This window comes from Curtobacterium flaccumfaciens (genome assembly GCF_018598405.1).
GTDB lineage: Bacteria > Actinomycetota > Actinomycetes > Actinomycetales > Microbacteriaceae > Curtobacterium > Curtobacterium aurantiacum.
In genome coordinates this window covers 57047-114717 of record NZ_JAHEWS010000001.1, presented here as the reverse complement: position 1 = coordinate 114717, position 57671 = coordinate 57047, and the positions used below count along the sequence as shown (strand labels likewise).

52 protein-coding genes (2 of these 52 running past the window's edge) are annotated in these 57671 nt (G+C 70.6%); 41 read left to right on the top strand and 11 right to left on the bottom strand.

The annotated features are described in order from the left end of the window. The 9 genes from KK097_RS00520 to glmM all read left to right on the top strand — a co-directional run. A protein-coding gene (locus KK097_RS00520; protein ID WP_214529429.1) for a DNA-directed RNA polymerase subunit alpha crosses the window boundary here: on the top strand, nucleotides 1-937 show its 3' portion. 59 nt of this gene lie to the left of the window's left edge; 937 of the gene's 996 nt are visible here — the last part of the coding sequence; the start codon falls outside the window, past its left edge; the stop codon is at nucleotides 935-937. A gap of 63 nt (nucleotides 938-1000) precedes the next feature. Further along, the gene (gene rplQ / locus KK097_RS00515) at nucleotides 1001-1579 is read left to right on the top strand and encodes a 50S ribosomal protein L17 (RefSeq protein ID WP_214529427.1); all 579 of its coding nucleotides are present in this window, start codon (nucleotides 1001-1003) and stop codon (nucleotides 1577-1579) included. A 141-nt stretch (nucleotides 1580-1720) separates the two neighbouring features. Next, nucleotides 1721-2839, top strand: a complete 1119-nt coding sequence (locus KK097_RS00510) for an FUSC family protein (RefSeq protein ID WP_214529426.1) — start codon at nucleotides 1721-1723, stop codon at nucleotides 2837-2839. Between the two features lie 76 nt (nucleotides 2840-2915). Then, entirely contained in the window at nucleotides 2916-3824 is a 909-nt protein-coding gene (gene truA / locus KK097_RS00505) for a tRNA pseudouridine(38-40) synthase TruA (RefSeq protein ID WP_214543351.1), read from the top strand. Then, nucleotides 3821-4564: an MBL fold metallo-hydrolase gene (locus KK097_RS00500; protein ID WP_214543350.1), complete on the top strand. Its 744-nt coding sequence runs from the start codon at nucleotides 3821-3823 to the stop codon at nucleotides 4562-4564. Before truA ends, KK097_RS00500 begins: the two co-directional genes overlap by 4 nt. A 67-nt stretch (nucleotides 4565-4631) precedes the next feature. Beyond that, nucleotides 4632-7709, top strand: coding sequence for an ExeM/NucH family extracellular endonuclease (locus tag KK097_RS00495; protein WP_214543349.1), 3078 nt, complete (start codon nucleotides 4632-4634; stop codon nucleotides 7707-7709). 329 nt (nucleotides 7710-8038) lie between these two features. Beyond that, nucleotides 8039-8485: a 50S ribosomal protein L13 gene (gene rplM, locus KK097_RS00490; RefSeq protein ID WP_194629034.1), complete on the top strand. Its 447-nt coding sequence runs from the start codon at nucleotides 8039-8041 to the stop codon at nucleotides 8483-8485. Between the two features lie 36 nt (nucleotides 8486-8521). Then, nucleotides 8522-9007, top strand: a complete 486-nt coding sequence (gene rpsI, locus KK097_RS00485; RefSeq protein ID WP_027466716.1) for a 30S ribosomal protein S9 — start codon at nucleotides 8522-8524, stop codon at nucleotides 9005-9007. 22 nt (nucleotides 9008-9029) lie between these two features. After that, nucleotides 9030-10403 (top strand): phosphoglucosamine mutase, encoded by a 1374-nt coding sequence (gene glmM / locus KK097_RS00480; protein WP_214543348.1) that lies wholly within the window; start codon nucleotides 9030-9032, stop codon nucleotides 10401-10403. Nucleotides 10404-10497: 94 nt separating this feature from the next. Here glmM and coaA read toward each other — a convergent pair whose 3' ends face one another. From coaA to KK097_RS00465, 3 genes are all read right to left on the bottom strand, one after another. After that, entirely contained in the window at nucleotides 10498-11442 is a 945-nt protein-coding gene (gene coaA, locus KK097_RS00475; RefSeq protein WP_214529416.1) for a type I pantothenate kinase, read from the bottom strand. Nucleotides 11443-11547: 105 nt separating this feature from the next. Then, a complete protein-coding gene (locus tag KK097_RS00470) occupies nucleotides 11548-12033 on the bottom strand; it encodes a glutathione peroxidase (RefSeq protein ID WP_071245463.1) in 486 nt (161 codons plus the stop codon). A 10-nt stretch (nucleotides 12034-12043) separates the two neighbouring features. Further along, a complete protein-coding gene (locus KK097_RS00465; protein ID WP_214529413.1) occupies nucleotides 12044-13231 on the bottom strand; it encodes an ATP-binding protein in 1188 nt (395 codons plus the stop codon). 116 nt (nucleotides 13232-13347) lie between these two features. On the opposite strand from KK097_RS00465, the gene glmS reads away from it, so the two are divergent. From glmS to KK097_RS18520, 11 genes are all read left to right on the top strand, one after another. Then, nucleotides 13348-15195 carry a glutamine--fructose-6-phosphate transaminase (isomerizing) gene (gene glmS / locus KK097_RS00460; protein ID WP_214543347.1) on the top strand — a complete coding sequence of 616 codons (1848 nt, stop codon included), beginning with the start codon at nucleotides 13348-13350 and terminating at the stop codon, nucleotides 15193-15195. Between the two features lie 7 nt (nucleotides 15196-15202). Then, complete coding sequence (locus KK097_RS00455) at nucleotides 15203-15598, top strand: holo-ACP synthase (protein WP_214543346.1); 396 nt, start codon at nucleotides 15203-15205, stop codon at nucleotides 15596-15598. Then, the gene (alr, locus tag KK097_RS00450) at nucleotides 15595-16698 is read left to right on the top strand and encodes an alanine racemase (RefSeq protein WP_214543345.1); all 1104 of its coding nucleotides are present in this window, start codon (nucleotides 15595-15597) and stop codon (nucleotides 16696-16698) included. The genes KK097_RS00455 and alr (KK097_RS00450) overlap by 4 nt, the downstream gene beginning before the upstream one ends. Further along, a complete protein-coding gene (alr, locus tag KK097_RS00445; protein ID WP_214543344.1) occupies nucleotides 16695-17861 on the top strand; it encodes an alanine racemase in 1167 nt (388 codons plus the stop codon). The genes alr (KK097_RS00450) and alr (KK097_RS00445) overlap by 4 nt, the downstream gene beginning before the upstream one ends. Beyond that, the gene (gene tsaE / locus KK097_RS00440) at nucleotides 17858-18373 is read left to right on the top strand and encodes a tRNA (adenosine(37)-N6)-threonylcarbamoyltransferase complex ATPase subunit type 1 TsaE (protein WP_307858317.1); all 516 of its coding nucleotides are present in this window, start codon (nucleotides 17858-17860) and stop codon (nucleotides 18371-18373) included. Before alr (KK097_RS00445) ends, tsaE begins: the two co-directional genes overlap by 4 nt. 92 nt (nucleotides 18374-18465) lie before the next feature. Beyond that, nucleotides 18466-18828 (top strand): GNAT family N-acetyltransferase, encoded by a 363-nt coding sequence (locus KK097_RS00435; protein WP_307858316.1) that lies wholly within the window; start codon nucleotides 18466-18468, stop codon nucleotides 18826-18828. A gap of 40 nt (nucleotides 18829-18868) precedes the next feature. Further along, nucleotides 18869-19468, top strand: a complete 600-nt coding sequence (locus tag KK097_RS00430; RefSeq protein WP_214543343.1) for an NAD(P)H-dependent oxidoreductase — start codon at nucleotides 18869-18871, stop codon at nucleotides 19466-19468. A gap of 40 nt (nucleotides 19469-19508) precedes the next feature. Then, complete coding sequence (tsaB, locus tag KK097_RS00425; protein ID WP_214543342.1) at nucleotides 19509-20144, top strand: tRNA (adenosine(37)-N6)-threonylcarbamoyltransferase complex dimerization subunit type 1 TsaB; 636 nt, start codon at nucleotides 19509-19511, stop codon at nucleotides 20142-20144. Next, entirely contained in the window at nucleotides 20141-20686 is a 546-nt protein-coding gene (rimI, locus tag KK097_RS00420; RefSeq protein ID WP_214543341.1) for a ribosomal protein S18-alanine N-acetyltransferase, read from the top strand. Before tsaB ends, rimI begins: the two co-directional genes overlap by 4 nt. Next, nucleotides 20673-21728: a tRNA (adenosine(37)-N6)-threonylcarbamoyltransferase complex transferase subunit TsaD gene (gene tsaD / locus KK097_RS00415; protein ID WP_214543340.1), complete on the top strand. Its 1056-nt coding sequence runs from the start codon at nucleotides 20673-20675 to the stop codon at nucleotides 21726-21728. The genes rimI and tsaD overlap by 14 nt, the downstream gene beginning before the upstream one ends. A gap of 76 nt (nucleotides 21729-21804) precedes the next feature. Further along, the gene (locus KK097_RS18520) at nucleotides 21805-22617 is read left to right on the top strand and encodes a DUF4190 domain-containing protein (RefSeq protein WP_214543339.1); all 813 of its coding nucleotides are present in this window, start codon (nucleotides 21805-21807) and stop codon (nucleotides 22615-22617) included. 45 nt (nucleotides 22618-22662) lie between these two features. Here KK097_RS18520 and KK097_RS00405 read toward each other — a convergent pair whose 3' ends face one another. After that, complete coding sequence (locus KK097_RS00405; protein WP_214543338.1) at nucleotides 22663-23865, bottom strand: class I SAM-dependent methyltransferase; 1203 nt, start codon at nucleotides 23863-23865, stop codon at nucleotides 22663-22665. 160 nt (nucleotides 23866-24025) lie between these two features. Between KK097_RS00405 and groES the strand changes: the two genes are divergently transcribed. Then, entirely contained in the window at nucleotides 24026-24322 is a 297-nt protein-coding gene (gene groES / locus KK097_RS00400) for a co-chaperone GroES (protein WP_017885484.1), read from the top strand. A gap of 165 nt (nucleotides 24323-24487) precedes the next feature. Continuing rightward, complete coding sequence (gene rarD, locus KK097_RS00395; protein ID WP_214529391.1) at nucleotides 24488-25450, top strand: EamA family transporter RarD; 963 nt, start codon at nucleotides 24488-24490, stop codon at nucleotides 25448-25450. Between the two features lie 111 nt (nucleotides 25451-25561). Here the strand turns inward: rarD and KK097_RS00390 are convergent, their stop codons facing one another. After that, complete coding sequence (locus KK097_RS00390) at nucleotides 25562-26890, bottom strand: ABC transporter substrate-binding protein (RefSeq protein WP_214529390.1); 1329 nt, start codon at nucleotides 26888-26890, stop codon at nucleotides 25562-25564. A gap of 261 nt (nucleotides 26891-27151) precedes the next feature. Here KK097_RS00390 and KK097_RS00385 point away from each other — a divergent pair, with 261 nt between their 5' ends. Then, the gene (locus KK097_RS00385) at nucleotides 27152-27952 is read left to right on the top strand and encodes an SDR family oxidoreductase (RefSeq protein WP_214543337.1); all 801 of its coding nucleotides are present in this window, start codon (nucleotides 27152-27154) and stop codon (nucleotides 27950-27952) included. Between the two features lie 157 nt (nucleotides 27953-28109). Here KK097_RS00385 and KK097_RS00380 read toward each other — a convergent pair whose 3' ends face one another. Together KK097_RS00380 and guaB are read right to left on the bottom strand one after the other, a co-directional pair. Further along, nucleotides 28110-29006, bottom strand: coding sequence for a type IV toxin-antitoxin system AbiEi family antitoxin (locus KK097_RS00380; RefSeq protein ID WP_214543336.1), 897 nt, complete (start codon nucleotides 29004-29006; stop codon nucleotides 28110-28112). Between the two features lie 194 nt (nucleotides 29007-29200). Beyond that, the gene (guaB, locus tag KK097_RS00375; protein WP_214529385.1) at nucleotides 29201-30703 is read right to left on the bottom strand and encodes an IMP dehydrogenase; all 1503 of its coding nucleotides are present in this window, start codon (nucleotides 30701-30703) and stop codon (nucleotides 29201-29203) included. Between the two features lie 325 nt (nucleotides 30704-31028). Between guaB and KK097_RS00370 the strand changes: the two genes are divergently transcribed. The 7 genes from KK097_RS00370 to KK097_RS00340 all read left to right on the top strand — a co-directional run bounded on the left by KK097_RS00370 (nucleotide 31029) and on the right by KK097_RS00340 (nucleotide 38516). After that, nucleotides 31029-32339 (top strand): branched-chain amino acid ABC transporter permease, encoded by a 1311-nt coding sequence (locus tag KK097_RS00370; RefSeq protein ID WP_214529494.1) that lies wholly within the window; start codon nucleotides 31029-31031, stop codon nucleotides 32337-32339. A 12-nt stretch (nucleotides 32340-32351) separates the two neighbouring features. Beyond that, the gene (locus KK097_RS00365; RefSeq protein WP_214543335.1) at nucleotides 32352-33338 is read left to right on the top strand and encodes a branched-chain amino acid ABC transporter permease; all 987 of its coding nucleotides are present in this window, start codon (nucleotides 32352-32354) and stop codon (nucleotides 33336-33338) included. Further along, nucleotides 33331-34221, top strand: a complete 891-nt coding sequence (locus tag KK097_RS00360; protein WP_214529381.1) for an ABC transporter ATP-binding protein — start codon at nucleotides 33331-33333, stop codon at nucleotides 34219-34221. The genes KK097_RS00365 and KK097_RS00360 overlap by 8 nt, the downstream gene beginning before the upstream one ends. Next, a complete protein-coding gene (locus KK097_RS00355) occupies nucleotides 34218-35036 on the top strand; it encodes an ABC transporter ATP-binding protein (protein ID WP_214529379.1) in 819 nt (272 codons plus the stop codon). Before KK097_RS00360 ends, KK097_RS00355 begins: the two co-directional genes overlap by 4 nt. 145 nt (nucleotides 35037-35181) lie before the next feature. Next, a complete protein-coding gene (locus tag KK097_RS00350; protein ID WP_214529377.1) occupies nucleotides 35182-35373 on the top strand; it encodes a hypothetical protein in 192 nt (63 codons plus the stop codon). Nucleotides 35374-35449: 76 nt separating this feature from the next. Beyond that, nucleotides 35450-36568: a GuaB3 family IMP dehydrogenase-related protein gene (locus KK097_RS00345; protein ID WP_027466694.1), complete on the top strand. Its 1119-nt coding sequence runs from the start codon at nucleotides 35450-35452 to the stop codon at nucleotides 36566-36568. A gap of 61 nt (nucleotides 36569-36629) precedes the next feature. Beyond that, nucleotides 36630-38516 carry a glycerol-3-phosphate dehydrogenase/oxidase gene (locus tag KK097_RS00340; RefSeq protein ID WP_214529375.1) on the top strand — a complete coding sequence of 629 codons (1887 nt, stop codon included), beginning with the start codon at nucleotides 36630-36632 and terminating at the stop codon, nucleotides 38514-38516. A gap of 238 nt (nucleotides 38517-38754) precedes the next feature. On the opposite strand, the gene KK097_RS00335 is transcribed toward KK097_RS00340, so the two are convergent. Continuing rightward, nucleotides 38755-39255: a hypothetical protein gene (locus KK097_RS00335; RefSeq protein WP_214543334.1), complete on the bottom strand. Its 501-nt coding sequence runs from the start codon at nucleotides 39253-39255 to the stop codon at nucleotides 38755-38757. Between the two features lie 75 nt (nucleotides 39256-39330). Here KK097_RS00335 and KK097_RS00330 point away from each other — a divergent pair, with 75 nt between their 5' ends. The 5 genes from KK097_RS00330 to guaA are packed head-to-tail and all read left to right on the top strand — an operon-like array spanning nucleotide 39331 to nucleotide 44132. Next, on the top strand, nucleotides 39331-39861 hold the full coding sequence (locus tag KK097_RS00330) for a cation:proton antiporter regulatory subunit (protein ID WP_017885470.1): 531 nt from the start codon (nucleotides 39331-39333) through the stop codon (nucleotides 39859-39861). Between the two features lie 3 nt (nucleotides 39862-39864). After that, nucleotides 39865-41316 (top strand): cation:proton antiporter, encoded by a 1452-nt coding sequence (locus tag KK097_RS00325; RefSeq protein ID WP_214529371.1) that lies wholly within the window; start codon nucleotides 39865-39867, stop codon nucleotides 41314-41316. A gap of 5 nt (nucleotides 41317-41321) precedes the next feature. Next, on the top strand, nucleotides 41322-42098 hold the full coding sequence (locus KK097_RS00320) for an SURF1 family cytochrome oxidase biogenesis protein (protein ID WP_214529370.1): 777 nt from the start codon (nucleotides 41322-41324) through the stop codon (nucleotides 42096-42098). A 10-nt stretch (nucleotides 42099-42108) separates the two neighbouring features. After that, a complete protein-coding gene (locus KK097_RS00315) occupies nucleotides 42109-42555 on the top strand; it encodes a DUF3817 domain-containing protein (RefSeq protein ID WP_214529368.1) in 447 nt (148 codons plus the stop codon). After that, on the top strand, nucleotides 42552-44132 hold the full coding sequence (gene guaA, locus KK097_RS00310) for a glutamine-hydrolyzing GMP synthase (protein ID WP_214543333.1): 1581 nt from the start codon (nucleotides 42552-42554) through the stop codon (nucleotides 44130-44132). The genes KK097_RS00315 and guaA overlap by 4 nt, the downstream gene beginning before the upstream one ends. 430 nt (nucleotides 44133-44562) lie before the next feature. On the opposite strand, the gene KK097_RS00305 is transcribed toward guaA, so the two are convergent. Next, the gene (locus KK097_RS00305) at nucleotides 44563-45435 is read right to left on the bottom strand and encodes a Bax inhibitor-1/YccA family protein (protein WP_214529365.1); all 873 of its coding nucleotides are present in this window, start codon (nucleotides 45433-45435) and stop codon (nucleotides 44563-44565) included. 31 nt (nucleotides 45436-45466) lie between these two features. Beyond that, a complete protein-coding gene (locus tag KK097_RS00300) occupies nucleotides 45467-46462 on the bottom strand; it encodes a DUF817 domain-containing protein (RefSeq protein WP_214543332.1) in 996 nt (331 codons plus the stop codon). A 106-nt stretch (nucleotides 46463-46568) separates the two neighbouring features. On the opposite strand from KK097_RS00300, the gene KK097_RS00295 reads away from it, so the two are divergent. From KK097_RS00295 to KK097_RS00270, 6 genes are all read left to right on the top strand, one after another. Beyond that, nucleotides 46569-47579 carry a glycerophosphodiester phosphodiesterase family protein gene (locus tag KK097_RS00295; RefSeq protein ID WP_214543331.1) on the top strand — a complete coding sequence of 337 codons (1011 nt, stop codon included), beginning with the start codon at nucleotides 46569-46571 and terminating at the stop codon, nucleotides 47577-47579. Between the two features lie 12 nt (nucleotides 47580-47591). Next, nucleotides 47592-50042, top strand: coding sequence for an ATP-dependent helicase (locus KK097_RS00290; protein WP_214543330.1), 2451 nt, complete (start codon nucleotides 47592-47594; stop codon nucleotides 50040-50042). 99 nt (nucleotides 50043-50141) lie between these two features. Then, nucleotides 50142-52088 carry a LamG-like jellyroll fold domain-containing protein gene (locus KK097_RS00285; RefSeq protein ID WP_214543329.1) on the top strand — a complete coding sequence of 649 codons (1947 nt, stop codon included), beginning with the start codon at nucleotides 50142-50144 and terminating at the stop codon, nucleotides 52086-52088. Nucleotides 52089-52204: 116 nt separating this feature from the next. Beyond that, nucleotides 52205-53629, top strand: coding sequence for a pyridoxal phosphate-dependent decarboxylase family protein (locus KK097_RS00280; protein ID WP_214543328.1), 1425 nt, complete (start codon nucleotides 52205-52207; stop codon nucleotides 53627-53629). Beyond that, entirely contained in the window at nucleotides 53626-55059 is a 1434-nt protein-coding gene (locus KK097_RS00275) for a lysine N(6)-hydroxylase/L-ornithine N(5)-oxygenase family protein (RefSeq protein ID WP_214543327.1), read from the top strand. The genes KK097_RS00280 and KK097_RS00275 overlap by 4 nt, the downstream gene beginning before the upstream one ends. After that, complete coding sequence (locus tag KK097_RS00270) at nucleotides 55056-57461, top strand: GNAT family N-acetyltransferase (RefSeq protein ID WP_214543326.1); 2406 nt, start codon at nucleotides 55056-55058, stop codon at nucleotides 57459-57461. Before KK097_RS00275 ends, KK097_RS00270 begins: the two co-directional genes overlap by 4 nt. Nucleotides 57462-57490: 29 nt before the next feature. Here the strand turns inward: KK097_RS00270 and KK097_RS00265 are convergent, their stop codons facing one another. Continuing rightward, nucleotides 57491-57671: the final stretch of a pyridoxine/pyridoxamine 5'-phosphate oxidase gene (locus KK097_RS00265; RefSeq protein WP_214529350.1), read on the bottom strand. 458 nt of this gene lie beyond the right edge of the window; only the last 181 of its 639 coding nucleotides appear in the window; the start codon falls outside the window, past its right edge; its stop codon occupies nucleotides 57491-57493.

The following is a 57671-nucleotide window of genomic DNA, read 5'->3' as shown; positions in this document are numbered from 1 at the left end:
CTTCGTCATCGAGCCGCTCGAGCCGGGCTTCGGTTACACCCTCGGCAACTCGCTGCGCCGCACGCTCCTCTCCTCGATCCCCGGCGCGGCTGTCACCAGCATCCGCATCGACGGCGTCCTTCACGAGTTCAGCACCGTTCCCGGTGTCAAGGAAGACGTCACCGAGATCATCCTCAACATCAAGAGCCTGGTCGTCTCCAGCGAGCACGACGAGCCCATCACGGCGTACCTGCGCAAGCAGGGTGCCGGTCAGGTCACCGCAGCGGACATCTCCGCTCCGGCCGGTGTCGAGATCCACAACCCGGAACTCGTCATCGCGACCCTGAACGACACCGCGCGCTTCGAGCTCGAGCTCACGATCGAGCGTGGCCGTGGCTACGTCTCGGCCACGCAGAACCGTTCCGAGTTCAGCGAGGCCGGTCAGATCCCGATCGACTCGATCTACTCGCCGGTCCTCAAGGTCACCTACCGCGTCGAGGCGACGCGTGCCGGTGAGCGCACGGACTTCGACCGCCTGGTCGTCGACGTCGAGTCGAAGCCGGCGATCACGCCGCGCGACGCCATCGCGTCGGCCGGTCGCACGCTCGTCGAGCTGTTCGGGCTCGCCCGCGAGCTCAACACCGCGGCCGAGGGCATCGAGATCGGCCCCGCGCCGGTCGACGCCGTGCTCTCGAACGAACTGCAGACCCCGATCGAGGACCTCGACCTGTCGGTCCGCAGCTACAACTGCCTGAAGCGGGAGGGCATCAACACGGTGTCCGAGCTCGTCGCCCTGTCGGAGACGCAGCTCATGAACATCCGCAACTTCGGTCAGAAGTCGGTGGACGAGGTCAAGGACAAGCTCACCGAGCTCGGCCTGTCCCTCAAGGACACCGTCCCCGGATTCGACGGCGCCCACTTCTACAGCGGGTACGACGAGGACGAGTCCAACAACTGACCTCGCGCTCACGCGCAAGCGCGCTGACACCGCGCGCACCACTTTCACCACTGGAGAACTGACATGCCGAAGCCCACCAAGGGCCCCCGCCTCGGTGGCGGTCCCGCCCACGAGCGCCTGCTCCTGAGCAACCTCGCCAACGCCCTCTTCACCCACGGTCGCATCACGACCACCGAGACGAAGGCCAAGCGCCTCCGTCCGGTCGCCGAGCGTCTCATCACGTTCGCGAAGCGTGGCGACCTGCACGCGCGTCGTCGCGTGATCGGCATCCTGCGCGACAAGTCCGTCGTGCACACGCTGTTCACCGAGATCGCTCCGCAGGTCGAGGACCGCCAGGGTGGTTACACCCGCATCACGAAGCTCGGCTTCCGCAAGGGCGACAACGCCCCGCTGGCGTCGATCGAGCTCGTCCTCGAGCCCGTCTCGAGCACGCCCGCCCCGGTGAAGCGCGACGCTGCTCCGGCCGCTGCCGCTGCTCCGGTCGCCGAGCCCGCCGCCGACGAGACCACCGAGGAGGCCCCGGTCGAAGAGACCGAGACCACCGAGGAGTCCGCCCCGGTCGAGACCGAGACCGAGACCGACGCTGCCGCTGAGGTCGAGGCCGACGCCGCCGAGAAGTCGGACGACGCCGACACCAAGTAGTCCGGTGCCCTCCGGGGCGCTGAACCACCACGAGGAAGCCCCCGCGACCCAGGTCGCGGGGGCTTCCTCGTGTCCGCAGGGCCGACGGCAGCTGCGCCGCGCCGCGTACGGTGGCCGATCAGCAGGACAGGGAAGGAAGTCATGGCGTTCCAGCACGTGACGGGTCTGGGCACCCGGGTCTGGCGGTGGAGCCGGACCTCCGGCACGCAGCCCCGCCTGCTGCACGCCGGCAAGGCAGCCGCCGCCGCGGTGATCGCATGGTTCATCGCGCAGCACATCCCCGGCGTCGCGGCCGAGTACCCGTACTACGCGCCGCTCGGTGCCGTCGTCGCGATGCAGACCACGGTCTTCGCGGGCATCCGGAGCGGCGTGCAGACCCTGGTCGGCATCGCGCTCGGCATCGTCATCGCCGGTTTCACTATGTGGGTCGGCGACCCCGGCTTCCTGGCGATCGCGCTCGCGGTCGGCGTCGGGGTGCTGGTGGGCGGGTTCCGCGTACTGGGGGAGGGCAGCTCGTGGGTGTCCACCGCGGCACTCTTCGTCCTGCTCGTGGGCGGTGCGCACGCCGAGGGCTACTCGCTCGGGTACCTGGTGCAGATGGCCGTGGGCGTCGTGGTCGGCCTGCTCGTGAACTTCCTGGTGTTCCCGCCGCTGCACTTCTGGGACGCCGAGCACCGCATCGACGCGGTCAACGGCGTGCTGGCGGACCACCTCGACGGCCTGGCTGCCGTGCTCGAGGAGGGCAAGCGCGACGAGAAGGCGTGGGACCACCAGCAGGACCGCCTGGACCGTGCGATCGCCGACGTGCGGTCACGGGTGGCGATCGCCCACGAGAGCCGCCGGCTCAACCCCCGCGGCGCCCTTCGCGGGTCCCGCGCCCGGCTGCAGAAGGACGGCGCCCGCTTCCGGGCCCTCGAGCGGGTCGCCTGGTACACGACCGACCTCACCGAGCTCGTGGCACGCTCCGGCCCGGTGTCCGAGGGGGTCGGGCGTCCCGACCCGGCGTTCGCTGCCCCCATCGCCGAGGCACTGCGGAAGATCGCGAGCACGATCCGCGGTGACTCCCCGGAGGACCAGGCCGAAGAGGCCATCGCACGCCTCGAGACCGCGCTCGACGCATCGCGTGAGAACCCCTCCCACGTCGCGGTCACCTCGGCCGCGCTCGTCGCCCTGCGTGGGATCGTCGAGTCCGAGCGGCGTGCGACCGACGACCTCGACACCCGGACCGGTCCGTCGGCGTTCGGTCGTCCGCGCGGCTGAGCGGCTGCGGGCGGTCGCCGTCCGGCAGACCGAGCGCGGGCCGGGAGGCACGGATCACCCCCGCTACGGTGGTCACGTGGACGAGACGGTCGGCTTCCGGGACCCCGACAGCGCGGACGACGTGCGGCTGCGGCTGGACATCGCCTACGACGGTGCGTCGTTCTCCGGGTGGGCCCGACAGCCCGGGCTCCGGACCGTGCAGGGCGCGCTCGAGACCGCACTCGCCACCGTCTTCACCCGCTGGGGCGAACCGCCGTTGCTGACCGTCGCCGGACGCACCGACGCCGGGGTGCACGCCACCGGGCAGGTCGCGCACCTCGACCTGTCGGCAGAGCAGTGGGCAGCGCTCGCCGCCAAGCGCGGTTCGGGACGCTCACCCCTGGACGGACTGGTCAAGCGGATCAACGGCATCGCGGGCCCCGAGGGGGACGTCGTCGTCACCGGTGCCTCGGTGGCGCCCGCCGGGTTCGACGCCCGGTTCTCCCCGCTCTGGCGCCGGTACGAGTACCGGATCGCGGACGCCGACGCCCCGCGCGATCCACGTCGACGCGGGCACACGGTCTGGCACGGGGCGCGGCTCGATCCGGCAGCGATGGAGCACGGTGCGCTGACGCTGCTCGGGTTGCACGACTTCGCGACGTTCTGCAAGCCGCGCGAGGGGGCGACGACCATCCGGACGTTGCAGCAGTTCCGCTGGGACCGTGAGCCGGACGGCGTGCTGGTGGCGCGCCTCCAGGCCGATGCCTTCTGCCACTCCATGGTGCGGGCGATGGTGGGGGCGACCATCGCCGTCGGCGAGGGCCGCTTCGGGCCGGACCACCTCGAGGAGCTGCGTGTCGCCCAGGAGCGCACGAGCGCGTTCAAGACGGCGCCGGCGAAGGGACTGACCCTGACCGAGGTGGGGTACCCGGCGGACGCGGAGCTCGCGGAGCGGGCGGAGCAGACCAGGGCCCGACGATCGGCGGAGGGTACCGTCGAGGGATGAGCCCGCGCGAACCCCGTTCCGTCGTGTCCGTCGCCCCAGGAGTCGTCTTCGTCGAGGGGCCGGTGTCCAACTGGGTGGTCCTGGCCGAAGAAGACGGCGTCGCACTGATCGACGCCGGGTACCCGGCCGACACCGAGCTCGTGCTCGACACCGTGCGGGCAGCCGGCCACGACCCTGCCGACCTCCGGCGCGTCTACGTCACGCACGGACACGTCGACCACGTCGGAGGCATCCCCGGGATCCTCCATCGCCACCCCGACGTCGAGGTGCTCGCCCACGCCGACGAGCTCGGCAACGTGCGCGGGCCTGAGCGGCAGCAGGTCACCCCGGGGGAGATCGGCGGCCGGCTGGCCAACCCCCGCGTGCTCGCCTGGCTGGCCCGTGCGCTCCGCTCCGACGCCCTGCGGCCGACGACCGTGCCGTCGGCCCGAACCTTCACGGGTGCGGACTTCGCCGGACGGGCGATCACGCCGTTCCCGGCGGTCGGGCACACGGACGGCTCGACCGCCTACCTGCTCCCCGCCGCGGACGCGATCGTCACGGGTGACGCGGTCGTGAGCCGGCACGACACCCAGCCCGGGTCGTGGGCCCCGCGGCCCCGGATGATCACGCCGTTCTTCACCGCCGACCAGGACCGCGCGCTCGAGTCCGCGCGGGCGCTGCCGTTCCCGGCGCTCGTGCTCCCCGGGCACGGACCGGCCGTCCGTCGCGTCGGTGGGACATGGTTGCCCATCGCCTGATGTTGCCGAGCGCAATCATTCACCTCGGCGCAACCTGAACGTCCCCGCAGATCGGTAGCCTGCGGGCATGGCCAACACCCTCGGACGCACTCTGCTGTGCGCCACGGCGGCCGCGACGCTCCTCGCGGCCCCGCTCGTCACCGTCACCGCAGCGACCGCGAACCCCGGGGGGACCGACCTCGTCATCGAGGAGGCCTACCTGAAGGCGGGCAGCAAGGGCGCGTTCTACAACCAGAAGTTCGTCGAGATCGGCAACCCGACCGACGCCCCGGTGTCGCTCGAAGGATGGTCGCTGCAGTACCGCTCCGCGACGGGCACCGGCACGTTCTCGGCCAGTGCGCTCGAGGGCGCCGTGCCGGCGAAGGGCACCTTCCTGGTGTCGATGGCGGGCAACGGCGGGGCCACCGCGGCCGGTGAAGACCTGCCCGCAGCCGACGACACCGCGTCGCTCAACCCGTCCGGCACCACGGGCACGCTCGTGCTCTCCGACGCGACCGCACCCCTGGCGCTCGCCGCCGGCCCCGTCGCCACCGGCACCGACGGCGTGGTCGACCTGCTCGGCTACGGCGCATCGAACACGTACGAGTCGACCGTGCGCACCGTGACCGGGGACAACTCCGTGCCGAACGGCCTGGTCCGCCAGGGCACCACGGACACCGACGTCAACGGTGCGGACTTCTCGGTGACGACGACGCTCACGCCGCGGAACGCCGCGGGCGAGACGACGGCACCGACCGAGCCCACGGAGCCGACCGACCCGGGTGACGGCGGGACCCCCGCGCCCGGCACCCCGGCCGAGACGGTGACCATCGCCCAGCTGCAGGGCACCACGGACACCTCGCCGTACGCCGGCAAGAACGTCACGACCGACGGTGTCGTCACCGCGGTCTACGGCACCGGTGGCTTCAACGGCTACACGATCCAGACGCCTGGCACCGGCGGCGCGATCGACCTCGGTGCCCACACCGCGTCCGACGCCGTGTTCGTCTTCTCGTCCGCCACCGCCGGCCTCGTGCAGCAGGGCGACCACGTCCGGGTCACCGGTGCCGTGTCCGAGTACTTCGGCCTGACCGAGCTCACGGTGTCCGGGGCCTCGTCGCTGCAGCAGCTGACCGACCCCGTCGCGGCGCCGCAGCCCGCCGCGGTCGCGTTCCCGTCGTCCGACGCGCAGCGCGAGTCGCTCGAGAGCATGCTCGTCGCACCGCAGGGCGCGTACACCGTCGCCGACAACTACACCACGAACCAGTACGGCGAGGTCGTGCTGGCCAGTGGCGAGGGGCGGCTCGTGCAGCCGACCGAGGTCGGACGTCCGGGATCTGCCGAAGCGAAGGCCGCCGAGACGTCCAACGCCGCACGCAAGGTCACGCTCGACGACGGCGCGAGCACGAACTTCCTGACGCAGGCCAACAAGGGCATCCCGGTGTCGTGGCTCACCCAGGGCCCGGTCACCGTCGGAGCCACCGCCAGCTTCACGGATCCGGTCGTCCTCGACTACCGCAACAGCGGATGGAAGTTCCAGCCGACCGCGCCGATCACGGGCGCGACCCCGGCGGCCGACTTGCCGGTGTCCTTCTCGGACGTGCGACAGCCGAAGCCGCAGGACGTCGGTGGCGACCTGAAGCTCGCCGGCTTCAACGTGCTGAACTACTTCCCGACCACGGGTGACGAGCTCACCGGCTGCACGTACTACACGGACCGCGCCGGCGACCCCGTGACCGTGAACTCCGGCTGCGACGCCCGCGGTGCCGCCGAGCAGGAGGACTTCCTGCGCCAGCAGGTCAAGATCGTCAAGGCGATCAACGGCCTGGACGCCGACGTCGTCTCGCTCGAGGAGATCGAGAACTCCGTCCGCTTCGGCCAGGACCGCGACGCCGCCGTGGCCACCCTGGTCGACGCGCTCAACGCCGCCACCGGCCAGGACACCTGGGCCTACGCGAAGTCCCCGGCCGTCGTGCCCGCGAGCGAGGACGTCATCCGCCTCGCCCTCATCTACAAGCAGGACCGCGTCGAGCCCGTCGGTGCGTCCACGATCCTGCTCGACGACGCGTTCACGAACGCCCGCCAGCCCGTCGCGGACGCGTTCCGCCCGGTCGGCGGCACCGCGGAGGACGACTTCCTGGTGATCGCGAACCACTTCAAGTCGAAGGGCTCCGGCACCGGCGAGAACGCCGACCAGGGCGACGGACAGGGTGCGTCGAACGCCGACCGCGTCGAGCAGGCGAAGGCCCTCGTGACGTTCTCCACCGACATGCAGGAGCAGTACGGCACCGACAAGGTGTTCATGCTCGGCGACTTCAACGCGTACAGCAAGGAGGACCCGGTGGTGGTCCTCGACGAGGCCGGTTACACCGACCTCGGCCCGGCGCTCGACCGCACCGAGTACTCGTACGTGTTCTCCGGCCTGAGCGGCTCGCTCGACCACGTGTTCGCGTCGGAGGCCGCGCTCGAGACGGTCACGGGCGTGGACATCTGGAACATCAACTCGGTCGAGTCGGTGGGCCTGGAGTACAGCCGCCACAACTACAACGCGACGAACCTGTACACCGACGACGTGTACCGGGCGAGCGACCACGACCCGATCCTCGTCGGCTTCGACCTCGACGCTGAGGGGACGGACCCGGGCACGGACCCGACGCCTGTGCCGACCCCGACGCCGACGCCGGTGCCGAACCCGACCCCGACCCCGGTGCCGCCGTTCGACGGGATCACCCCGCCGGCCGGCCCGGTGGTGCCGTCGGAGTCGCTGTTGACCGAGGCGAACCGTGGTGGGGTCTCCGCTCCGGCGTCGGCTCGTGCGGGGGAGACGATCACGGTGACGGTGGGTACGGCGTCTGCCGGTGACGTCATGAACGTGTGGCTGTTCTCGGAGCCGACGTTGATCGGCACCGCGGTGGTGGCTGCTGATGGGACGGTTCGGGTGACGATCCCCGCGGACACTGCAGCTGGGGTGCACCGGTTGGCGGTGACGGCTGCGGACGGGTCGCTGATCGGGTGGACCCCGATCACGATCACGGTTGATGGGCAGCTCGCGTTCACGGGTGCCGAGGGGCTCGGTGCCGGTGCGTTGGTGGCGTTCCTGTTGCTCGCGGCGGGTGCGGGTGTGCTGATCGTGCGTCGCCGTCGTGCGGCTGTGGCTGCGGAGTAGTCCCCACGCCCCACGGGGGCGATGCGTGTGCAGAAGACGTCGGGTTCGCGGTGCGGACCCGACGTCTTCTGCTCACTCGGTGCAGTGTGCTGGGCCCAGGGCGGCCTGGAGGCGCGGTGCGGGGCGGCCCCGCGCCTCCAGACCGGCAAGCGGCCGCGTTTGACCGCGGTGACCCGCATCGGCTAGGCTCTCACCTTGGTCTGCGCGCTCCGCGCGCGGACAGTCAGATGAGCCCTCCACCCGAGGTGTTCCGCGTGCTTCTGCACGGGGAACCCCCGACCGGAGCGGGATTCACGGACTCCTCACCTCGACACGAAAGCAGCACTCCTGTGACTCGCACGTTCTCACCGAAGCCGGCAGACGTCCAGCACGACTGGATCGTCATCGACGCCACCGACGTCGTCCTCGGCCGCCTCGCCACCCACGCCGCGGCGCTCCTGCGCGGCAAGCACAAGGCCACCTTCGCCCAGCACATGGACATGGGTGACTTCGTCATCATCGTGAACGCCGACAAGGTCGCCCTGACCGGTTCGAAGCTCGCGAAGAAGGTCTACTACCGTCACTCGGGCTACCCGGGCGGCCTGACGGCGACCTCCTACCCGGAGATGCTCGAGAAGCACCCCACCCGCGCCGTCGAGAAGGCGATCCGCGGCATGCTGCCGAAGAACACCCTCGGCCGCGAGCAGCTCAAGAAGCTGAAGGTCTACGCCGGCGCGGAGCACCCGCACGCCGCGCAGCAGCCCAAGGCGTACATCTTCGACCAGGTCGCACAGTAGTTCCGGCCACGACGACTTCAAGGACACAGAAAACTCATGGCTCAGATCGCTGATTCCCTCGACCAGACCCCGGAGAGCTTCACCACGGAGAGCGCACCCGCCGCTGCCGAGGCCGCTCCCCGTCAGATCCTCAACGTCTCCGGCGGTGCCGTCGGGCGCCGCAAGGAGGCCATCGCGCGCGTTCGCCTCGTCCCGGGCTCCGGCACGTTCGTCGTGAACGGCCGCACGCTCGAGGACTACTTCCCGAACAAGCTGCACCAGCAGCTCATCAACGACCCCTTCAAGGTGCTCGAGCTCCTCGGCTCGTACGACGTCGTCGCCCGCATCACCGGTGGTGGCCCCTCGGGTCAGGCCGGCGCGCTCCGCCTCGCCATCGCCCGCACCCTGAACGAGATCGACCGCGAGAACAACCGCGCGACCCTCAAGAAGGCCGGCTTCCTCACCCGTGACGCTCGCGTCATCGAGCGCAAGAAGGCCGGTCTCAAGAAGGCCCGCAAGGCTTCGCAGTTCTCGAAGCGCTAGTCGTCACCGGCTGAAGATCGCCATGCCGCGTCTGTTCGGTACCGACGGGGTTCGTGGTCTCGCCAACGGCGAGCTGACGGCCGCGCTCGCACTGGGTCTTGCCCAGGCGAGCGCGGCCGTCCTCACACACGGACACCACGCCGACGCCCGCCGGGCGTCCGGTCGCCCGCGCCCGCGCGCGGTCCTGGCGCGCGACCCGCGCGTCTCCGGTGAGTTCCTCGGTGCCGCCGTCGCGGCCGGGCTCGCCTCCGCCGGCGTCGACGTGCTCGACGCCGGGGTCATCCCCACCCCCGCTGCGGCGTACCTGGTCGCGGACATCGACGCCGACTTCGGCGTCATGATCTCCGCATCGCACAACCCCGCTCCCGACAACGGGATCAAGTTCTTCGCCACGGGTGGCCGCAAGCTGCCGGACGAGGTCGAGGACCGCATCGAAGCGGCCATGCACGACCACTCCGCGCCCACCCCCACCGGCATCGACGTCGGGCGCATCTCGCGGTTCGCCGACGCCGAGGACCGTTACGTGGTGCACCTGCTCGGCACGCTGCCGCACCGGCTCGACGGCATCCACGTCGTCCTCGACTGCGCCAACGGTGCCGCCGCCGGCGTCTCGCCCGAGGTCTTCGTCAACGCGGGGGCCCGCGTGACGCTCATCGGCGCCGACCCCGACGGCTGGAACATCAACGACGGTGTCGGCTCGACCCACATCGACAACCTCGCCCGCGCGGTGCTCGAGCACGGTGCCGACGTCGGCATCGCGCACGACGGCGACGCGGACCGTTGCCTGGCGGTCGACGCCGCGGGCAACGCGATCGACGGTGACCAGATCATGGCGATCCTCGCGCTGTCCCTGCAGGAGCGCGGACGCCTGAAGGACGACACCCTCGTCGCCACGGTCATGTCGAACCTCGGGCTGAAGCGCGCCATGGCCGACGCGGGCATCACCGTGATCGAGGCCGGCGTGGGCGACCGCTACGTGCTCGAGAAGATGACCGAGGGGGACTACTCCATCGGTGGCGAGCAGTCCGGTCACATCATCTTCAACGAGTTCGCCACCACGGGCGACGGCATCCTGACCGGGCTGCACCTGGTCGCCGAGATGGCACGGACGGGCAAGACCCTGCAGGAGCTCGCCTCGTGCATGACGGTGTTCCCGCAGGTGCTGCTCAACGTCCGGGGCGTCGATCGCCACGGGCTCGCCGACCAGGGGGTGCAGGACGCCATCGCCGCCGCCAGCGAAGCGCTCGGGGACAGCGGCCGCGTGCTGCTCCGTCCGTCGGGCACCGAGCCGGTCGTGCGCGTCATGGTCGAGGCCGCCTCGCAGGACGACGCCCAGCGCATCGCCGAGGAGCTCGCCGCCGTCGTGCAGGACCGCCTGGCGCTCGACGCCGCGTAGGGGTTCTCCTCCGCAAAACACCGGTGTTCGCCGGTTGAACACGCGCAGACCGCGGTTCAGCTCGCGAACACCGGTGTTTTGCTGTCCCCCCAGCTCAGATCTTGCGGAGCAGGACCGAGTTCACCTTGTGGTTCGCGCCCTTCTTCAGCACCAGGGTGGCGCGGGAGCGCGTGGGCAGCACGTTCTCGAGCAGGTTCGGCTCGTTGATCGCCCGCCAGACCTCGGTCGCGGTCCGCACCGCGTCCTCCCGCGAGAGCGAGGCGAACCGGTGGAAGAACGAGTCGGGGCTCGAGAACGCCTCCTCCTGCAGGGCGAGGAACCGGTCGACGTACCAGGACTCGATGTCCTTCGTCTTCGCGTCGACGTAGATGGTGAAGTCGAACAGGTCGGACAGCGCGAGCCGCCCGTGCACCGGCGGGGCCAGCACGTTCAGCCCCTCGACGATGAGCACGTCGGGCTGCCGGACGACGATCTCGGCATCCGGCACGATGTCGTAGACCAGGTGCGAGTAGTACGGCGCGCGGACCTCGGTCGCCCCGCTCTTCACCTGGCTCACGAAGCGCAGCAGGGACCGGCGGTCGTACGACTCCGGGAAGCCCTTGCGGTCCATGATTCCCCGACGCTCGAGCTCGGCGTTCGGGTACAGGAAGCCGTCGGTCGTCACGAGCTCGACCCGAGGCGTGTCCGGCCAGCGCTTCGTCAGCTCGCGCAGCAGACGCGCGACGGTGGACTTGCCGACGGCCACCGAGCCGGCGACGCCGATGACGAAGGGTGTCCGGCTGGCCCGCTCACCGAGGAACCGGCTCGTCTCGGCGTGCAGGTTCCGCGCGCCGGCGGCGTAGAGCGTGAGCAGGCGGGACAGGGGCAGGTAGACCTCCTGCACCTCCTGCATGTCGAGCCGGTCGCCGAGGCCGCGCAGCTGCACGATCTCGGTCTCGGTGAGCGACAGGTGCTCCTTCGGGGCGAGCTGCGACCACTCGTCCCGCGGGATCTCCACGAACGGGGTGGGGTGCGCGACGGCTGTCTCCGAGAACGGCATGGGATCGAGCGTACAGACGGGAGGCCCGGGGCACGTGAGCCGGTCGGCTCACGTGCCCCGGGCCTCCCGTCCAGTGACCGGTGCGCGTCCCGAGGACGCGACGCGTCAGGCGGGGAGGGCCGCCTCGATGGCGGCGACGACCTCGGGGGCGTCCGGCTTCGTGGTGGGACGGAAGCGTGTGACGGTGCCGTCGGGGGCGACGAGGAACTTCTCGAAGTTCCACGCGACCCGGCCGGCCTTGCCGTCGGCGTCCGGGGTCTCCTTGAGGGCCTGGTAGAGCGGGTGAGCGCTCTTGCCGTTGACCTTGACCTTCTCGGACATCGGGAACGTCACACCCCACGTGGTGGAGCAGTACTCGTCGATCGCCTCGGACGAGCCGAGCTCCTGCAGGAACTGGTTGCTCGGGAAGCCCAGCACCGTGAACCCGCGGGGGCCGTACTGCTTCTGCAGGGCTTCGAGCTGCTCGTACTGCGGGGCGAGGCCGCACCGGGACGCGACGTTCACGACCAGGACGGCCTTGTCGGCGTAGGCGCCGAACGTGGTGTCCTCGCCGTGCAGCGTGGTGATGGCGATGTCGTCGAAGCGTCCCATGGCCCGGACGCTAGTCCACGATGTCGAGATCGGCCTGACGGCGGACGAACTCGCCCATGTTCGGCACCGTGAACGCCACCTTGCCACGCTCGGGAGCGTAGATGATGCCCTTCTCGATCAGTCCCTGTCGTGCCGGGCTGGTCCCCTTCGGTTCCGCACCGAGGCGCGATGCCACGACGGCAGTCCCGGAGACGCCGGCCGAGTCGTCGGACATCGCCACGAGGTACTGCCGCTCCGCGGGTGTGGCACGGTCCCAGCGGGCCGGGAAGAAACCGCTGTCGAGTTCTGCGTTACCGCGGTCGACGGCGGCTGCTGCGTCATCGTGGGTGATCCGTCGGTCGGCCGCGAGGTCCCACGCCGCCGCCCCGTAGGTCTGGAGGTAGTACGGGTACCCGCCCGAGGCATCGATGAGGAGATCGAGCGCGGCGGCGTCGAAAGCCACCCCGGAGCGGGCGGCCGGAACCGTGAGTGCGTCAGCGGCTGCTCCCGACGGGAGCGACCCGATCTCCCGGTAGTCGAAGAGGCGCTCGGCGTAGGACCGGGCCGCCGTCAGCTTGGCCGGTACGTTCGGCAGACCGGCCCCGACCATCACGAACGGCCAGCCACGTTGTCCGGCCCGGTGCTGGACGGACAACAGCGCGGAGAGCAACTCGATGTCGAGGTCCTGGACCTCGTCGATGAAGAGTGCGAGCGCCCGGTTCTGCTCCCGCAGCGCAGGGGCGAGGTCCTCGACGAGTTCCTCGAGGTCGATCTCGATGACGCCGGAGTCCGCGCGACCCTCGACGGCGGAGAACCCCAGGTCGAAGCCGATGTTCCCGAAGTGCACACCGAACGACGTGACCGTGCCGAGCGCGCGCTGCACGGCTGCGCTGACCGAGCGGCCGCGGGCGAGGCGACGTGCTGCGAGCGCGATCTCTCGCGCGAGCCTCCGTCGAGCACCCTCGCGGCCGGACACGCTCGTCTGCCCTTCGACGTCGACGACCAACCACTCCGCGGCGTCAGCCTGCATGCGGAACTGGTTCAGGAGGACGGTCTTCCCGACCCCACGCAGCCCGTGGAGGATCATGCTGCGCGTTCCGAGCGCGCGCCGCGACCGTGCCACGACGAGGTCGAACGCCTCGATCTCGGCGTCGCGCCCGACCAGCTCCGGGGGGCGCAGGCCGGCGCCTGGCGAGTACGGGTTCAGTGCGGCGTGCATCGAGAAGACTCTACGCTTGTCTAACGTATCCCGCAGAATGCTCCCGATTGTGCTCGATTCGTTCCCCTCGGTCGCTTCGCAGGGTCGGCGTCCAGGCAGACCGTAGGATCGGTTCCATGTGTGGAATCGTCGGCTACGTCGGCAGCAACAGCAGCCAGGACGTCCTCCTCGGTGGTCTCCGTCGTCTCGAGTACCGCGGGTACGACTCGGCGGGCATCGCCGTCGTCGACCCCGCCGGAGACCTCGTCTCGGCCAAGAAGGCGGGCAAGCTCCAGGCCCTCGTCGACGAGCTCGAGTCGTCGCCGATCCCGGACGGCACGACCGGCATCGGGCACACCCGCTGGGCGACCCACGGCGGGCCGACCGACGGCAACGCCCACCCGCACCTGGCCGACGGCGACAAGCTCGCCCTCATCCACAACGGCATCATCGAGAACTTCTCCGAGCTCCGCGCCGAGCTGCAGGCCGAGGGCACGGAGTTCCGCAGCGAGACGGACTCCGAGGTCGCCGCGCACCTGGTCGGACGGGCCTTCCGCGAGACCGGTGACCTGACCGCCGCCATGCAGCAGGCCGTGCAGCGGCTCGAAGGGGCGTTCACGCTCCTCGTCGTGCACGCCGACCAGCCCGGCGTCGTCGTCGGCGCCCGTCGCAACTCGCCCCTCGTGGTCGGACTGGGCGACGGCGAGAACTTCATGGGCTCGGACGTCGCCGCGTTCGTCGCCTACACGCAGCGCGCGCTGTCGATCGGGCAGGACGAGATCGCCACGATCCGTCCCGACGGCGTCGACGTCATCCACTTCGACGGCACCCCTGCCACGCCGAGCGAGTTCGAGGTGAACTGGGACGCCTCTGCCGCCGACAAGGGCGGCTGGAGCTCGTTCATGGCGAAGGAGATCAGCGAGGAGCCCGAGGCCGTCGCGAAGACGATCCTCGGCCGCGTCCACGACGGCGCCGTCACCCTGACCGACCTCGACCCGATCGCCGAGCGCCTGGCGACCGTCGACCGGGTCATCGTGATCGCCTGCGGCACCGCGGCCTACGCCGGCATCCTCGGCAAGTACGCCATCGAGCAGTGGGCACGCGTCCCGGTCGAGGTCGAGCTCGCCCACGAGTTCCGCTACCGCGACCCGGTGCTGAACGAGCGCACCCTGGTCGTCTCGATCAGCCAGTCCGGCGAGACCATGGACACGCTCATGGCCGTCAAGTACGCCCGCGAGCAGGGCGCGCAGGTCCTGTCGATCTGCAACACCCAGGGCGCCACCATCCCGCGCGAGTCCGACGCGGTCATCTACACGCACGCCGGTCCCGAGGTCGCCGTCGCGTCGACCAAGGCGTTCATCGCCCAGGGCGTCGCGCTGTACCTGCTCGGACTGCACCTGGCGACGCTGCGCGGCACGCTCACCACAGAGCAGATCGCGGAGCAGGTCGCCGAGCTCGAGGGGCTCGCGCCGAAGCTGCAGCAGACCATCGACGACGCTGCGGGCATCAAGGACCTCGCCCGCTGGATGGCGGACACCCGGAGCGTGCTGTTCCTCGGCCGCCACGTCGGGTACCCCATCGCGCTCGAGGGTGCGCTGAAGCTCAAGGAGCTCGCGTACATCCACGCAGAAGGCTTCGCCGCCGGTGAGCTCAAGCACGGTCCGATCGCGCTGATCGAGCCGGGCCAGATCGTCTTCGTGATCGTGCCGTCGCCGCGTGACCCGCGGTCGCTGCACCCGAAGGTCGTCTCGAACATCCAGGAGATCCGCGCCCGCGGAGCCCGGGTGATCGCGATCGCGGAAGAGGGCGACGCCGCGGTGCTGCCCTTCGCCGACGAGGTCCTGCGGATCCCGCTCGCGACGCCGCTGTTCGAGCCGCTGCTGGCCGTGGCACCGCTGCACATGTTCGGCATGGAACTCGCCGCGGCCAAGGGCCTCGACGTCGACCAGCCACGCAACCTCGCGAAGTCGGTCACCGTCGAGTAGTCGAACGGTGATCATCGGCATCGGGGTCGACGTGGTCGACCTGGAGCGGTTCGAACGGGTGCTGTCGCGCACGCCGGCGATGCGGGCGCGGCTGTTCACGCCGTCCGAGCAGGTCCGCGAGGGCGAACCCCGGCCGATCGCGTCCCTCGCGGCTCGGTTCGCGGCCAAGGAAGCCCTGATCAAGGCCTTCGGGTCGAGTGCCGGGCTCAGCTGGCAGGACCTCGAGGTCGTGTCGGACGACCAGCGCAACCCGTCGCTGACGTTGCACCAGGGCGCACGGCAAGTGGCGGATGCGCGTGGCGTCACGGCGGTGCACCTGTCGCTCTCGCATGATGGAGGGATCGCGACCGCGTTCGTGGTCCTGGAAGGAACAGACGTGGTCCTGGAAGGAACGGTCCAGTGAGTGCGTTCACCGGCATCACGGTCGATCGCGGAGCCCTGATCGAGAACTACGCGACGATCGCCGACCGGGTCGCACCGGCCGGTGTCATCGCGGTGGTCAAGGCGAACGCCTACGGCCACGGAGCACTCGACGCCGCACAGGCGTTCGTCGACGCCGGGGCCGAGTGGCTCGGGGTCGCCGACATCGACGAGGCCGTCGCGCTCCGTCAGGGCGGCATCGACGAGGGCGTCCGGATCCTCGCCTGGCTCCACGCCCCCGACGAGGACTTCCGCCGCGCAGCGCAGTTCGACATCACCCCTGCGGTGTCGAGCGTCGAGCAGCTCTCCGCGGCCGCCGACTCCGACGTCCGCGCCGTGCACCTGTGCGTCGACACGGGCCTGAGCCGCAACGGCGCGGTCGAGTCCGAGTGGGCCGAGCTCTTCGCGACGGCCGGCGCCCTGGCCCGTGGTGGCAACCGCACCCGGGTCGAGGGGCTCATGTCCCACCTGTCGAACGCGTCGCGCACCGACGACCTCGACCAGGACGCCGCACTGCAGCGGGCGCTGGACGGCCTCGCCGCGAACGGCATCGTGCCGGACGTGGTGCACCTCGCCGCGAGTGCCGCGAGCATCGCCGTGCCGGAGACCCGCCATGACCTTTCCCGTGTCGGGCTCGCACTGTACGGGTTGAGCCCCTTCGACGGTCGTACCTCGACCGACCTCGGGCTGCGCCCGGCGATGCGGGTCACCGCCGCCGTCCTGCGCACCGTGCCGGTCGGCGCGGGCGAGGGCGTCTCCTACGGCTACACCTGGCGTGCCGAGACGGAGACCCGTCTCGCCGTGATCGGCCTCGGCTACGCGGACGGCTTCGACCGTGACTTCGGCAACCGGGTCTCGGTCCGCATCGGCGACCGGCTGTTCCCGGTGGTCGGCCGGGTCGCCATGAACGCCATGCACGTCGACATCGGTGACGCCGACGTGCAGGTCGGCGACGAGGCGGTGCTGTGGGGCGACCCCGCGAGCGGCGACCCCGCCGTCGAGGACTGGGCCGACGCCGTCGGCACGATCAACTACGAGGTGGTCGCCCGCATCGGCCGCAGCGTGGAACGGAGGACGACGTGAGCTCGGCTCCGCTGCGTCAGGCGCGCATCGACCTCGACGCCTACCGCGCCAACCTCGACCTGGTCCGCGAGTGGATGGACCCGGTCGCCGTCATGGCGATCATGAAGGCCGACGCCTACGGGCACGGCCTCGAACCGATCGCGCTCGCCGCGGTGGACGCCGGCATCCGCTGGATCGGTGTGCTGACGGTCCCCGCCGCCCTGCGCCTGCGCGCGATCGGCGTCGGCGAGGACGTCCACCTGTTCACCTGGCAGCACGACCCCGACCTCGACTTCCGCGATGCCATCGACTCGGCCGTCGACCTCGGCGTCTCGAACGTCGCCGAGCTGCAGCGCATCGTCGAGGCCGTCGACCAACGTCCGGCCCGTGTGCACCTGGGCGTCGACTCCGGCCTGCACCGCGACGGCGCCACCCCGGCGGACTGGCCGGCGCTCGTCGAGCTCGCCCGGGACGCCCAGCGGAACGGCCGCATCGAGGTCGTCGCCGCGTACACCCACCTGGCGGAGTCCTCCGACGACGAGGACAGCGCCGCGGTCGCCGTGTTCGACGCCGCGGTCGAGATCGCCGAGGACCTCGGGCTCGACGTCCCGATGGAGCACGTCGCCGCGTCGCTCGCCGGGCTCGAGCGCAAGGAGTTCCGCAAGGACATGGTCAGGATGGGAGCGAACCTGTTCGGTATCCCCGGGGCCGACGGCGTCTCGGCGGCCGACCTCGGGCTCGAGCCGGTGATGACGCTGACCGCCTCGGTCGCGAAGACGAAACGCGTCCCCGTCGACACCGGTGTCTCGTACGACTACACGTACCGGACCGCGACCGAGACGACCCTCGCACTCGTGCCCGTCGGGTACGCCGACGGGGTCCCGCGTCTGGCACAGGGCCGCATCGAGGTCGCGATCCGCGGCAAGCGCTACCCGATCGCCGGCCGTGTGGCGATGGACCAGTTCCTGGTGGACGTCGGTGACGACGACGTGCAGACCGGCGACACCGTCGTGCTCTTCGGGACCGGCGAGCACGACGAGATGACCGTGCTCGACTGGGGCCGGTCCCTCGACACCATCGGCGAGGAGATCGTCTGCCGGATCGGGGCCCGCGTGCCCCGGGTCTACGAGGGGCACGAGGTCGAGGGTCGGGTCGGCGCCTACCTGCGGGGCGAACGGCCGTGACCGGGTCGGCTCACGTCCTGCTCGACACGACCGTCGACAGCACCGAGGCCATGGGGGAGCTGGGCGCCCGGCTGGCCGCCGTGCTGCGTGCCGGCGACCTCGTCGTGCTGACGGGGCCGCTCGGTGCCGGCAAGACCACCATGACCCGGGGCCTCGGCGCCGCACTCGGCGCTCGGGGGCAGGTGTCCAGTCCGACCTTCGTGCTCGCCCGGACGCACCCCACCACGGCCGGCCCGGACCTGGTGCACGTCGACGCCTACCGTCTGTCCGACCCGGTCGAGCTCGACGACCTCGACCTCGACTGGGACGCCGCGATCGTCGTCGTCGAGTGGGGCCGCGGCATGGTCGACGGCATCAGCGACAGCGTGCTCGACGTCGAGATCACCCGCGCCACCGGTGCCGACGAGGCCGACCCGGACGCCGACGACACCGACCCGGACGACGTCCCCGACGAACCCCGCCGTGTCGTCGTCACCGCGACCGGTCCGCGCTGGGCGGGCGTGGCCCTCTGACCCTGCAGCCCGTCGACGCGGACGACGTCGAGGCGCTCCGGGCGTTCCTCGTCGAGGCGGACCTGACCCTGGCTGGTCTCGACGCACCGACCGTGCGGCTGTGGGTCGACCGCGACGACGACGGCAGCGTGGTCGGCAGCACCGGGTACGAGACGAGTGCCGACGGTGTGCACGTCCTCGTCCGCAGCGTGGCCGTTGCGCCGCAGCACCGCGGGGCCGGGGGCGGCACCCGCCTCGCGCGGTTCGCGATCGAGCGGGCGACCGAGGCCGGTGCCGAGCGCGCGTGGCTGTTCTCGCGTCGGTCCGGTCCGTTCTGGCAGTCGCTCGGCTTCACGCCAGCCGACCGTGACGCCCTGGCCGCCGCGCTGCCGGACACCCACCAGGTCCGACTGTTCCGCCGCACCGGGCAGCTGGAACACGAGGTCGCGTGGTCCCGGGAGCTGACTTCCGGCTGACCATCCCGCCGCCGCCCAGGGACCCTCGCGAAGATGAAGTGTGCCGACCCTCATCGTGACCGCTCACCCCGACCCCGATTCGCTGACGCACCACGTCGCGCACCGGCTGCGCGACGACCTGCCGTCGGGTTCCACGGAACTGGCCGACCTCGCCGCCCAGGGCTTCGACCCACGGTTCACCCTCGCCGACCGGCAGACGTACCGCACCGGGGCGGACACCCCGCCCGACGTGGTGGCCGAGCAGCAGCGGATCGACCGTGCCACCGACCTCGTGCTCGTGTTCCCCGTCTGGTGGTGGTCGATGCCCGCACTGCTCAAGGGGTGGATCGACCGGGTGTTCGTGAACGGGTGGGCGTTCGACGTCGGGCCCGACGGCGGCATGCGTCGAAACCTCGACCGCCTGACCGTGCACCTGGTCCCGATCGCCGGTGACGACGCCGGTGTCTACGAGCGCCACGGGTACGGCGAGGCCCTCCAGACGCAGGTCGTGCACGGGATCGTCGACTTCTGCGGGGCTCGGCGAGGCATCACCGCGTTCGTGCACGAGTCCGAGTCCGACGACAGCGCGATCCGGGAGCGTGGGGTCGCGTCGGCCGTCGACGTGGTCCGGCACCGCATCGTGGGCGACCACGAGCACTGAGCGGCCCGGAAGCACCGGACGATCCGCCTACGATGGACGGGTGCTGCTCGCGATCGACACCTCCGCCGGGACCTCCGTCGCCGTCGTCGACCCGGCCACAGGCCGGGCCCTCGCGACCCGGGACACCGAGGACAGCCGTCGGCACGCCGAGGTCATCGGCCCGTTCCTCGCCGAGGTCCTCACCGAGGCCGGCATCACCGCCGCGGACGTCACCGGCGTCGTCGCGGGCACGGGCCCCGGCCCCTTCACCGGCCTGCGCGTCGGCATCGCCGCCGCCCGCACCTTCGCCGCAGCCCGCGGCGTCCCCGTCCTGCCCCTCGTCAGCCACGACGCCGTGGCCGCCGACCAGCGGGCCGACGGCCTCGCCGGCCCGTTCGTCGTCCTCACGGACGCCCGCCGCCGCGAGGTCTACTGGAGCGCCTACGACGCCGACGGCGTCCGCGTGGCCGGCCCCGGACTCGCCAAGCCCGCCGATCTCGACGAGGCGATCCGCGCCTCCCGGCCCGGAGCGGTCGGCTGGGACCGCGTGACGGCCCTGTCCATCCCGGCCTGGAGGCTCGGTGCGCTCGCCGCGGACCGGCTCGCGTCCGGCACGGCGTTCGATGCGGACACCCCCCTGTACCTGCGCGACCCCGACGTCACCGTGCCGGGTGCGCCGAAGCGGGTGAAGCAGTGACCCTGCCGGACGGGCTCCGCCTGCGGCGGGCCCGCCCGCAAGACCTCGACGACATCATGTGGCTCGAGCACGTCTCGTTCCCGACCGACGCCTGGTCGGCGTCGCAGATGTCGGGCGAGCTGTACTCGCCGCACGGGCACTACATCGTGATCGAGACGGTCGACGACACGTCCGCGCCGCTCGTCGTCGGCTACGCCGGGCTCTCGTCGCTCGCAGGCAACCCGGTGGCCGACGTGCAGACCATCGCGGTCGCGGCGGACCAGCGCGGCAAGGGGCTCGGGCGGGTCCTGTTCACGGAGCTGCTCGACGAGGCACGACGCCGCGGTGTGCGCGAGGTGTTCCTCGAGGTGCGCGCGGACAACCCCGTGGCGCAGGCGATGTACACCGCGTTCGGGTTCGAGCACATCGCGACGCGTCCCCGCTACTACCAGCCGGACGGCGTCGACGCGTGGGTGATGCGGGCGGAGCTGCCCGGCCCGGACGTCGAGCGGTCGTCGGGCATCGGACCCATCGGACAGGAGGCCCTCGGTGAGCGCGACTGAACCACTGGTGCTCGGCATCGAGACGAGCTGCGACGAGACGGGCGTCGGCATCGTGCGCGGGAGCACCCTGCTGGCGAACGTGATCGCTTCGAGCATGGAGGAGCACGCGCGCTACGGCGGTGTCGTCCCCGAGGTCGCTGCACGCGCACACCTCGAGGCGATGACCCCGACGCTGCACGAGGCGCTCGACCGCGCCGGCGTGACCCTCGACGAACTCGACGCCGTCGCGGTCACCGCAGGCCCGGGCCTGGCAGGGGCGCTCATGGTCGGGGTGGGTGCCGCGAAGGCGCTCGCCGTGGCCACCGGCAAGCCCCTGTACGGCGTGAACCACCTGGTCGGGCACGTCGGCGCCGACGTGCTGCGCGAGGACGGCAGCGAGATCGAGCTGCCGACGATCGCGCTGCTGGTCTCCGGCGGCCACACGTCACTGCTGCTGGTGCGCGACCTGGTCGGCGACGTCGAACTGCTCGGCGAGACGATCGACGACGCGGCGGGCGAGGCCTTCGACAAGGTCGCCCGGTTGCTCGGGCTGCCGTACCCCGGCGGGCCGCAGATCGACCGTGCCGCGGCCGAGGGCGACCCGACGGCGATCCGGTTCCCCCGGGGACTGACGCTGCCGAAGGACATGGCGGCGCACCGGTACGACTTCTCGTTCTCAGGACTCAAGACCGCCGTCGCGCGGTGGGTCGAACGCTGCCGCGACGAGGGGCGCGAGGTGCCCGTGGCCGACGTCGCCGCGAGCTTCCGCGAGGCCGTCGTCGACGTCCTGCTGACCAAGGCGCTGAACGCCTGCCGCGACACCGGCGTCGATCGGCTGCTGCTCGGCGGTGGTGTCGTCGCGAACGCCCGGCTGCGCCAGGTCGCCGAGGAACGCTGCGCCGCCGCCGGGGTCCGGCTGCGGATCCCGCCGTTCGACCTGTGCACCGACAACGGCGCGATGATCGCCGCCGTCGGGGCGCGCCTGGTCGCCGAGGGGCACGCCCCGAGCGACCTCGGCATCGCCGCGGACTCCACCCTGCCGGTGACGACCGTCCAGGTCTGACCCGGTCGGTCGTCGGGAGCCTGTGGGAGGATTCACACGGGCGTCGGAGAGACCGGACGCCCGAGAGGGGTGGACGGTGTCCGATCAGAACGAGTGGCCGAAGCCGGGCGAGACGCCGAACGGCGGCGCCGACGGACAGCCCGACGGCACGCCCGCCCCGGACGCCCCGCAGGCTCCTGACGCACCGCAGGCCCCGTCGGCACCGGAAGCGCCTCAGCACCCGTACGGCCAGCAGCAGCCGTCGAACCCGTACGGCCAGCAGCAGAACCCGTACGGTGCTCCGCAGCAGCAGCAGAACGCGTACGGCGCGCTGCCGTCGAACCCGTACGGCGCTCCGCAGCAGCAGAACCCCTACGGTGCGCAGCAGCAGCAGCAGCAGCAGCAGCAGCAGCAGCAGAACGCGTACGGCCAGCCGCAGCAGCAGAACGCGTACGGCCAGCCGCAGCAGCAGAACCCGTACGCCGCTCCGCAGCAGAACGCCTACGGCGCCCCGCAGAACCCGTACGGCCAGCAGCAGAACCCGTACGCGCAGCCGCAGCAGCAGCCCTACGCGTCGAACCCGTACACGTACCAGCCCTACGCCCAGCGGCCGAAGACGAACGTGCTGTCGATCCTGTCGATCGTCTTCGCGTTCGGCGGCATCATCATCTGGCCGATCATCATCCTGACGAGCCCGGCCGGCGCCATCATGGGCCACGTCGCCCTCGGCAAGATCAAGCGGACCGGTGAGGGCGGCCGTGGGCTCGCCCTGGCCGGCATCATCGGTGGCTGGATCATGACGGGGCTGTTCATCCTGATCGTCGCCCTGGTGTGGATCTCGATCGCGAACTCGTCGGGGTACTCGGACTACTCCGACTACAGCTCGAACTCCGGCGCCTTCGTCGGCTGACGCTGACGCTGACGCTCACGCGGGACCGCTCGCGGCCCCCGGCCGTCAGCCGACCGTGTCGGTGAGCCGCTCGCACAGGATCGCCGTGTGGCGTCCCTCCAGGCGGGTGAGCACGAGTGTGACGCGACCCGACCCGCGCAACCGCAGCCGCTTGCGGAACTGCGCCGGGTCGACGTCGACACCGCGCTTCTTGATCTCGACCGTCCCGATGCCGTCGGCGGCGAGCCGAGCGGCCAGGCGCTTGACGTCGAGCGGCATCGTGTCGAGCACCCGGAAGCCCTGCGCGAAGGGGGTCGTGACGGCGCGGTCGGACGTGACGTAGGCGATGCCGTCGGAGAGCATGTGCCCGTCGAGGCCCCGTGCCAGGTCGCCGATCAGGCGTGCGCGGATGACGGCGCCGTCGGGCTCGTACAGGTAGTCGCCGAGGGGCCCGACCTCGGCGTCCTCGGCGTCCTCCGCACCGGTCATCTCGGCGATGCCGTGGGCACCGATGACGGTGGCCGCGCGCCGGATGCCCGGACGGGCGAGGGGACCGAACCACAGGGCGAGCTCGACGACCTCGCGGTCGACGGACGTCCACTGCGCCTCGGCCGTGTCCGGGATCAGGTCGCGGTCGATGCCCGGCCCGAGCTTGACGCCCGTCGGGGTCGTCGTCGCGGTGGCGAACACGGTGTCGAGCGAGGGGGACCAGTCGTCCGGGTCGGCGAGCCGGCGGGTGTCCGAGTGCCCGGAGGTGCGTCGGGCCGGATCCATCCACACGCCGTCCACCGAGGAGACGTCGAAGGACGCGGCATCGCCGAGCTCCACGCGCGCGTTCGACCACACCGCCAGGTTGTGCGTCGCGACGGCCGCGGTGACCTCGTCACGGTCGACCGCGGTGACGTCGAGGTCGAGCGCGGCCATCGCCATCGCGTCCCCGCCGATGCCGCAGCCGAGGTCGGCGACCCGGGTGATGCCGGCGGCGGCGAAGCGTCCGGCGTGCTGGGCCGCGACCTGCAGCCGGGTCGCCTGCTCGAGCCCGGCTTCGGTGAAGAGCATGCGGGACGCGAAGTCGCCGAACTTGCCGCGGGCCTTCAGCCGCAGCTTCGCCTGGGTCAGCACGGCTGCGACCAGCCGGGGATCGTGTCCCTCGGCGCGCAGCCGGGACACCACGCGGACGATCTCGCCGCCGTCGGAGACACCCGGGGTACGGTCGAGCAGGGCCATCCCGTCCGTGGTCAGCAGTGCGGTGAGTTCGGCGGCGTCCATGCGTCGATCCTCGCAGGTGCTGCGTGTTCTCCGGATGTGCTGGCACTCGGATTGACCGAGTGCCAGAGGCCCCCTAGAGTTGGCGTTGGCACTCTCCTGTGCGAAGTGCCAACCCGGTTTTCATCTGTACCGAGTCCGTACCGAGAAAGAAGAGGTCACCGTGGCCGTCAGCATCAAGCCGCTCGAGGATCGCATCGTCATCCGCCAGGTCGAGGCGGAGCAGACCACCGCTTCCGGTCTGGTCATCCCCGACACCGCGAAGGAGAAGCCCCAGGAGGGCGAGGTCGTCGCCGTGGGTCCGGGTCGGATCGACGACAACGGCAACCGCGTCCCGCTCGACGTCGCCGTTGGCGACAAGGTCATCTACTCCAAGTACGGCGGAACCGAGGTCAAGTACTCGGGCGAGGACCTGCTGGTCCTGTCGGCCCGCGACGTCCTCGCGGTCATCGTTCACTGAGTCGAGTACTCACCACGGACGCCCCGTCCGGCCTTCGGGCCGACGGGGCGTTCGTGCGTCCGGGGCCGGTCGCCCGGGTGCTCCGGTCCTGGTCAGCCCGCTTTCACCCCGCCTGGAGGCCCGGTGCGCGTCCCACGGGTCGGTGGTCGTTCCTAGGATGGTTCCGTGAGTGAACCGAGTCCGGCTCGACCCGTCCGCAGCGAGGCATCCGTCGGCGTGGTGCAGGCCATCGTGGCGTACGGGCTCTGGGGACTCATGCCCCTGCTCTTCGCGGCCATGGCACCGGCGGCGGCGTTCGAGATCGTGTCGTGGCGGATCGTGTTCGGCCTGGTGTTCTGCGCGGTCGCCATCGCCCTCACCCGGTCGTGGCTCCGGACCCGCACACTGATGGCCCAGCGCCGCGTGATGCTCGTGATGGGCCTCGCCGCCGTCCTGATCCTGGTGAACTGGACCGTGTACGTCCTCGCGACGACGACCGGCCACACCGTCGAGGCGGCGCTCGGTTACTTCATCAACCCGCTCGTCACGATCGCGCTCGGCGTCCTGGTCCTGCGCGAACGCCTGCGTCCGGCGCAGTGGGCCGCTGTCGGCCTGAGCGTGGTGGCGGTCGTCGTCATCGCCGTCGGGTACGGCCAGATCCCGTGGATCGCGCTCGCACTGGCGTTCTCGTTCGGTGCGTACGGTCTGGTGAAGAAGCGCGTCGGCGGCACCGTGGACGCCCTGAGCGGGCTGACGATCGAGACCGTGTGGCTGCTGCCGATCGCGGTCGTGGCACTGGTGGTGCTCGGCGTGACCGGGCTCGGGGGCGGCGTGACGTTCACGAGCGAGGGCTGGGGGCACGTCGTCGTCACCGTGCTGACCGGGCCGGCGACGGCGGTGCCGCTGCTGCTCTTCGCGTCCTCGGCACGCCGGGTGAGCCTGTCGACCCTCGGGCTGACCCAGTACCTGGCGCCCGTGATGCAGCTGCTCGTCGGCGTCCTGGTGCAGCACGAGGAGATGTCGGCCGGCCGGTGGTTCGGCTTCGGCATCGTGTGGCTTGCGCTCGTGGTGCTGACGGCGGACTCGTTCGCCGCGGCGCGGGCGTCCCGTCGCCGGGCGCTCGCACCCACCCCGGTCGAGCCGGTCTGACGGACGCGCCACGGGCCTCCAGGTCGTCCCGGTCACCACCGCGAAAGCGACAGTCCCCCACGGGGGTTCCGTGGGGGACTGTCGCTTTCGCGAGCGGTGCCGGGCTGTGCCCTACTTCTTCACCGCACCCTGGATGGCGCTCTGGTAGACGGGCTTGTTGTCGCCGTCGAACTTGTAGATGCCGATGTAGGCGGCCGACGGGTCGTTGTTCTCGTCGAACGGACCGATGCCGGACGGGCCGGTGTAGTGGATGTCCTCACCGTCGTCGAGCATCGTCTTGCACTCCTTGAAGGTGGCGCACTCGGTGCCGCCGTCCGCACCCGACACGGCAGCCATGTTGGCCTGGATCGTGCCCGAGTCGGTGCCCTTGCCCTTCACTGCTGCCAGGGCGGCGAGGATCGTGGCGTCGTACGACTCAGCCGCGTACGAGTAGTCGGCGAGCGTCTTGCCCGACGAGTCCTTGTAGAAGGCGGCGAGCTGCTTCTTGAAGTCGTCCTTCGGCGAGGCACCGGGGATGGTGCCCTGGGCGCCGGTCAGGGTGCCCTTGTCGAAGTCCTTCGAGTAGTCCGCGGTGTTGCCGTCGGACATGTAGATCTTCGCCTCGTTGCCCTGCGAGACGAGCTCCGGGATGATCGACTTCGTCTCGTCGAAGGCGAGGACGACGATCGCGTCGGGCTTCGCGGCCAGCGCCGCGGTCACCTCGGACGAGAACGTGGTCTGTCCGGGCGGGAACTCCTGGCCCTCGCCCTTGCCGCCGTAGACGACCTGGCCGCCTGAGGCCTCGACGGCGGACTGCACCGAGTTGCGGAGGCCGGTGCCGTACGTGTCGTTGAAGACCAGGAAGGCGACCTTGGCGTTGCCGTCACCGGTCACGAGCTGGCCGAGCGCGGAACCCTGCACCGAGTCCGGCGGTGCGGTCCGGTAGTAGTACGACGAGTAGCCGGAGAGGTCGGTCGCGGTGTTCGCGGGCGAGATCTCGACGATGCAGTTGCTCGTCAACTGGTCGATGACGTTCAGCGTGACGGACGAGGACTCGGCGCCGATCGCGACCGGGACCTTCGCGTTGACGAGCTTCGTCGCGGCGGAGCTCGACACGGTCATGTCGTTGCTGTCACCGGAGTCGGTCGCCGGGTCGATGGTGACGTCCTTGTCGAGGACGCCGCCCGCGGCGTTGATGTCCTTGACGGCCAGGCCGACACCGGACTCGGCCGGCGGGTTGAGGTAGGCCAGCGAACCGGTCAGGGGCAGGATCGTGCCGATCTTCAGCGCGTCCGTACCGGGGGTGTCCGGGGCCTTGCAGCTGGCGGCGGGATCCTTCTTCGCATCGCTCGACGCCGAGCTCGAGGGGGAAGCACTGCCGGTGGTGGAACACGCGGCGAGGAGGACGGCTGCTGCGCCCGCCAACGCCAGTGCCGCGGTGGCACGGGTGGTTCTGATCATCCGTGGAGCCCTTTCTCTGCGCGGAGGCTGTGCCGCTTCGGGTGAATGCGACGCCTCCACTGGATGTCGAGAAACGTAGGGTCCATGTGTTTCGCCCGTGTGACGGGGCGGTACGCAAATGTGTTTCGTTACCGAGCCGTGACGTTCCTGTGCGTGGGGACAGGGATCGGCGCGTTCGGTGCCTGGCCGGATCGCAGCGCGGCCTGCGCCAGGTGGATGGTTCGGCAGGGCGCCCGGGAGGCCCGGCGTACGTTCCGCCGCATGAGCGACTTCCAGCCCACCAAAGCCATCGTCACCGGCTCCGAATCCGGGATCGGCCGTGCGACCGCCGTCGCGCTCGCCGAAGCCGGCATGGACGTCGGCATCACCTACCTGTCCGAGCCGCACCGCGCCGAGGAGACCGCCGAGGAGGTCCGGAAGACCGGCCGCCGCGCCTTCGTCGAACAGATCGACGTCTCCGATCTCGCGGGTGCGGCTTCGGTGATCGACCGGCTGGTCTCCCAGCTCGGCGGCGTCGACGTCTTCGTCGCCGACGCCGGAACCGGCGACAACGCCCCGTTCCTCGAGATGACCCTCGACCAGTGGCGCCACACGGTGTCGACCGACCTCGATGGTGCCTTCGTCACGATGCAGGCCGCCGCGAAGCACATGGTGCAGGCCGGCACCGGCGGCCGGATCATCGGCATCACGAGCGTGCACGAGCACCAGCCGCGCTACGGCTCGAGCGCGTACGACGCCGCGAAGCACGGGCTCGGTGGTCTGCTGAAGACGATGGCGATCGAGCTCGCCGAGCACGGCATCACGGTGAACGCCGTCGCCCCCGGCGAGATCGCCACGCGGATGACGGGAGCCGAGGACGAGGACCCGCACACGATCGACCGACCCGGGGTGCCGCTCGGCCGTCCGGGGAACGCGTGGGAGATCGCGGCCGCGGTGGCGTTCCTGGCCTCGCGGGCGTCGTCGTACATCACGGGGGTGTCCCTGCCGGTGGACGGCGGGATGCTGCAGATGGGGCCGCACGGCGGCTCGCACATCACGTCGAACGACTGGCGCTCCGCCTGACCCGTCGACGCGTCTGCGTCCGGTGCGGCGGTGCGGCGGTCGGCTCGAGGACGCCGTCGTGTTGTTCTGACGCCGCGGTGACAGCGAGACGCCTCCGAATTCGGCGGCGTCTCGCGCACTCGGCGGCCTGCGGCGGACACGACGGCGTTTTCTGCCCTCATGCTCGGAGCCCTGTCGGTCCCGCGGAGTGTGCTGCACGGAGGACCGGGAGACCCGCGGCCGACAGCACCGCGGCCAGCGACCGGGCATCGGTGGCCTCCCGCACCGTCCAGCGCGCGAACCCGCGTACCTCGGGCAGTCGTCGGAGCGCGTCCTCCCGGACCTTCTCGTCCCAGAGCGCCCCTGCGTCGTCGTACTTCAGGCGACCGTCGAACTCCCCGATCACGCCGGCCTCGGGCCACCAGAAGTCCGTCCTGAACCGGCCCCGCGATGTCTCGAACCCGCGCTGCAGCTCCGGAGCAGGAACCCCGAGGTCACGGGCGGTGACCCGGCTGATCGACTCCCCGGGCGATTCGGCACGGGAATCGGCGAAGGCGATCGCCGCGGCAGCCTGCCGACATCCGCGCACGCGCCCGAGTGCGTCGAGTGCGCCGGCGAGTACTTCACGACGGAGCAGGTCGAACCGGAGCACGTGGTCGAGGACGACGACGGCGTGGGTGGACGACTGCCGACGTGCGATGTCGAGGACGGTCCGCTCGAGGGACGTCGTGGGGATCCCGTCGATGACGACGCGTTCGTCGCTCCGGATCCGGCCGGTGTGACGGACGACGCCCCGCCCGGTGTGTGTCTTGTCGAGCCGGACGTCGATGACGTGCAACCGCCAGTCGGCCGCGTCGAAGTCGGGCAAGCCCCAGAGCGCCGCGGCCGAGGTCCCCGAGACGACGCACTCGGACTGCAGGGAGTCGTACCGTGCGCGCACGAACAGCCGTCGGCGTTCCAGGAGTGAGAGCGACTCCCACTCCGGGCGCTCGACGGCCGCTCCGTGGAACAGGCGCACCGGCTCGTGGAGGACCGACGGGACACGGACCAGGACGGTCTGGGCGAGCGCGTTCATGCCCGCAGCATGGAACGCGGCCACCGCGCGAGGTGACTCGCACGTCGGACCGGTGGAGAGCCTCCAGGCCGTTGCCGGTTGTGGAGGAGTCTCAAGACGCCGTCGTCATCGCACCACGCCCGGAAATCGGCGAGACGCCGCCGGATTCGGCGGCGTCTCAACGACACGACGGCGTCTTGCGGAAAGAACCAGACTCAGCTGCGGTAGTTCGGCGCCTCGACGACCATCTGGACGTCGTGCGGGTGGGACTCCTTGAGCCCCGCCGCCGTGATGCGGACGAACTTGCCACGGGCCTTCAGCTCGGCGATGGTGCGACCGCCCACGTAGAACATCGACTGCCGCAGGCCACCGGTGAGCTGGTAGACGACGTTGCCGACCGAGCCGCGGTAGGGCACCTGGCCCTCGATGCCCTCGGGGATGAGCTTGTCGTCGTTCGGAACGTCGGCCTGGAAGTAGCGGTCCTTCGAGTACGAGGTCTTCTTGCCGCGGGTCTGCAGGGCCCCGAGGGACCCCATGCCGCGGTACGCCTTGAACTGCTTGCCGTTCACGAACACGAGGTCACCGGGGGACTCGTCGGTGCCGGCCAGCAGCGAGCCGAGCATGACCGTGTCGGCACCGGCGACCAGGGCCTTCGCGATGTCGCCCGAGTACTGCAGACCACCGTCGGCGATGATCGGAACGCCGGCTTCGCGTGCGGCGAGGGAGGCCTCGTACACGGCGGTCACCTGCGGCACACCCACACCGGCGACGACGCGCGTGGTGCAGATGGAGCCCGGGCCGACGCCGACCTTGACGGCGTCCACACCGGCGTCGATGAGCGCCTGGGCGCCCGCGCGGGTGGCGACGTTGCCGCCGATGACGTCGATCGCGGCGAACGACGGGTCGGCCTTGAGACGGCGGACCATGTCGAGCACGCCTTCGCTCTCGCCGTTGGCGGTGTCGACGACGAGCACGTCGACGCCCGCGTCACGCAGGGCCTCGGCGCGCTGCCAGGCGTCCCCGAAGAAGCCGATCGCGGCACCGACGCGGAGCCGGCCCTCGTCGTCCTTGGTCGCGTCCGGGTACTGCTCGCTCTTGTCGAAGTCCTTGACGGTGATGAGGCCGCGGAGCTTGCCCTCGGCGTCGACCAGCGGCAGCTTCTCGATCTTGTGCTGCGCGAAGATGGCGATCGCCTCTTCGGGGTCGATGCCCTCCATCGCGGTGATCAGCGGTGCCTTGGTCATCACGTCGCGCACGTAGGTGGTGGCCTGCTCGAACGCGGCCACGAAGCGCATGTCGCGGTTCGTGATGATGCCGACGAGGGTGCCGTCCTGCTCCACGACCGGCAGGCCGGAGACGCGGAACTGGCCGCAGAGTGCGTCGACCTCGGCCACGGTGGCGTCCGGGGTGGTGGTCACCGGGTTGGTGATCATGCCCGACTCGGAGCGCTTGACCTTGTCGACGTAGGCCGCTTGGTCCTCGATGGACAGGTTGCGGTGCAGGATCCCGATGCCGCCCTGGCGCGCCATGGCGATGGCCATGCGGGCTTCGGTGACGGTGTCCATCGCCGCGGAGAGCAGCGGGACGTTGACGGAGATCCGCTTGGTGAGCCGGGACGCCGTGGACGCCTCGCTCGGGATGACGTCGGTGTGCCCGGGCAGGAGCATGACGTCGTCGTACGTGAGTCCGATGAATCCGAACGGATCCGGCTGGTCCATGGGTCCCCTTCGTGGGCGAGTGAAGTGTCGAGACACCGGGAACACGACGACGGGTTCCGGATAGGACATGGTAACGCGAGCGGCTGTCGCCGCATTCCGCCTGGAGGCACGGATCGCGCCCGCCTCGAGCGTTCCTCCACAACGTCACAGTTCGGGTACGAATCACACAGGGAACGTGTTGGAAACACGGGTGTCACAAAATCCCCATAGGTTCCTCGTCATCCGAACGAGAGGCTCTTCCGTGGGATCCATCACTCCTCCGGGACGGGCGCAGCCGCGCCTGTTCCGCCTCCGCCACGCGCGACGTCGACCGGTCCTCGCGGCCGTGCTCGTCGCCGCGTTCCTGGCGACCTTCCTGATCGACTGGGCGGTCACCCTGCCGGCCTTCAGCGCCACGTCGGCGCCGGCGACCAGTCAGGCGTGCACCGTCAGCCCCGACAACGGGTGCATCCAGGGCACGATCACCGACTCCGAGCGTGAACCGGCCGAGGGCGTCGACGTCGACGTCACCGGCCCGGGCGGCTTCGACGAGACCGCCACCACGAACGACACCGGCCGCTGGTCGGTCAGCGTCGACGAGGCCGGCGAGTACACCGTGAGCGTCGACCAGAGCACCCTGCCGAAGGGGCAGTACCTGACGAACGCCGCCGACGCCGACCGCAAGGTGCAGGCGACGCTGAACGCCAACGTCGGGCAGATCTTCCAGCTGTCCGACCAGAAGGGCGCGACGACCTCGACGGACTCGACGGGCGTCAGCGCACAGCGGGCCTGGCAGCAGTTCGCCTCGGGGCTCCGCCTCGGGTTGCTCATCGCCCTGGCCTCCATCGGCCTCTCGCTCATCTACGGCACGACGGGGCTGTCGAGTTTCTCGCACGGTGAGCAGGTCACCCTCGGCGGACTGCTGGCCTACGTGTTCGCGAACCAGCTCGGGTGGAACATCTGGGTCACCGGGATCGTGGTCACGCTGCTCTGCGCGGCGACGGGCTACCTGCAGGACGCCGCGATCTGGCGGCCACTCCGGCGCCGACGCATCAGCCTCACGCAGCTCATGATCGTGACGATCGGTCTGTCGATCGCCGCCCAGTACGCGTTCCAGTACTTCTTCGGCGCCTCGACGGTCCGCATCCAGCAGGGCAACCCGGAGACCGTGCGGTTCGCCGGCGTCACCCTGACGGTGCAGTCCTACGTCGCCATGGGGATCGCGCTCGTCGTCCTCGTCGCGACCGGGCTCTTCCTGGCGAAGACCCGCTTCGGTCGGGCCACCCGCGCCGTCTCGGACAACCCGGCGCTCGCCGCGGCCTCCGGCATCGACGTCGACCGGGTGATCCGGTTCGTGTGGACGCTCGCCGCGGGCCTCGCGGGTCTGTCCGGCGTGATGCTCGGACTCGTCCTCAACGGCGTGAACTGGCAGACCGGGCTCCAGCTGCTCCTGCTCATGTTCGCCTCGGTCACCCTCGGTGGTCTCGGCACCGCGTACGGCGCCCTGGTCGGCTCGATGATCATCGGCGTCGTCGTGGAGCTCACCAACCTGGTGCTCCCCGGTGACTTCAAGTACGCCACCGCCCTCGTCATCCTCATCCTCATCCTGCTGTTCCGGCCGCAGGGCATCTTCGGCCGCGCCGAGCGGATCGGCTAAGGGAGCACGCGCATGGACTACATCCTCAACCTGCTGTCCTCGCTCACCCAGGAGGCACTCGCCCCGACCACGGCGGCGTTCGCCCTGGCCGCGATCGGCCTGAACGTGCACTTCGGCCTCACCGGGCTCGTGAACATGGGCCAGGCGGCGTTCCTGCTGCTCGGCGCCTACGGCTTCGCGATCTCGATCACCAACGGGCTGCCGTTCGTCATGGCCGTGCTCATCGCCCTGCTCGTCGCGATCGTGTTCGCGATCATCCTCGGCATCCCGACCCTGCGGTTGCGCGGCGACTACCTGGCGATCGTCACGATCTCCGGCGCCGAGATCATCCGCATGGTGGGCCGCTCGAGCCTGCTCACCACGACCACGGGTGGCTCGAACGGCATCACCGGGTCGAGCTACCGCGACCCGTTCACCGCCCTCAGCCCGCTGCCCGACGGCACCACCACGATCCTGTGGTTCACGTACGCCAACAACGGTGTCAACGGCTGGTGGATCCGCATCGCGGCGTGGGCCATGGTCGCCCTGTTCACCCTCGTGCTCTTCCTGCTCATGCGCAGTCCGTGGGGCCGCGTGGTGAAGGCCATCCGCGAGGACGAGGACGCCGTCCGCTCGCTCGGCAAGAACGTCTACTCGTACAAGATGCAGGCGCTCGTGTTCGGTGGGGCGCTCGGTGCGATCGCGGGCATCATCTACGTGCTGCCGAGTTCGGTGCAACCGGACGCCATGGGCCGTTCGATGACGTTCTTCATCTGGACCGCGCTCATCCTCGGTGGTGCTGCGACGGTGTTCGGACCGGTGCTCGGCGCGGTGCTGTTCTTCGTCGTCCGGCTCTTCGTCCGCACGCTCGCCGGCGACTTCATCCCCGACTCGATCATGAACGCGCAGCAGGCCGAGCAGTTCTCGTACGTGCTCGTCGGCGTCGCGCTCATGCTGCTCATCGTGTTCCGTCCACAGGGCCTGCTCGGCAACAAGAAGGAGCTGACGTTCAGTGTCTGAGACCTACGGCCACCCCAAGGCCGACCCGATCCTCACCGTCGACGACGTCACCCGCCGCTTCGGGGGCATGACCGCCGTGGACGTCGACCACCTCGAGGTCCAGCGTGGCTCCATCACGGCCCTCATCGGCCCGAACGGCGCCGGCAAGACGACCTTCTTCAACCTGCTCACGGGCTTCGACAAGCCGAGCTCCGGTGCGAAGACACAGTTCAACGGCGACACGCTGCAGAAGACGAGCGCGACGCACATCGCGAACAAGGGCATGGTCCGCACCTTCCAGCTGACCAAGGCGCTGTCGCGGCTCACCGTGATGCAGAACATGCTCCTCGGTGCCCGCGACCAGCCGGGTGAGAACTTCTTCGCCGCCCTGGTGAAGCCGGTGTGGGCGAAGCGGGAGCGCGAGATCACGGCGAAGGCCGAGGACCTCCTCGCCCGCTTCAAGCTGGACACGAAGGCGGACGACTACGCGGGCTCGCTGTCCGGCGGGCAGCGGAAGCTGCTCGAGATGGCCCGCGCGCTGATGTCCGACCCCACGATGATCATGCTCGACGAGCCGATGGCCGGCGTGAACCCCGCGCTCACCCAGTCGCTGCTCGGGCACATCCAGTCCCTGCGCGACGACGGCATGACCGTGCTGTTCGTCGAGCACGACATGCACATGGTCCGGCACATCTCGGACTGGGTGGTCGTGATGGCCGAGGGCAAGGTCGTCGCCGAGGGCCCGGCGGACACGGTGATGGACGACCAGGCCGTCATCGACGCCTACCTCGGTGCGCACCACGACACCGACCTGGGTGACGACTCGCTCCTCACCGAGGAGACCTTCGAGGAACTGGCGGAGGAAGTCGCCGAAGAGGACGCAGCAGAGGAGACGACCCGATGACGGACGCAACGGACCCCACGAACGCGAGCAGCGCCTCCAGTCCGGGAACGCCGGAGGCGACGACGGCCACGCTCGATCGCGAGCCGGTGCTCAGCGCGAAGAACCTCGTCGCCGGGTACCTGCCGGGCGTGAACATCCTGAACGGCTGCGACCTGGACTGCTACCCGGGCGAGCTCATCGGCATCATCGGCCCGAACGGTGCGGGCAAGTCGACGCTCCTCAAGGCGTTGTTCGGGCTCGTGTCCATCCGCGAAGGCTCGGTGACCCTGCAGGGTGACGACATCACGAACCTCAAGGCGAACAAGCTCGTGCAGGCCGGCGTCGGCTTCGTGCCGCAGACGAACAACGTGTTCCCCTCGCTCTCGATCGAGGAGAACCTGCAGATGGGGCTGTACCTGCGGCCCCGGAAGTTCGCCGAACGGCTCGAGGTCATCTACGACCTGTTCCCGGTCCTCGCGCAGCGGCGGAACCAGCGGGCCGGATCGCTCTCGGGTGGTGAGCGGCAGTCCGTCGCGATGGCCCGAGCGCTGATGATGGACCCCAAGGTGCTGCTGCTCGACGAGCCGAGCGCCGGACTCTCCCCCGTGCGTCAGGACGAGACGTTCCTGCGGACGCGCCGGATCAACAAGGCCGGTGTGTCGATCATCATGGTGGAGCAGAACGCGCGACGCTGTCTGCAGATCTGCGATCGTGGGTACGTGCTCGACCAGGGGAAGAACGCGTACTCGGGCACCGGGAAGGAACTCGCTGACGACCCCAAGGTCATCGAGCTCTACCTGGGGACGCTCGCCAAGGACGTCGACGCGCAGCGCTAGCGCTGTCGTCGGCTACGGGTACCGCTGTGGGGGTGGTATCCGTGACGGGTGGGGCCGTGCGTTGTCGCTTCGCGCCGCACGGCCCCGCTCCTCCACCCGGCCTGGAGGCGCGGCTCGCCCCGAGCGGGTCGGTATCGTTCCGCGGGTGCGCACCTCCGGACCCCTCGTGCTCGACGCCCTCGTCTGGCTCGTGTTCATCGCGCTCTTCGTCGGGGCGGCGTTGCTCGTCAAGGTCGCGGCCGTGCTCCTCGTCGTGCTCGTGGTGCTCGCGCTCCTGCTCGGCTTCGTGCTGCGGGCGCTCCGGAAGCGACGGCACGCCCCGCGGCGCCCGCGCTGACGACTCCGCCCGCCGCATCGCCGTCCGCACCGTCCGGCCCGTGCATGCCGCAGAGCCCGCCCGGTAGGCTGTCCTGGTGAGCGAAGTCGAGATCGGTGCAGGCAAGCGCGGACGTCGGGCGTACGCGTTCGACGACATCGCAGTGGTCCCCTCCAGGCGGACGCGTGACCCGCGCGACGTCAGCGTGCAGTGGTCGATCGACGCGTTCACGTTCGCGTCGCCGATCCTGTCGGCGCCGATGGACTCCGTGTCCTCGCCGGCGACGGTCATCCAGATGGGCAAGCTCGGCATCCTCGGTGTGCTCGACCTCGAGGGCCTGTGGACCCGCTACGAGGACCCGACGCCGTACTACGACGAGATCAAGTCGCTGACCGACGGCAACGTGACGAAGCGCATGCAGGAGATCTACTCCGAGCCGATCAAGGCCGAGCTGATCACCGCGCGCCTGGCCGAGATCCGTGCAGCCGGGGTGCCGGTCGCCGGTTCGCTCAGCCCGCAGCGCACGCAGGAGTTCTCGAAGACGGTCGTCGACGCCGGTGTCGACCTGTTCGTCATCCGCGGCACCACGGTCTCGGCCGAGCACGTCTCCCAGACCGAGGAGCCCCTCAACCTCAAGAAGTTCATCTACGAGCTCGACGTCCCGGTGATCGTGGGCGGTGCCTCGACGTACACGTCGGCGCTGCACCTCATGCGCACCGGTGCCGCCGGCGTGCTCGTCGGCTTCGGTGGCGGCGCAGCGTCGACCACCCGCGCCGCGCTCGGCATCCACGCCCCGATGGCCACCGCCGTCGCGGACGTCGCCGGTGCCCGTCGTGACTACCTCGACGAGTCGGGCGGCCGCTACGTGCACGTCATCGCCGACGGCGGGCTCGACACCGCCGGCGACATCGTCAAGGCCATCGCCGTGGGCGCCGACGCCGTCATGCTCGGCACCGCACTCGCCCGTGCGACCGAGGCTCCCGGTGGCGGCTACCACTGGGGTGCCGAGGCGCACCACCCCGAGCTGCCCCGTGGCCGCCGGGTCGAGGTGGGCACGATCGCCCCGCTCGAGAACGTCCTGAACGGCCCGACGCCGACGCACGACGGCCGCGCCAACCTGGTCGGTGCCCTGCGCCGCTCGATGGCGACGACCGGATACTCCGACGCCAAGGAGTTCCAGCGAGTAGAAGTGGTCGTGGCGCCGTACCACCAGTGACGGTGGCACCCGGGCACTGCCCCGGGTGACGCCACGGCGCCGACCTGACCCGGAGGCGACGATGGCGAAGTCCAGCACGACGAAGCAGACCAGCACGGCCGGACGTCCACGTGACGTCGCGCCCGGCGTGGGGTTCGACCCCGCGGCGAAGCTCGGCCCGGACGAACGCGCAGCCGCGATCGAGACGCTGAAGACCAAGGAGCTCGACGTCCTGGTGGTCGGCGGCGGGATCGTCGGTGCGGGCAGTGCGCTCGACGCCGTGACCCGCGGCCTGAGCGTCGGCATCGTCGAGGCCCGCGACTGGGGCTCGGGCACCTCGAGCCGCTCGTCGAAGCTCGTGCACGGCGGCATCCGCTACCTCGAGCAGCTCAACTTCGCGCTCGTCCGCGAAGCCCTCATCGAACGCGGCCTGCTGCTCCAGCGCATCGCCCCGCACCTGGTGAAGCCCGTGCGCTTCCTCTACCCGCTGAACCACCGGGTGTGGGAGCGCTTCTACATCGGCATCGGCATGGCGATGTACGACGTGTTCAGCTGGTCCGGCGGTCGTCCGCCCGGTGTCCCGCACCACCGGCACCTCAGCCGCAAGCAGGTGCTCAGGAACATGCCCGGGCTCAAGAAGGACGCCTTCGTCGGCGGCATGACGTACTACGACGCCCAGGTCGACGACGCGCGCTACGTCGCGTCGCTCGTGCGCACCGCGGCCTCCTACGGCGCCGAGGCAGCGAGTCGCGTCCGCATCGAGGGGTTCATCAAGGTCGGGGAGCGCGTGGTCGGCGCGCAGGCCCACGACATCCAGACCGGCGAACGGTTCGAGATCCGCGCGAAGCAGGTCGTCAACGCCACCGGTGTCTGGACCGACGACACCCAGGCGATGATCGGCACCCGCGGTCAGTTCAAGGTGCGGGCGTCCAAGGGCGTCCACCTCGTCATCCCGCGCGACCGGTTCCAGTCGAACACGGGCATGATCCTGCGCACCGAGAAGAGCGTGCTGTTCGTCATCCCGTGGGGCCGGCACTGGCTCGTGGGCACGACCGACACCGACTGGTACCTCGACAAGGCGCACCCGGCAGCGACCGCGGCGGACATCGACTACATCCTCGAGCACGTGAACAAGGTGCTCGCCGTCCCGCTGACCCGCGAGGACGTCGAGGGCGTCTACGCCGGACTCCGCCCGCTGCTGGCGGGGGAGTCGGACCAGACCTCGAAGCTCAGCCGCGAGCACGTCGTCGCGCACACCGTGCCCGGGCTCGTCGTGGTGGCTGGCGGCAAGTGGACGACGTACCGCGTGATGGGCAAGGACGCCATCGACGAGGCGGTCGCCGCGATGGACGGCAAGGTCCCCGAGTCGACGACCGACGACATCCCGCTCCTCGGCGCCGAGGGCTACCCGGCCGCGTGGAACCGTCGTGCCCGCACCGCACGGAGCTTCAACGTGCACAAGGTCCGCATCGAGCACCTGCTCAACCGCTACGGCACCCTCGCGACCGAGGTGCTGCAGCTCGTCGAGCAGGACCCGGCACTGGCCGAGCCGCTGCCCGGGGCCGACGACTACATCGGCGCCGAGGTCGTGTACGCCGCCTCGCACGAGGGCGCCCTGCACCTGGAGGACGTCCTCGCCCGCCGCACCCGCATCTCCATCGAGGCCTGGGACCGCGGCGAATCAGCAGCGCCGGTCGCCGCGAAGCTCATGGCGGACGTGCTCGGGTGGGACCAGGAGACGACCGAGCACGAGGTCGCGAACTACCTGAAGCGCGTCGCCGCCGAACGCGAGTCGCAGCTGCAGCCCGACGACGAGAGCGCCGACCGCGTGCGGCTCGAGGCCCCGGACATCGCGTTCGGCTTCGACGAGGACGACGTGGTCGTGGGCGGTGGACGCTCGGACGGCGCCGAGGGTGCGAAGGCGTCCGACGAGCAGGTCATCGGCGAGAAGACGAGCGAGCCGGAGTAGCGAGCCGGAGTAGCGAGGCCAGCAGACGCCGTCGTGTCACCGAGACGCCGGCGTCTGCGGGTTGCGCAAGACGCCGTCGTGTCGTGGTGACGCCGTCCGGTCGTCGAGACGCCGCCGGATTCGGCGGCGTCTCGGTGTCGACGAGGCGTCTCGACAAGACGACGGCGTCTTGCGGAGTCCACCCGCGCCTCCAGACCGGCAGGCCAGCAGACCGGACTGGAGGCCCGGGGTGCGTCCGTCAGGCGGCGTGCGCCCGCAGGGCGGCGCGGCCACGGCGCCGCCCGCCCGCCACGAGCACCACCGGGATCGCGATCAGCGCGACCATGCTCGTCACGTACAGCACGCCGGCCCAGATCGTGTGGTCACCACCGTCGGTGCCGAAGCCGTCCGCGACGTCCATACCGAGGGCGAACCCACCCCAGAACGACGCCGGACCACCCAGCACGACCACGGCCAGCAGCACTGCGGCGATGACGTGGGTCGGTGCTCGGGTGACGAGCAGCAGCACCGACAGCCCGGCGGCGAGCACGACGCCGACCGAGGCCAGCGCGATCACGACCACGATGTCGGTCTGCACGTGGAACCCCTGTGCGTCGAGGTGCCGGTGGATCTCGGCCAGGGTCGCACCGGGGACCGCGGCGAGCGGGTCCAGCACCAGTGCGTTCACCGCCAGCAGCGCTGCGTACAGCGCGACGACCAGCACCCCGACGACGGCCACGACGATCCGTGTTCTCCCCATCCACAGAACAGTAGCGGGAGGAATGCGCGGGGTCACCGGGTGGTTAGCATGGGAGTACTCGAAGAGGGAGCCATCATGGTCGACGTCCATCGCGTCAAACTCCCCGGAGTCGGCGTGCTGCACAGCTTCTACACCGACGACGGTGGCAAGTGCGGTGTCATCACGCACCGGTCGGGGCACTCCGACCTCATCTCGTTCGCCGACGTCTCCGACGGCGCGGACAAGTCCGAGAAGGTCTCGCTGCGCCTCAGCGAAGACGAAGCACACACGCTCGCCGAGCTCCTCGGCGGCACCCGGATCACCGAGGGCCTCGACAAGCTCGACGAGATCCCCGGTCTGTCCATCGACTGGTTCTCCGTTGACTACGACGACGCCATCGCGGGCAAGCCCCTCGGCGACCTGCACGACTCGGGCTTCATCGGCCTGACCGTCGTCGCCGTGGTCCGTGGCGACAGCGCCAACCCGGCGCCCTCGTCGGACTTCGTCGTCTTCCCCGGAGACACGATCGTGGTCGCCGGTTCCCCCGAGAAGGTCGCCAAGGCGTTCTCCTTCTACCGCAGCGGAGAGCTTGCGGCCGCCTCGGCCGAGGCCCCGCGGAAGAGCTAGCGCATGCACCTGGGTGGTGAGCTGCTCACCATCGGTGTGCTCTTCGTCATCGCCTACGTCCTGGGCCGGCTCGGCAAGACCATCGGTCTGCCGGCCATCCCGATCTACATGGTGGTCGGGCTCGTCGCGAGCCCGAACACGCCGTGGTTCGGGCTGAGCGTCGAGTCGCACACGATCGAGCTCATCGCGACGTTCGGGCTCATCCTCCTGCTGTTCAACCTCGGTCTCGAGTTCGACCAAGAGGAGTTCTACGGCAACGCCGGCAAGCTCCTGGTCTCCGGTGGAACCTACGTGGTCATCAACATGGGCGTGGGGTTCGCCTTCGGGTTCTCGCTTGGTTGGGGCACCCGTGAAGCCCTGATCATCGCGGGCATGACGGCGACGTCGTCCAGCGCCATCGTGACGAAGCTCCTCATCGAGCTCCGACGCCTGGCGAACGACGAGACCCCGATGATCCTCGGCGTCACCGTGATCGAGGACGTCTTCATCGCCGTGTACCTGGCGATCGTCTCCGTCGTGCTGTCCGGCGACACCAACGTCTGGGCCGTCGTCGGCAAGCTGGCGCTCGCGTTCGGGTTCCTCATCGTGATGTTCACGCTCGCGCGCTTCGCGGGCAAGTGGGTCTCGAAGATCTTCGCCACCCGTGACGACGAACTGTTCACGGTGCTGTTCTTCGGCCTCGCGGTCATGTTCGGTGGCATCGGCGACCTGCTCGGCGTGACCGACGCCATCGGCGCCTTCGTCATCGGCCTGCTCTGCGGTGCCACCCGGTACCGCGACCGCATCGAACAGCTCGCCCTGCCGATGCGCGACGTGTTCGCCGCCTTCTTCTTCGTGAACTTCGGGCTCGGCCTCGACCTGTCGACGTTCGGCGAGGTCCTCTGGCCCGTCCTCGGCGCCATCGGCATGACCGTCGTCCTGAACGCGGTCGCCGGGCAGATCGTCGCCCGGATGAACGGCTTCAACGTCCAGCAGGGCATCAACACCGCCGTCATCCTGGTGAACCGTGGCGAGTTCGCGCTGATCCTCGCGACCCTGTCGGCTGCCGCCGGGCTGGAGGCTCGGATCACCGCGTTCGCGGGCCTCTACGTCCTCTGCATGGCCGTCCTCGGGCCGCTGCTCGCGGTGAACTCGGACCGGATCGGCCGCCTCGTGGTGCGTCCGGGTCGGCTCATCCGCCTGCGCGGACGCCTCGGTGGCCGCCGTGCCGTCGCCGCGGCTGCCGCCGCCGAGAACGCCGAGGCGGCCGAGGCCGAGGCGGACGCCACCGCGGCCGCGCGCAAGGCCGAGCGGGACCGCCAGTTCGCGGAGGAGTTCGCCCTCGTGGAGGCCGCTGGCAGGGACGAGCGAGAGAATGAGGGGCCCGAGACGACGTCCACCCCCGTGACGTCGCCGGTCGAGATCCCCGCCGAGCGCCCCGAACGCCCGGTCCGACAGCGCGATCCGGAGTACTGATACAGATGTGGGCCGTTGCCCGACGACCGAGGTGGATCGCGCTGCTGTTGCTGGCGCTCGTGCTGGCGGGGGTGTTCGCCGGGCTGGGCAAGTGGCAGCTCGAGCGGTCCATCGCCAACGGCAAACCGCTGCCGGCGACCACCGAGACCCGCCGGACGCTCGAGGCGGTCACCACGCCCGAACGACCGGTCAGCGAGAGCCTCGCCGGCCAGAAGGTGACCGTCACGGGGACCTTCGTCGCCGGCGACACCACCGTCCTGACCGGCCGCACCGGGGGTGGGACGTACCAGACCGTGGGACACCTGGTGGACTCGGATGGTGGGGCGAGCCTCCCGGTCGTCATCGGGTGGTCCGACCAGCGGTCGGCCGCCGTCGCCGGGGGTGACCGCCTGACGGACGGGCAGACGCTCACGATCCAGGGCCGCTACTACCCGGCCGAGTCGCCCGACCAGGACGCCTACAAGGACGCCGAGTACTCCGCCGTCGCGCCGGCCCGGTTCGTGAACACCTGGCAGGCCTTCGACGACCGCATGTACCTCGGGTACGTCGTCGCCGACGGCACCACCGCGAAGGCCGCCGACCTCGGCACCATCGCCGACCGGGCACCGTCGCGCGAGGTCCAGTTCGACTGGCTCAACCTGTTCTACGCGATCGAGTGGGTCGTCTTCGCCGGCTTCGCCGTGTTCCTCTGGTACCGGTTCGTGAAGGACGCCTGGGAGCGCGAGCAAGAGGAGGAGCGCGAGGCAGCGCTCGCCACCGAAGCCGACGCGCTCCGACGGTAGGATTGCCGGCATGGCCCTGACCGTCCGAACCCGTGACATCCCCAAGATCCCGGGGGCGGTGAAGTGGTACCGCGTCTCGGCGTACATCACCGGCGTGCTGCTGCTCGCCCTGGTGGTCGAGGTCATCATCAAGTACACGCCGCTGCAGCTCGAGATGCAGCTCGGCAACGGACCGTTCTTCGTGCCCAACGGCACGGCGGGCGAGACCCCGGGCACGTTCAACCTGTCGATCGCGATCCTCATCGCCCACGGCTGGCTGTACGTGCTCTACCTCTTCACCGACTTCCGTCTGTGGAGCATCATGCGCTGGAGGCCGTCGCGCTTCCTGCTCATCGCCCTCGGGGGCATCATCCCGTTCATGTCCTTCGTGGTCGAGCACCGCATGCAGCAGCGGGCCATGGACACCTACCACGACCTGATCGCTGCCCAGCAGCGTGAGAAGGAGGCCGCTCGGTGAGCGAGACCGAACAGCGCCCCGTCCTCGTCGTCGACTTCGGGGCCCAGTACGCGCAGCTCATCGCGCGTCGGGTCCGTGAAGCGAACGTCTACAGCGAGATCGTGCCGCACTCCATCACCGCGGACGAGATCCGCGCCAAGGACCCGGCGGCCATCGTGCTGTCCGGTGGTCCGTCGTCCGTGTACGAAGTGGGCGCGCCGTCGCTCGACGGTGACATCCTCGACCTCGGCGTCCCCGTGCTCGGCATCTGCTACGGCTTCCAGGCCATGGCGACCGCCCTCGGTGGCGAGGTCGCGAACACCGGTCTGCGCGAGTACGGCGCCACCGACGTGACGCTCGCACCCGGCAGCAGCACCCTGCTCGGCGACCAGCCCGCGGACCAGGTGACGTGGATGTCGCACGGCGACTCCGTGGCCAAGGCGCCGGCCGGCTTCGAGGTGCTCGCCTCGAGCGCATCGACGCCCGTCGCAGCGTTCGCGTCCGACGAGCGCAAGCTCTACGGCGTGCAGTGGCACCCCGAGGTCAAGCACTCCGTGTACGGCCAGGCCGTGCTCGAGAACTTCCTGCACCGTGCCGCGGGCCTGCCCGGCGACTGGAACTCCAGCAACGTCATCGAGGAGCAGGTCGAGCGCATCCGGGCGCAGGTCGGCTCCGCGCGGGTCATCGCCGGGCTCTCCGGTGGTGTCGACTCCGCCGTCGCCGCAGCCCTGGTCCACAAGGCCGTCGGCGACCAGCTCACCTGCGTTTTCGTGGACCACGGGCTCCTGCGTGCCGACGAGCGCAAGCAGGTGGAAGAGGACTACGTCGCCTCCACCGGTGTCCGCCTCATCACGATCGACGCCGAGCAGCAGTTCCTCGACGCCCTCGCCGGCGTGAGCGACCCCGAGCAGAAGCGCAAGATCATCGGGCGCGAGTTCATCCGCACGTTCGAGGGCGCGGCCGAGGCACTCGTGCTCGAGGCTCGCGGTGACGACGAGGCGGGCGAGGTCAAGTTCCTCGTGCAGGGCACGCTCTACCCCGACGTCGTCGAGTCCGGCGGCGGAGCGGGTACGGCCAACATCAAGTCGCACCACAACGTCGGTGGCCTGCCCGAGGACATGACGTTCGAGCTCGTCGAGCCGCTGCGCACCCTGTTCAAGGACGAGGTCCGTGCGGTCGGCCGCGAGCTCGGGCTGCCCGAGGTCATCGTCGGCCGCCAGCCGTTCCCCGGGCCGGGCCTGGGCATCCGCATCGTCGGCGAGGTCACGAAGGAGCGGCTCGAACTGCTCCGGGCGGCCGACAAGATCGCCCGCGAAGAGCTCACCGCGGCTGGCCTCGACCAGGAGATCTGGCAGTGCCCGGTCGTGCTGCTCGCGGACGTCCGATCGGTGGGTGTGCAGGGCGACGGCCGGACCTACGGGCACCCGATCGTGCTCCGTCCGGTCTCGTCCGAGGACGCCATGACCGCCGACTGGACGCGTCTGCCGTACGACACCCTCGCGAAGATCTCGAACCGCATCACGAACGAGGTGCCCGACGTCAACCGGGTCGTGCTCGACGTCACGTCGAAGCCGCCGGGGACGATCGAGTGGGAGTAGGGCTCCCCTGAGCAACGGAAGGCCCGGTACGCGTCACGCGTGCCGGGCCTTCGTGCGTCGGTGGCGGTGGCGGTGCCGGGGTCGCACGAACTGCCGTCCGCCGGGGCGTCCGACGGCAGTTCGCGCGACCCGGGCGCCGCACGTGCGCCGTGTTGTGCGACCTCGGGCGGCTGGAGTCGGGTGCGTGGTCGTTACCGGGACCGTCGAGAGGTCACAACACCCCGGGGGTCCAGTGCCGAGGGGTCACGAACTGTCGGCTGTCCCCGGCCCGGGCGACACTTCGTGACCACTCGGCGGGCGACCGGCGGGGTGTTGTGACCACTGGGACCGCCCCCCCCCGGGACCGCCGCCGCCCCGCTATCCACTCCCACCGGCCCGGGAACGACGAAGGGCCCCGGCAGCGCCGGGGCCCTTCGTTCGTACGGTGGTGCTAGTTGCGCGAGCTGCTCGCGATGATGGCGAGGATGCGCAGGATCTCGAGGTACAGCCAGACGAGCGTCACGATGAGGCCGAATGCCGCGGTCCAGGCGTAGATGCGAGGTGCGCCGCGCTCGACACCGGTCTTGATCTGGTCGAAGTCGAGGATCAGCGAGTACGCGGCCATCAGCACGACGAACACGCCGATGAGGACACCGAGCGGGATGCCGAAGAGCGTCACGCCCATCAGGCCGAACGCGCTCTGCGTCACGCCGGTCCACATGAGCACGAGGTTCACGAGCGAGAACGCCATGTACCCGACCATCGCGATCAGGAAGAAGCGCGTGGCCTTCGGGGTTGCGCGCACCTTGCCCGAGCGGAACAGGAGCAGGGTGACGAAGAACACACCGAGCGTGCCGAACACCGCCTGCGCGACGATGCCGTCAGCGTCGGGGAACGCGGTCTGGAAGTAGTTCGAGATACCGCCGACGAACAACCCCTCGAAGAACGCGTACGTCAGGATCAGACCCGGCGACGGCTTCTTCTTGAAGGTGTTGACCAGCGCCAGGACGAACCCGACGAGCGCGCCGACGATCCACACGACCGGCGGCAGGTTCCAGCCGGCCACCGCGCCGACGACGAGCACGCCGAAGGCGAGCAGCGTCTTGACGATGGTGTCTTCGTACGACATGCGGTCGGTGTCCACCGGGGACGCAGTCGGGCGGTCGTACATGTACTGCAGCTGCTCGGGGGTCATGCCGCCCTGTGCCTGCTGCGGGGTCTGTCCCCAGCCGGCCTGCTGCTGACCAGCACCGCGCCCGCCCCAGGTGTTGGCCCCCTGTGCGTTGAAGGCGGGGGACTGGTCGAAACCGGGCTTGAAGGCCATGGTGTCCTCTTCCTAGGAGATTCGAGTCCTCTCAGCCTAGGTGCGCTCGGTCGCGGAAGGCTGAGGATTCGCGGCGAGCGGACGCGGGCCCAGCGGGCTCCGTCGAGGGAAGCCTAGGGTCGCACGCTGCACGCATGCCTCGAAGACGTCGAGAGTCCGCCGTCGAGCGCGCCGAGCCCGACGGCAGCGCCGGGTACAGCCACGTGACGAGCGTGACCGAGATCGTCATGAGCAGGAACCACGCCACGATCTTGGTCGGGGCCACCGGCTGCCACACCGCGAGCTGCGCCGGGTAGCTCCACGCCCCGGCCCAGGTGGCGACGTTCTCGGCCGCCCAGATGAACACCGCGACGAGGGCCATCGCCACGAGCACGGGCATCCGCATCGTCGCCCGGTGGACCCGGACGTGCATGGTGGTGCGGGCGAAGAGCAGCAGCACGAGCGTGAGCAGGACGTACCGGGCGTCTGCGACGAAGTGGTGGCCGAAGAAGTTCAGGTAGACACCGCCCGCGACGACGGCCAGCAGCCACTGCCGCGGGTACCGGTCGAACCGCAGGTCGAACAGCCGGTACACCCGCACCATGTACGACCCGACGGCGCCGTACATGAACCCCGAGAACAGCGGTACCCCGGCGACGACGAGCAACCCGCCGGGCTCGTAGGTCCACGAACCCATGTGGGTCTTGAACACCTCCATCGCGGTGCCGACGACGTGGAAGAGCAGCACGACCCGGAGCTCCCGCAGGGTCTCGAGCCCGAACACGAGCATGCCGACCTGCAGCAGCACGGCCGCGATCGTCAGCACGTCGTTCCGCATCGCTGCCGGCACGGTCAGGTGCACCACGGCCATCGTGCCGAGCAGCAGCGCCCCGAACGCGCACGCCCAGGCCTGCTTCGCGCCGAACACCAGGAACTCGGTGACGAACACCCGGACGGGCCGGTGCGGTTGGCGCCCGGCGTCGAGCACACGGCGTGCGGCACGGTCGATCCGGGCCTCGACGGCGGTGGAGAGCGAACGGACGGTCATGCGGCGATGCTCGGCGCCGACGCTGGGAACGACGGACTCCGGAGCGAGGAGTGTGTCCCGCGACACAGGCGGCCCGCCGGTCACCCACGGCAAGTAGGGTCGCGCCATGACCCTCGTCATCGCCCACCGCGGCGCGTCCGGCTACCGCCCCGAGCACTCGCGGAGTGCCTACGAGCTCGCGATCGAGCTCGGAGCAGACGCGATCGAACCGGACCTGGTGCCCACGAAGGACGGCGTGCTGGTGCTCCGGCACGAGAACGAGGTGTCGGGCACCACTGACGTCGCCGACCGCCCCGAGTTCCGGCACCTGCGCACGACGAAGACCGTCGACGGCCAGACGCTGACCGGCTGGTTCACCGAGGACTTCACGTGGTCCGAGCTGCAGACGCTCCGCACCCGCGAGCGCCTGCCGGTGCTGCGCCCGGGATCGGCCGAGCACGACGGGGAACAGCCGATCCTGCGGCTCGAGGACCTGCTCGCGATCCTCGACGCTGCGCCCCGCCCCGTCGGGCTCGTCGCCGAGGTCAAGCACGCCGCGTTCTTCGACCGCGCGGGGTTCCCGATGGGCGAGCTCATCGACGCTGCGCTCGGCGAGGCCGGGTGGCGGCAGGACGAGCGGCTCACGGTGGAGAGCTTCGAGAAGGGCGTGCTCCGGGACCTGCGTGCGCGTGGGACCGGCGGTCGGCTCGTGTACCTCCAGGAGGCCCGTGGCAGCGCCGCCGACGAGGTCGCGTCCCACGGGACGCTCGCACCGACCTACGCCGCCGAACGTTCCGAGGACGCGCTCGCGTCGTTCGCGACCGAGTTCCACGGCATCAGCGTCGACCTCGGCACCCTGATGGCCGGCGTGGACAGCGTCGCACTCGACGACCCGACCCCGGTCCGCAGCGCGATCGTCGACCGCGCCCACGCCGCAGGCCTCGCGGTCTACACGTGGACCCTCCGTCCGGAGAACCGGTTCCTGCCGTCGCCACTGCGGCGGGGCGGCGACGTCGCGGCCTTCGGTGACTGGGAACGCTGGTTCACGTCGGTGATCCGCACCGGACTCGACGGGGTCTTCGCCGACCACCCCGACCTGGCGGTGCTCGCTCGGTCCGCTGTCGGGGGTCCCGCCTAGACTGTTGCGGACATGACGATCGTGCTCGACCCCTTCGAATCGACGCCCGAGCCGGGCGCCGGTGCCCGCGCGTACGAAGACCCGTTCACCGCGGGTCTGAACCCCCAGCAGAAGGAAGCCGTCGAGTACCGCGGCGAGTCCCTGCTGATCGTGGCCGGCGCCGGTTCCGGCAAGACGAGCGTGCTCACCCGCCGCATCGCGCTGCTGCTCGCCAACCGCGAAGCCTGGCCCTCGCAGATCCTGGCGATCACGTTCACGAACAAGGCCGCGGCCGAGATGCGCGAGCGCGTCCGGGCCCTGGTCGGTGGTGAGGCCGAGGGGATGTGGATCTCGACGTTCCACTCGGCGTGCGTGCGGATCCTCCGTCGTGAAGCCGAGCGGTTCGGGTTCCCGCAGTCGTTCACGATCTACGACTCCGCCGACTCCAAGGCGCTGCTGAAGCGGATCATCAAGGAGCTCGAAGCCGACTCCCTCGGGCTGACCGTCGGTGCCGCGGCGTCGAAGATCTCGAAGCTCAAGAACGAGCTGCAGGACATCGACACCTACGCGCGCAACATCAACGTGAACGACCCGCAAGAAGTCATGTTCACCGAGGTGTTCCGGCGCTACACGAACGAGCTCCGCCGGGCGAACGCGTTCGACTTCGACGACCTCATCGGCCAGACGGTGTTCCTGTTCCGGGCCTTCCCGGACGTCGCCGCGCTGTACCAGCGGCGTTTCCGGTACATCCTGGTCGACGAGTACCAGGACACGAACCACGCCCAGTACGCCCTGATCCGCGAGCTCACCCGCCCGGTGCCGGTCGAACAGGTCGACAAGCTCGAGGACTCCGGCCAGCACGTCGCCCGGATGCGCGAGACCGACGGTTCCATCGCCCCCGCGTCCCTGACCGTGGTCGGCGACTCCGACCAGTCCATCTACGCGTTCCGCGGGGCGGACATCCGCAACATCGTCGAGTTCGAGCGCGACTTCCCGAACTCCAAGACGATCCTGCTCGAGCAGAACTACCGGTCCACGCAGAACATCCTCGACGCCGCGAACGCCGTCATCGCGAACAACTTCGACCGCCAGGCGAAGAGCCTGTTCACGGACGTCGGCGCCGGCGAGAAGATCATCGGCTTCACCGGGTACACCGGCCACGACGAGGCCCAGTTCGTCGCCGACGAGATCCAGCGCCTGCGCGAAGACGGCATGGACTACCGCGACATGGCGGTGTTCTACCGGACGAACTCGCAGACCCGTGCGCTGGAAGAGATCTTCATCCGCGCGGCGATCCCGTACCGGGTGCTCGGCGGCACCAAGTTCTACGAGCGAGCCGAGATCAAGGACGCGATGGCGTACCTGATCACCGTCGCCAACCCGGCCGACCCGATGTCGCTGCGGCGCATCCTCAACGTCCCGAAGCGCGGCATCGGCGCGGTCACCGAGACCACGCTGCAGCGCTACGCCGACGAGCACGAGACGACGATGCGCGACGCCCTGCGGCACGCGGGCGAGCTCGGGTTCGGGCCGAAGGTGCGGAACGCCATCACGGAGTTCGCCGCCCTGCTCGACTCGGTGTCCGAGAAGGCCCAGACCCAGCCGGTGGTCGACACCCTGACGCAGCTGCTCGACGGCTCCGGGCTGCTCGACAACCTGCGGAAGTCGCCCGACGCGCAGGACGCCGCTCGCGCCGACAACATCGACGAGCTCGTGGCCGTCACGCGGGAGTTCCAGAAGAACAACCCCGAGGGCACCCTGTCGGACTTCCTGACCGAGGTGTCGCTGGTCGCCGCGGCGGACGAGCTCGACGACTCCTCGGGCACGGTGTCGCTGATGACCCTGCACACCGCGAAGGGCCTGGAGTACGACGCGGTGTTCCTGACCGGCGTCGAGGAAGACCTGCTCCCGCACCGGATGTCCGCCAACGAACCCGGTGGTCCGTCCGAAGAGCGCCGGCTGTTCTACGTGGGCATCACCCGCGCCAAGAAGGTCCTGTTCCTGTCGCTCGCGATGACCCGCGCCCAGTTCGGCGACGTGAACGTGGCGATGCCCTCGCGCTTCCTGCAGGAGATCCCCGAGGGGCTCATCGAGTGGAAGCAGTCCCCGGGCATGGCCAACAGCCGCGGTGGCACGCAGCCCCGAGCCCTGAACGCCAAGCGTGACGGCGGCTTCAACGGTGGCGGTGGCGGCGGCGGTGGCTACCGCGGTGGTGGCGGCTGGGGCGGCGGCTCGTACGACCGTGCAGCGGCGGCCTCGAAGACCCGCCCGAAGACCGAGTGGGCGAACCGGGTGTCCGGGCAGGTGCGCGACAACGGCGACATGGAACTCGTCGCCGGCGACCGCATCAAGCACGTCGACTTCGGCGAGGGCACGGTGTCCGCGGTGACGGGTCAGGGTGCCAAGCGGATCGCCGAGATCGCGTTCGACTCGGCGGGCCGCAAGAAGCTCCTCATCAAGATCGCCCCGATCGAGAAGCTGTAGGAGTCCTCACCGGTCCACACCGAACTGGGGGGATCGGGCGATCTGGTGTTCACGGGGCCGACCCGGGGCGTTCCCCCACGGTCCGTACGGTGCCGAGCTGTGCAGAACACTCCTGGAGACCGCGATCGTACCCCCGTCTCCCGCCGCGGCTTCCTGGTCGGTTCCGGCCTGGCCGGTGCCGCGGGCCTCATGGCGTCGAACGGACTCGGCAGCGACCCGGCCGTGGCAGACGCGCTGACCGCGGCACCCGCCGTCGCCCCGGCGGCGCTCGGTGGACCAGCCGTGACGGCCCAGGCAGCGGTGACACGAGGACACACCGGTCGGTGGCACCCGGACACGGCCTCGCCGCGCTTCACCGTCGCGGTGATGCCGGACACGCAGTACATGTTCGACGGGGCCGCGGTCGACCCGGCGCCGATGCGCGCCTCGCTCGAGTACGTCGTCCGCGAGCAGGCCCGGCACAACACGGTGTTCCTCGTCCACCTCGGTGACCTGACCCAGAACGGTGCGGCCTCCGAGATGCGTGCGTCCGGTGCGGTCTTCGACGTGCTCGACCGTGCCGGAGCGCCCTACAGCGTGCTCGCCGGCAACCACGACGTCGACTCGTCGACGGACGACCAGCGCGGTGGCACCCCGTACCTCGACGTGTTCGGCCCGCAGCGGTTTCGGAGGGCCCCGGGCTGGATCGGTTCGAGCCTCGACGGCTACAACACCGCCCACCGGTTCACCGCGGCCGGCCGCGAGTGGGTCGTCCTGGCGCTCGACTGGCGGACGAGCGCGAGCGGGCTCGCCTGGGCCAGCTCCGTGCTCGCAGCCCGGCCGCACGCCCCGGTCATCCTCACGACGCACGCCCTCGTCGACTCGGACGCCGCCGGTGGGGCGGCGTTCGACCCCTACGGTCAGCAGCTCTGGGACTCCTTCATCACGAAGCACGACCAGGTGTTCCTGACGCTCAACGGGCACTACTGGGGGCCGGGTCGCACGACGGCGAAGAACGCCGTGGGACACGACGTCGCCCTGCACCTGACCAACTACCAGAACCGCTACTACGGCGGGGCGGCCATGATCCGGCTGTACCACGTCGACCTCGAACGGAACGTCATCGACGTCGAGACGCTGTCGCCCTTCCTGCTCGCCGGCGGGCTCGGCGAGGCGAACGAGCTCGCGGCCCAAGAGACCGCGCTCAGCGGCGACGTCGACCGCTTCACCATGGCGGTGGACTTCGACGCGCGCTTCGCGGGGTTCGCGCCGGTCGCACCACGGGCCTCCCGGCCGGCGGCACGCATGGTGGTGCCGGGGACGCTGGCGTACTGGCGGTTCGACGGCAACCCGGACGGGGCGGCGCTCGCGCCGACGACGCGGGTGCGCGACCAGAGCGGACGGGGGAACGACCTGGTGGTCGCGCGCCGGACCGGTGCCGTCGCGGGGGCGTTGCGCTGGACGGCGGCGCACCACCCCGACCAGCCGGGCGCCGGCGGCCTCGCACTGCAGGGCGGCAAGACCGGTGGGGACCACCTGCAGACCGTCGACACGGCTCCGCTCAACCGGACCCGGTTCCCCCACGGCTACACGGTCGAGGCGTTCTTCGCGCTGCCGACCACGTTCGACCCGAGCGCGAACGGGTTCAGCGCCCTGCTGTCGCAGTACTCGAGCGCCGGCCAGGTGGGGAAGGCGACCGGAGCCGACGGCGACCCGGACGAACCCGCCGTGACCCTGAGCCTGTCGGGGGACCGTGAACTGCAGTGGTGCGTGTACCCGGCGAGCCAGGACGGATCGCTGACGAACTGGGGCCACGAACTGCCACTCGGAGCCTGGTGGCACGTGGCCGTGGTGAACGACGGGACGCACACCGTGCTGTACGTCGACGGGTGCCCGGTCGTGCGGAACCCGTCCACCCCGAACCGCGGTCTGAGCACCGTCGGCAAGCCGTGGCTGCTCGGTGGGTACCGGTACGGCGGCAAGCTCGACAACGTGTTCGTCGGGTCGATCGGTGACGTGCGCATCGTCGGCCGGGCCCTGCAGCCGAGCGAGTTCATGAACGCCTGACGCCCCGGGCGGACGCCTGACCGCCCCGGCAGACAAGCGTCTGACACGCCCGGCCGGTCGGAACGGCCCTCGTTCGGGTGGCACGATCGCGCTTTGTGAGGTTAGCCTTACCTAACGTGACACCTCCCATCGAACTCCTGACCACCGCCACCGCCGAGCGCTACCGCTCCGCCGTGACGTCCACGGTGGACCGTCTGGCCGACCGCTTCGCCGCCGCCGACCGTCCGACGACCGACACCGCTCCCGAGGTTCTCCGGGCCCGGGTGCAGGACGTCGACCTCGACGCCGAACCCCTCGGGACGGACCTCGCACTCGCCGAACTCGACGAGCTGTTCGTCCGCGAGGCCGTCTGGTTCCACGACCCGGCGTACCTCGCGCACCTGAACTGCCCGGTCGCGCTGCCCGCGGTCGCCGCCGAGTCGGTCCTGGCCGCCGTGAACCCGTCGGTCGACACCTGGGACCAGTCCCGCATCGGCACCGAGATCGAGCGGCACGTCGTCGCCTGGCTCGCCGGTCGGATCGGGTTCGCCGCGGGAGACGGCATCTTCACCTCGGGCGGCTCGCAGTCGAATCTGCAGGCCCTGCTGCTGGCGCGCGAGGCCCTCGGCAGCAGCGGCACCGTGTTCACGACCGCGGAGACCCACTTCAGCATCGCGAAGTCGGCGCGGCTGCTCGGGCTCGAGGCCGTGGTCGCCGTCGCCACCGACCACGCCGGCCGGATGGTGCCCGCCGCCCTCGCCGAGGCGATCGCCGCCGCCCGCGCAGCCGGACAGACGCCGATGGCCGTCGTCGCCACCGCCGGCACCACCGACCGCGGGGTCATCGACCCGCTCGAACCGATCGCGGACGTCTGTGATCTGGAGGATGTCTGGCTGCACGTCGACGCCGCGTACGGCTGCGGTCTGCTCGTGTCCCCGACCCGCCGGCACCTGCTCGACGGCGTCGAACGGGCCAGGAGCGTGACCGCCGACCTGCACAAGTCGTTCTTCCAGCCGGTGTCGTCGAGCGCCCTGCTCGTCCAGCGCCCGGAGGACCTGCGCCGCACCGCCTGGTACGCCGACTACCTGAACCCCGAGGACGCCGCCGAGCCGAACCAGGTCGACAAGTCCCTGCAGACCACCCGCCGGTTCGACGCCCTGAAGCTCTGGGCCACCCTGCGCGCGACCGGGGCCGACGCGATCGGGGCCGCGTTCGACGCCGTCATCGACCTCGCCGCGGCCACCCACCGGATCGTCGACGAGCACCCCGACCTGGTGCTCGTCGCGCCGACGCAGCTCAGCACGGTGCTGTTCCGCTGGCAGCCCGCGGGCATGACGGACGCCGACGCCGACGCGCTGGTCGCCCCGATCCGCTCGGCCCTGCTCGCCGAGGGCCGGGTCCTCATCGCCAAGACGGTCATCGACGGCCGCCCGTGCAACAAGCTCACGCTGCTCAACCCGGAGACGACCCCCGCGCAGATGCGCACATCGCTGGAGCACGTCGTCGCGACGGCCGAGCGCGTCCGAGCGACCACCACCACGACCGAGGGAGCGACCCGATGACCGCCGACCGCACCGCCGACAGCGCAGGCGCCGACCGCACCGCCGATCCCGCCGCCACCGTCCACGACGTCGTCGGGATCGGCATCGGCCCGTTCAACCTCGGCCTCGCCTGCCTGACCGACCCGATCGCCGACCTCGACGCGGTGTTCCTCGACGCCGCCGACGGCTTCGCCTGGCACCACGGCATGATGCTCGACGACGCCACGATCCAGGTGCCGTTCCTCGCCGACCTGGTGACGATGGCCGACCCGACCTCGCCGTTCTCGTTCCTCGCCTGGCTCAAGGAGACCGGGCGGCTGTACCCGTTCTACATCCGCGAGGACTTCCACCCCCTGCGCAGCGAGTACGACGCCTACTGCCGCTGGGCAGCCGACCGGCTCGACACCCTGCGGTGGGGCCGCCGGGTGACCGCCGTCGAGCACGACCCGGTCACCGACACGTTCACGGTGCACGCCGAGACCGATCAGGGTCCCGAGACGTACCGCGCACACCACGTCGTCGTGGGCATCGGCACCGAGCCGTCCGTCCCCGCCCCGCTGCGCGGGATCGGCGGACCGGCGATCCACTCCGCCGAGTTCCTGCCGAACCGCGACGCCCTGCGCGACGCCGGGTCCATCGCCGTCGTCGGCAGCGGGCAGTCCGCCGCCGAGGTCTACCGCGAACTGCTCGAGGACATCCGCCAGGACGGCTACCGCCTCGACTGGATCACGCGCTCGCCCCGGTTCTTCCCGATGGAGGACACCAAGCTCACCCTCGAGATGACGAGCCCGGAGTACACGGACCACTTCCACGGGTTGCCCGAAGCCGTCCGTGACCGCCTCGGGCGGGAGCAGCGCGGCCTGTACAAGGGCATCAGCGCCGACCTGGTCGACGACCTGTACGACCAGCTCTACCGGATCAGCGCGCGCGGCCCGGTCCCGACGACGCTCCGGACCGAGACGAGCGTCGTCGACGCCGCCTGGCTCGCCGACCGCGGTACCTACCGGCTGACGCTCCGCCACGAGCAGCTCGACCAGACGTACGAGCACGAGGTCGAGCAGCTGGTGCTCGCCACCGGGTACACCCCGCGGGTGCCGCGGTTCCTCGACCCGGTCGAGCACCTCGTCGCCCGCGACTCCCGCGGTCGCCTGGCCGTCGCCCGCGACCACCACGTCGACACCCTGGGCGGACGCATCTGGGTGCAGAACGCCGAGGAGCACACGCACGGCCTGACCGCGCCCGACCTCGGCATGGGTGCGTGGCGGAACGCGTCGATCATCCGGTCCGTCACGGGTCGCCCCGTGTACGGCCTGGAGGCCCGGATCGCCTTCCAGGAGTTCGGCCTGCCCGCCTCGGGGCAGTCAACAGCAGCGCCGTCCACCGCCCACCCCGGCGCCGCGGAGCGGGCACCGGCCCGGCCAACGGCCGAGCGCGCGGAGGTGTCCGCATGAGCACGACCGTGACCACCACGGCGCCGGACGCGACCGCGCCTGGAGGAGCCGAGCCGGGCCTCCTGACCGTCGAACCCGTGGACCCGGAACGCGACGCCGCCGTCGTGCAGTCGTGGCTCGCCCACCCGGCGTCGTCGTGGTGGGAGATGGGCGACCTCGACGTGGACGGCGTCCGCACCTACCTGGCCGGCGTGCGGGCAGACCCGGCGCAGGCAGCGTGGCTCGGCCGCCGGAACGGCGAACCGTGCTTCCTGGCGGAGACCTACGACCCCTCCGCCGTCCTGCTCACCGACGTGTGGGCCGCCGAACCCGGCGACGTCGGCATGCACCTGCTCGTCGCGCCGGCGCCGACCGAGGGCCGCGTGTCCGGGCTGACGAGCGCCGTGATGCGCGCGGTCGTCGAACACTGCCGCGACGTCCTGGGCGCGCGGAGGGTCGTCGTCGAACCGGACGTGCGGAACACCGCCGTGCAGGCGAAGAACGCCGAGGTCGGGTTCCGCGCGCTCCGTCAGGTGGACGTCGACGGCAAGCGGGCACTGCTGTCGGTGCTCGACACCGGTCGCATCGGCGTGCCCGACGATGACGGGCCCGCCGCACACCTGCGGCCCGAGCACCTGGAACCCGCCGAACGACACCTCGTCGCGAAGGCGATCGCGGAGTTCACCCACGAACGGCTGATCGCTCCCGTGCCCGACGGGGACGGGTGGCGGCTCGCCGCGGGGGAGTCGACCTACCGGTTCCGGGCGCGGCAGCACCTGCTCGAGCACTGGTCGATGGACGAGGGCTCGCTGACGCGGACGCGTGCGGGGGTGCCGGCGCCGCTCAGCGCGCAAGAGCTCGTGCTCGAGCTGGGCGCGGTGCTCGGGATCCCCGACGAGTTGCTCGGCACGTACCTGGAGGAGATCGCGTCGACGCTGGCGAGTGCCGCGGCGAAGCACCGGCGGGGCGGGCCGTCGGCCGAGCAGCTGGCGTGGGGGCGGGGCGGGGCCCGTTCGTCCGGTTCGGCTGGTTCGTCCGGTTCGGCCGGTTCGTCCGTCGAGGACGTCGTCGCGTCGTTCCAGGACGTCGAGGCGGCGATGACCGAGGGGCACCCGGCCTTCGTCGCCGCCAACGGTCGGATCGGGTTCGGACTCGACGAGTACCGGGCGTTCGCGCCCGAGTCCGGCGGCCGGTTCCGGTACCGGTGGCTCGCCGCCCGACGCGAGCACACGCACCTGGCGCTCGCCGCGGACCGGACCGAGCAGGCGCACTGGGAGTCCGAGCTGTCGGCGGCGGTCGTGGCCGGGTTCCGCGCCACGCTGGAGCGTCGCGGGCTCGACCCCGACGACTACGTGTGGCTGCCCGTGCACCCGTGGCAATGGCAGCACCGGATCGCCGTGACCTTCGCACCCGACCTCGGGCGGCAGGACCTGGTCGACCTGGGCGAGGGACCCGACGAGTACCAGCCGCAGCAGTCCATCCGCACCGCGTTCAACCGCACCGAGCCGTCACGCTCGTACGTGAAGACGGCGCTCGCCGTGCAGAACATGGGGTTCCTGCGGGGGATGTCCCCCGCGTACATGCGGAACACCCCGGCGGTGAACGACTGGGTCGAGTCGATCGTCGCCGCCGACCCGACGCTCGCGTCCGTCGGGTTCTCGGTGCTCCGGGAGCACGCCGCCATCGGCTACACCGGGGACGCCTACCACCGGGTCGACGTGTCCTCGCCGCAGCGCAAGATGCTCGCGGCCCTGTGGCGGGAGAGCCCGCTGCCGCGGGTGACGGACGGCGAGCGACTGCTGACGATGGCGGCGCTGCTGCACCGGGACGCCTCGGGGAACGCCGTGGTCTCGGCGCTGATCGAGGCCTCCGGTCTGCCCGCCGACGTCTGGGTCCGGCGCTGGCTCGACGCCTACCTGCTGCCCGTCGTGCACTGCCTGACCGTGCACGACCTGGTGTTCATGCCGCACGGCGAGAACCTGGTGCTCGTCGTGCGCGACGGTGTCGTGGTCCGCGCCGTGATGAAGGACATCGGCGAAGAGGCCGCGGTGCTCGGTCGGCACGACGACCGCCCGGTACCCGCCGACATCGACCGGATCGTGCACCCGGTGTCCGACGACGAGGCCGCGCTCGCGGTGTTCACCGACGTGTTCGACGGGGTGCTGCGGTTCGTCGCCGCGATCCTCGACGACGACGGGGTGCTGCCGGAGTCCCGCTTCTGGCAGGTCGTGGGGGAGTGCATCGACGCCCACGCCGCCGCACACCCCGACCGTCGTCGTCCCCTGGACCTGCGGGTGCCGACGTTCGAGCACTCGTGCCTGAACCGGTTGCAGCTGCGGAACACCCTGTCGATGGTGGACCTGGCAGACCAGTCGGCGTCGCTCATCCGGGCGGGGGCGATGGCGAACCCGATCGGGCGGTAGGCGGGCGTCGGGCACCGGCAGGTGCGGGGCTACGGCTGGAGGCGGGTGGCCGTCCAGGCTCCCTCGGCGAGGGCGTACTGCAGCCGTCGGTGCATCCGGTCACGGCTGCCGTGCCAGAACTCCACGATGTCGGGCTCGAGACGCCAGGCGACCCACCGTGCCGGGCGGGGGACGTCGTCGCCGGACTCGTCGAGCAGGTCGTTCGCGTCG

Excerpts from the sequence above, each read along its gene's own strand:
- rplQ (WP_214529427.1), top strand. The coding sequence starts at position 1,001 with ATGCCGAAGCCCACCAAGGGCCCCCGCCTCGGTGGCGGTCCCGCCCAC.
- KK097_RS00510 (WP_214529426.1), top strand. The coding sequence starts at position 1,721 with ATGGCGTTCCAGCACGTGACGGGTCTGGGCACCCGGGTCTGGCGGTGG.
- KK097_RS00500 (WP_214543350.1), top strand. The coding sequence starts at position 3,821 with ATGAGCCCGCGCGAACCCCGTTCCGTCGTGTCCGTCGCCCCAGGAGTC.
- KK097_RS00495 (WP_214543349.1), top strand. The coding sequence starts at position 4,632 with ATGGCCAACACCCTCGGACGCACTCTGCTGTGCGCCACGGCGGCCGCG.
- rpsI (WP_027466716.1), top strand. The coding sequence starts at position 8,522 with ATGGCTCAGATCGCTGATTCCCTCGACCAGACCCCGGAGAGCTTCACC.
- glmM (WP_214543348.1), top strand. The coding sequence starts at position 9,030 with ATGCCGCGTCTGTTCGGTACCGACGGGGTTCGTGGTCTCGCCAACGGC.
- coaA (WP_214529416.1), bottom strand. The coding sequence starts at position 11,442 with ATGCCGTTCTCGGAGACAGCCGTCGCGCACCCCACCCCGTTCGTGGAG.
- KK097_RS00470 (WP_071245463.1), bottom strand. The coding sequence starts at position 12,033 with ATGGGACGCTTCGACGACATCGCCATCACCACGCTGCACGGCGAGGAC.
- KK097_RS00465 (WP_214529413.1), bottom strand. The coding sequence starts at position 13,231 with ATGCACGCCGCACTGAACCCGTACTCGCCAGGCGCCGGCCTGCGCCCC.
- glmS (WP_214543347.1), top strand. The coding sequence starts at position 13,348 with ATGTGTGGAATCGTCGGCTACGTCGGCAGCAACAGCAGCCAGGACGTC.
- KK097_RS00405 (WP_214543338.1), bottom strand. The coding sequence starts at position 23,865 with ATGGACGCCGCCGAACTCACCGCACTGCTGACCACGGACGGGATGGCC.
- KK097_RS00390 (WP_214529390.1), bottom strand. The coding sequence starts at position 26,890 with ATGATCAGAACCACCCGTGCCACCGCGGCACTGGCGTTGGCGGGCGCA.
- KK097_RS00385 (WP_214543337.1), top strand. The coding sequence starts at position 27,152 with ATGAGCGACTTCCAGCCCACCAAAGCCATCGTCACCGGCTCCGAATCC.
- KK097_RS00380 (WP_214543336.1), bottom strand. The coding sequence starts at position 29,006 with ATGAACGCGCTCGCCCAGACCGTCCTGGTCCGTGTCCCGTCGGTCCTC.
- guaB (WP_214529385.1), bottom strand. The coding sequence starts at position 30,703 with ATGGACCAGCCGGATCCGTTCGGATTCATCGGACTCACGTACGACGAC.
- KK097_RS00365 (WP_214543335.1), top strand. The coding sequence starts at position 32,352 with ATGGACTACATCCTCAACCTGCTGTCCTCGCTCACCCAGGAGGCACTC.
- KK097_RS00355 (WP_214529379.1), top strand. The coding sequence starts at position 34,218 with ATGACGGACGCAACGGACCCCACGAACGCGAGCAGCGCCTCCAGTCCG.
- KK097_RS00340 (WP_214529375.1), top strand. The coding sequence starts at position 36,630 with ATGGCGAAGTCCAGCACGACGAAGCAGACCAGCACGGCCGGACGTCCA.
- KK097_RS00335 (WP_214543334.1), bottom strand. The coding sequence starts at position 39,255 with ATGGGGAGAACACGGATCGTCGTGGCCGTCGTCGGGGTGCTGGTCGTC.
- KK097_RS00330 (WP_017885470.1), top strand. The coding sequence starts at position 39,331 with ATGGTCGACGTCCATCGCGTCAAACTCCCCGGAGTCGGCGTGCTGCAC.
- KK097_RS00325 (WP_214529371.1), top strand. The coding sequence starts at position 39,865 with ATGCACCTGGGTGGTGAGCTGCTCACCATCGGTGTGCTCTTCGTCATC.
- KK097_RS00320 (WP_214529370.1), top strand. The coding sequence starts at position 41,322 with ATGTGGGCCGTTGCCCGACGACCGAGGTGGATCGCGCTGCTGTTGCTG.
- KK097_RS00315 (WP_214529368.1), top strand. The coding sequence starts at position 42,109 with ATGGCCCTGACCGTCCGAACCCGTGACATCCCCAAGATCCCGGGGGCG.
- KK097_RS00305 (WP_214529365.1), bottom strand. The coding sequence starts at position 45,435 with ATGGCCTTCAAGCCCGGTTTCGACCAGTCCCCCGCCTTCAACGCACAG.
- KK097_RS00300 (WP_214543332.1), bottom strand. The coding sequence starts at position 46,462 with ATGACCGTCCGTTCGCTCTCCACCGCCGTCGAGGCCCGGATCGACCGT.
- KK097_RS00295 (WP_214543331.1), top strand. The coding sequence starts at position 46,569 with ATGACCCTCGTCATCGCCCACCGCGGCGCGTCCGGCTACCGCCCCGAG.
- KK097_RS00290 (WP_214543330.1), top strand. The coding sequence starts at position 47,592 with ATGACGATCGTGCTCGACCCCTTCGAATCGACGCCCGAGCCGGGCGCC.
- KK097_RS00275 (WP_214543327.1), top strand. The coding sequence starts at position 53,626 with ATGACCGCCGACCGCACCGCCGACAGCGCAGGCGCCGACCGCACCGCC.
- KK097_RS00270 (WP_214543326.1), top strand. The coding sequence starts at position 55,056 with ATGAGCACGACCGTGACCACCACGGCGCCGGACGCGACCGCGCCTGGA.